The sequence below is a fragment of the Pseudomonadota bacterium genome, assembly GCA_038533575.1.
Classification (GTDB): Bacteria; Pseudomonadota; Alphaproteobacteria; order Rhodobacterales; family Rhodobacteraceae; genus Shimia_B.
The window spans coordinates 1,219,791-1,274,355 of record JBCAYL010000001.1 but is presented as its reverse complement, the minus strand read 5'-3'; the positions used below and the strand labels follow the sequence as shown (position 1 = coordinate 1,274,355).

Here is a 54,565-nt window from a genome sequence, read left to right as displayed (position 1 = left end):
CGCAGGTCTGGGAGCAGGCCGTCGCGCTCCACGAGGACGCGCAGGACAAGGCCGAGTCAAAGGCTCGCTTCGAGGCGCAGGTGGCTACGCTCAACGAGCGCCGCGCCGAGCAGGGCCGCGAGCCGGTCGAGCGCGCCTATACCGGGGCGCCGAGCTACTACGCGCAGATCTGGACCTCGATCCAGACGGTCTTCTTCGGCTTTCTGATCGCCTCCGTCATCGCGATCCCGCTCGGGATCATGGCGGGCCTCTCGCCCACCGCGAATGCCGCGCTCAATCCGATCATCCAGATCTTCAAGCCGGTCTCGCCGCTCGCCTGGCTCCCCATCGTCACGATGGTGGTCTCGGCCGTTTACGTGACGAATGACGGCCTCTTCGCGAAGTCGTTCCTCAACTCGGCCATCACGGTGACGCTCTGCTCGCTCTGGCCCACGCTCATCAACACCTCGCTCGGGGTGAGCTCCATCGACCGGGATCTCGTGAATGTCTCGAAGGTCCTCAAGATGAGCACTTGGACCAAGATCACGAAGCTCGTCCTGCCCTCGGCGCTGCCGCTCATCTTCACAGGTCTCCGTCTCTCGCTCGGCGTGGGCTGGATGGTCCTTATCGCCGCCGAGATGCTCGCGCAGAACCCAGGGCTCGGCAAATTCGTCTGGGACGAGTTCCAGAACGGCTCCTCCCAGTCGCTCGCGCGGATCATGGTCGCGGTCTTCACCATCGGCATCATCGGCTTCCTGCTCGACCGCCTGATGTACGCGATCCAGTCCCTCTTCACCTTCTCGAACCATCGGTGACACCATGCCCCTGATCGAACTCACAGACGTCTCGAAGAGCTACGGCGAGGGCACCGCGCGCACGGATGTGCTCAAGGGTATCGACCTATCCGTCGAGAAGGGCGAGTTCCTCGTCCTCCTCGGCTTCTCCGGCACCGGCAAGACGACGCTGATCAACCTCCTCGCCGGGCTCGAAATGCCCACGAAGGGCGAGGTGCGCTTCAAGGGGCAGCCGATCACCGGCCCGGGGCCCGAGCGCGGCGTCATCTTCCAGAGCTACTCGCTCATGCCCTGGCTGACGGTGAACGGAAACGTGCAGCTGGCCGTCGACGCGATGTTTCCGAAAATGTCCGGCGCGGAGAAGGCCGAGAAGGTCTCGAAATACGTGCGGATGGTGGGGCTTGGTCATGCGACGGGCCGCCGCCCGGCGGAGCTTTCCGGCGGGATGCGGCAGCGGGTCAACGTGGCGCGCGCGCTGGCCATGAACCCGGAGGTGCTTCTCCTCGACGAGCCGCTCTCGGCGCTCGACGCGCTCACCCGCGCCAACCTCGCCGACGAGATCGAGGCGATCTGGGAGACCGACAAGAAGACCTGCGTCCTCATCACCAACGACGTGGACGAGGCCATCGTGCTCGCCGACCGCATCATCGCGCTCAACCCGGACGGGACACTCGGGCAGGAGTTCAAGGTGGACATCCCCCGGCCACGGGAACGCACGGCGATGAACAGCCATGCGGGCTTCAAGCAGCTCCGGGCCGACGTGACATCTTATCTCATGGATGTGGGCATCGCCGCGAAAGTGGAGGGCGCAAAGCAGCTCCCGACCGTCACCCCGATCCACGGCGTGCCCGCCGCGCAAGTGAGGGCGCAGGAAGGCCTGATCGAGCAGCGCTTCCTCGACTTCTCGCAATTGCACAAGGTCTACCCTACGCCAAAGGGGCCGCTCACGGTGGTCGAGGATTTCGACCTCAAGATCAACAAGGGCGAATTCATCTCGCTCATCGGCCATTCGGGCTGCGGCAAATCCACGGTGCTCACCATGGCCGCCGGTCTCAACGAGATCTCCAAGGGCGCGATCAAGCTTGACGGGCGCCACGTGGAGGGCGCCGATCCCGAGCGCGCGGTCGTCTTCCAGGCGCCCTCGCTCTTCCCGTGGCTCACCGCCAAGGAGAATGTCGCCATCGGCGCGGACCGGGTCTATCCCACCGCGTCCCGGACGGAACGGCAGGATGTCGTCGAGTACTACCTGGAGCGGGTGGGCCTTGCGGACGCCATGGACAAGCCCGCATCGTCGCTCTCAAACGGGATGCAGCAGCGCGTGGGCATCGCGCGGGCCTTCGCGCTCTCTCCCAAGCTCCTGCTCCTCGACGAGCCCTTCGGCATGCTCGACTCGCTCACCCGCTGGGAGCTGCAGGAGGTGCTCATGGAGGTCTGGTCGCGCACGAAGGTCACCGCGATCTGCGTGACCCACGACGTCGACGAGGCGATCCTTCTGGCCGACCGCGTGGTCATGATGACGAACGGGCCGCAGGCGACCATCGGCAAGATCACGGATGTGAAGCTGCCCCGCCCGCGCAGCCGCAAGGCGCTGCTCGAGCATCCGGATTACTACACCTACCGCCAGGAAGTCCTCGATTTCCTCGAGGAATACGAGCATGGCGCAAAGCCGAAGCCAAAGGCGGTGCCCCAGCCGGAAAAGCCCGCCGTCGCGGCTGAGTGATGACACGCCTCGTGATCATAGGCGCGGGGATGGCGGCGGGCCGCCTCCTCGAACACCTCGTGGCCGAGGCCGCGCCCTATGAGATCACGCTCTTCAACGCCGAGCCGCGCGGGACTTACAACCGCCTCATGCTCTCTCCCGTCCTGGCGGGGGAGACGACCTATGAGAAGACCGTCACCCATGACGATGCCTGGTACGCCGCCCATGGGATCACCGCGCGGCTCGGAGAGCCGGTCACCCGGATCGACCGGGCCGCGCGCATCGTCCACGGTCCGCGCGGCCCGGTGCCCTACGACAGGCTCGTCATCGCCACGGGCTCCACGCCCTTCATGATCCCACTGCCCGGGCACGATCTGCCGGGGGTGATCCCCTATCGCGACCTCGAGGATACCGAGCAGATGATGGCGCTGTCTCCCGGGCGCGAGGCGGTCGTCATCGGCGGCGGGCTTCTGGGGCTCGAGGCGGCCGCGGGCATGGCCGCGCGCGGTATCCGCGTTACGGTCGTGCATCTCATGGATCACCTGATGGAGCGCCAACTCGACGCCGAGGCCGCGGCGCTCCTCAAGTCCTCTCTCGAGGCCCGCGGCATCCGCATCCTCCTCGGCGCGCACTCCGAGGCCATCGAAGGGCAGGGCCGCGTGGAGGCGCTCCGGCTCAAAGACGGTCGCCGCATTCCCTGCGATCTCCTCTGCATGGCCGTGGGCATCCGGCCCGCCACGCAGCTTGCAAGCGAGGCAGGCCTCGACGTGGCCCGCGGCATCGTTGTGGACGATCACCTCAGGACCTCCGATCCAAGCATCTTTGCGCTCGGCGAATGCACGGAGCATCGCGGCGCGCTCTTCGGCCTTGTGGCGCCGCTCTATGATCAGGCGCGCGCGCTGGCGGACACGCTGCTCGGGCGGCCTTCGGCCTTTGTCCAAAAAAGCCTCGCCACCAAGCTCAAAGTCACCGGGTGCGATCTCTTCTCCGCGGGCGATTTCGCCGAGGCAGACGGGCGTGAAGACCTTCTCTTCCATGACCGGGCGGGAGGCACCTACAAGCGCCTGATCCTCGAGGGGGATCGCCTCGTGGGCGCCGTGATCTACGGCGATACCGCAGACGGCGCCTGGTATTTCGACCTCATTCAAAGCGGCGCGGACGTGAGCGGCCTGCGCGACACGTTGCTCTTCGGCCCGGCCCACGAGCCCGTGCCGATGCCACGCTGCAGCCTCGCGGCATGATGGACGGCTCCGCGCTCCCCACGACACGCTCCACCTGCCCCTATTGCGGGGTTGGGTGCGGTGTTCTCTTGTCGCCCGACGGGGCGGGCGGGCTCACTGTCCGCGGCGATCCCGAGCACCCAGCCAACCGCGGCAAGCTCTGCTCGAAGGGCTCCAACCTCGACGAGACGGTGGGCGATGCGCTCAACCAAGGATACCGCCTCCGCACGCCGCGGGTCCATGGCGCGGCGGCGAGCTGGGACACGGCGCTTGATCTGGTCGCCGATCGGTTCCGCGAGACAATCGACACGCACGGCCCCGATGCCTGCGCCTTCTACGTCTCGGGCCAGCTCCTGACGGAGGATTACTACGTCGCCAACAAGCTCATCAAAGGCTTCATCGGGACCGCGAATATCGACACCAATTCCAGGCTGTGCATGGCCTCCACAGTGGCCGGCCACAAGCGCGCCTTCGGCACGGACACGGTGCCCGGGACCTACGAGGATCTCGACGAGGCCGACCTCGTGGTGCTTGTCGGCTCGAACCTCGCCTGGTGTCATCCGATCCTGCACCAGCTCGTCCTCGCCGCGCGGCAGCAGCGCGGCACCAAGATCGTCGTCATCGACCCGCGCCGCACGGCGTCCTGCGATGGCGCGGACATGCATCTCAAGCTCGCGCCGGGCTCGGACGTGGCGCTCTTCAACCGGCTGCTCGCGCGCATCGCCTCGGACGACGCTGTGGATAGTGCCTACCAGCGCCACACCGCGGGCCTTGGTGCGGCGATCGAGGCCGCACGCGCCGACGATGCGCGCGTCACCGGCCTCAGTGAAGCCGAGATGGAGGCGTTCTGCGATCTCTGGATCGGGACGCCGCGGGTCGTGACCGTGTTCTCGCAGGGCGTGAACCAGTCCACCTCGGGCGCGGACAAGGTCAACGCGATCCTTAATTGCCACTTGGCCACCGGGCGCATCGGAACGCCGGGCGCTGGGCCGTTCTCCGTCACCGGGCAGCCCAACGCTATGGGCGGGCGCGAGGTGGGCGGGCTGGCCAATATGCTCGCCTGCCATCTGGACATCGAGAACGCCGATCACAGCGCGGCCGTGCAGGCCCATTGGAGCGCCCGACGCATGCCCGAGGCGCAGGGGCTCAAGGCCGTGGACATGTTTCGCGCCGTCGGGGAGGGCCGGATCAAGGCGCTCTGGATCATCCACACGAACCCCGCCGTGAGCATGCCTGAGGCCGCCGCCGTCCGGGCCGCCATCGCGGGCTGCGATTTCGTCGTGGTGAGCGACATCACCGGCCGCACGGATACCGCGCGCCTCGCCCACGTCCTCCTTCCCGCCGCCGCCTGGGCGGAGAAGGAGGGGACCGTCACGAATTCAGACCGGACCATCAGCCGCCAACGCGCGGTGCTGCCGCCGTTCGCGGGAGCGAAGGCCGACTGGGAGATCCTCGCGGAGGTGGGGCGGCGCATGGGATGGGTTGATGCGTTCAGCTACACCGGCCCGGGCGAGATCTTTCGCGAGCATGCGGCGCTTTCCGGGATTGCGGGCCGCTTCGGCAAGGACTTCGACATATCCGGCCTCGCCGGGCTCAGCGATGAGGCCTACGACCGCCTCGCCCCCACGCGCTGGCCGGTGACCGCCGCGCGGCAAGGGGGGCGCTTCTTTGCAGATGGCGGCTTCTTTCACGCGGACGGGAAGGCGAAGCTCCTCCCGGTGTCATGGCGTCCACCCGCCGCACGGCGCGCGCCGCGCTATCCGCTGCGCCTGAATACCGGGCGTATTCGTGACCAGTGGCACACCATGACGCGCACCGCGCTCTCGGCGCGGCTCTCGGCGCATCTGGCCGAGCCTTTCCTCGATCTGCATCCCGAGGATGCGCGCCGCTATGCCATCGCGGCCTCAGATCTTGTGGAGGTGCAGAGCCCCGCGGGGCAGGCCATCCTCCGCGCGCGGATCACCGAGGATGTGAGCCCCGGGCAGGTCTTCGCGCCCATGCATTGGGCGGGCGATACCGCGCCGTCCGGGCGCATCGACGATCTTGTCGCTGGCCATGTGGACCCTGTCTCCGGCCAGCCGGAGAGCAAGGCCGCCGTCGTCTCCGTCGCGCGCTATGCCGCGGCCTGGTACGGCTTCGCCGTGAGCCGCGCGCGCCCTGTGCCGGATAGCGAATACTGGGCCCTCGCCCGCACGAATGCGGGCTTTCGCCTCGAGCTCGCCGGGTCTGACGCGCACGGGGATTGGGAGGCCCGGGCCCGGGCCATGTTCGATCTGCCCGACGCGGCGGTGACCTCGGTCACGGACCGGGCGCGCGGCATGGTGCGGCTGGCCTTCCATGCCCGAGGTCGTCTCGAGGCCGCGCTCTTCATCGCCTCAGAGCCCGTCGCGGTCATGCGGGATTACCTCGCGACCCGGGTGGGGCAGGATCCGAAAGGTGTCCTTCTCGGGCGCGCATCCGAAGATCTCCCCGATCCGGGGCCGCTACTGTGCTCCTGCTTCGGAGTGGGGGTGAAGGCCATCATGCGCGCGGTGGACGCAGACGCGTTGACGACCGTCGACGCGGTGGGCCGCGCCCTCAAGGCCGGGACGAATTGCGGCTCCTGCCGGCCGGAGATCGCCGCGCTCCTCGCAGCCGCCAAGTCACCGCAAACCGCTGATTGAGGTCCGCCCATGAAAGCCTTTCCCATGTTCATCCGGACGACCGGGCGCCGGGTCGTCATCGTCGGCGGTGGCGAGCAGGCCGCGCAGAAGGGGCGCCTCATCGGCAAGACCGACGCGGAGATCGTGCTCGCCGCGCCGGAGCTGGATGACGAGCTTCGCGCGCGCGTGGCCGCGGGCAAGGCTGTCCATCATGACGGCCCGCTCGACGCGGATCTCTTTGCGGGGGCGGCCATGGTCTTCGTGGCGTCCGGCTGCGTTGCCGTCGATGCCTGCGCCCATGCCATCGCACGGGAGGCGCGCTGCCTCGTGAACGTGGTCGATCAACCCCATCTTTGCGATCTCATGACACCATCGATCGTGGACCGTGACCCGGTCGTGGTCGCCATCGGGACCGAAGGCAGCGGCCCCGTGCTGGCGCGGCAGATCAAGACGAAGCTCGAGGAACAGCTCCCGAAGAACCTCGGCGGGCTTGCGGCGCTTGCGGGCCATCTGCGCGCCTCGGTGGCGGCCCATGTGCCGCGTGCGGGCCGCCGGGCATTCTGGGCCTGGGTCTTCGGCGGCGCGCCCATGGCGCAGTGGGCCCGCGGAGCGGAGGCCCATGCCGCGCGCGCCATCAAGGACGCAATCGCCCGCGGCGGGGCGCCGGACGCCACGCGGGACCGCACGGTGTCATTCCTGGGTGTCCCAGCAGGTGCGCCAGATCTGTTGTCACTTCGGGCCGTGCAACGCCTTCAGGAGGCCGACGTCATATTCCACAGCTCAGCGCACGGCGCGGAGCTCCTCGAGCTCGCCCGGCGTGACGCCGAGCGCGTTTCCCTCGGAGGCGAGGGGGACAATATCGTGCCGATGGAGGGTACGGCGCGGCTCCTAATCCGCGAGGCGCGAAAGGGGCACCGGGTCGTGCATGTGGGGACGATGTGCCCGTTCCATGATCCGATGATGGCCGAGACGCGTGAGCTGATGGGGCAGTCCGGCATTCTCTGCGAACCCATCCCGGGTCCGTCGCAGGCGACGGAGCATCTGGCCGGCAGCCTGTCCACAAATCAGCCGCGGATTGGTCCGCGCAATGCCTCAACTGCATCAGATTCATGTCTTAGTCGACGGATAGGGGTCAATTGAGGTACTCTATGGCCGTATGCTGTTGGGCGTGTTGGTTCGGGGTACTTCGAAGCGGTTTCTCGCTTCGGTGGTGTGGGTAGGGCCTCTTTCGGCCGAGTATGCAGTCGGTACCCGATGAACAGAGGTGTGGTGATGAATGGTTCGCCCCTAATTTTGCATGTCGATGACGATGAGGACATCCTCTGGGTCACGAGCCTCGCGCTCGAGTCGGTGGGCGGGCTCGCGATGGTACAGTGCGACTCTGGCTTCAAGGCGCTCGACCTCGCGCGCGAGCATCAACCGAATCTTTTCCTCCTCGATGTCATGATGCCCGAGATCGACGGGGTGGAGACGCTCAAGCGCCTGCGGGAAATCGAGGGGTTCGAGAATACGCCCGCTATCTTCCTGACCGCCAAGGCCTCCCGCGAGAATATCCAGGCGCTCATGGATGCCGGCGCGATCGCCGTGCTCCCGAAGCCCTTCGATCCGATGACCATCGCCTCCGAAATCGTGGCGCTGTGGCAGAGCGCGTTTCAGGCGCAGATGTCGACGGAAAACGTCGCCTAGGGCGCCTGTTCAGAGCCCGGCCCCGGGCCGTGCCTGCATCACGCTGAGATATGCCGCCTGCACGCGGTCACCGTCGATGCGCATGACGGGCCCCGCTTCCTTGGCCGACAGTCCGATCCTCTTGAGCCAGCGTTTGAAGACGGCGGGCACGATGCCGATGATGCGCGTCGCGCCCATCTTTTCCGCCGCTGACATCATCTCCAGAAGGAGTGCCTGCTGTACCGCCATGCGCGCATGGGACGGCACCGTATCGCACACGAAAAGGCGCGTGGCCTCCCAGACATCGTCCGTGACCGGGGCGATGTCATGGAGAAGGTCAGTGGGCAGGCCGGGGAGAAAGCCCAGCTGCGCGTCGCGGATCATGTAGCTGTGGCTGCCGCACTGGGCTGTCGTGGGCAGAAGCCGCGCGCCGCCCAGCACCTCCTCCCCATCATGGATCACGATCCACCTGGCGAGGGGCGTGTCGTATTGATCGAATTCCATTCCGTCGGTTTCCGGGAGTTGCCAGCCCTTTTCGACGATGAAGACCTCGCGCCGTGCGCGGAGGTAGCGGGGGAAAAGATCGCGATGCTCGTGGAGATTGCGGACCGAAAGCGTGGACCTCTGGATATCAAGCGGTTTGGGCGCGGCTTCGGTGCCTTTGTCCAATGGCGCGGAGGGTGCATCCGCAATTGGCCAAAGCGCCTCCAGCGTGGAATGGTTAGCCGGCGCCATATACGCGCTGCGCTCTGAAGTTCTGCGAGATGAAAACAACCACGGGATAAATGACTTTTCTTTGCGGACGCTCATTTCTTGTTGCGAAAGCAACTTTGGAAACACGCGTTCCGCTTTCCCCCCCGGGATTGAATTCTGTCTGCCCATGCCCCGCTCACCCACTGGTTCATTATTGTGAGCAATACCAAACTTTGTTCGGTACTTTTCGTACTTTAGCCACAATCCCCTGTTTCAAACAAGATCAGAATTGCAACGTTACGGCGAGTGCGCCTTTAGAAATACCCGCAGCTACAAGTTGTGGACATGCGCACGAGGGGACCAACAAAATGCTGAGTTCGGACAAGGTGGAAGAGGCATACACTGGCCCGGATCAGGTGCCGCTTCTCGTCCAGCAGATGCGCGATTACTGCCAGGTCGGCATCGATCTCGTCATTCAGCGGCAGGTGATTTTCCTTGCTGCGCTCGCACTTGCGGCCTTCTATTACAGTGCCACACTGGCGGTCATCCTGCTCACCGCGACCATCCTGCTCGAGCTCTTCGATTTCTGGCTCTTCCGTCGGATCCTGCGGACACAGAACCCGTCAACGGCCCGCGTCCGCCAGCACCTGTTGCTGCTTGTGATGAGCACGGTGCTCAGCGCGACGATTATCTGCAGCTACGCAATTGCCATCGCGGTGATCCAGGGTCCGACCACGCACTTCATGCCGCTATTCTTTCTCTTCGCGGCAGCGCTTTTCGCGGCAATGAACAATCATCAGCTATTGCCCGTTCTCGTGCTGCGCATGATCTTTTACGGCGCGACGTTCCTTTTCATTCCGATCCGCGACGTCGTCATTACGGGCGCCGCGCTTCAATCGGAGCTTTGGGCGCAGCTCTTTTCGTCAATTTTCGTGCTTTTCTTCATCCTTGATTGTTCGCGGCTCTATCTCAATCTCTACCGGTCGCAGCTCGCCCAGCTGCGAGCGCTGAAGGAGGAGCACGAGCGGGCCAAGGTCGCCTACACCGCCAAGACGGCGTTCGTCTCCACGATGAGCCATGAGCTTCGCACGCCGCTGACGGCGATCAAGGGATCCATCGACATGGTGAATTCGGGCGCGCTGGGTAAGCTCACCGACCAGGCGGGATTTGCCATCAAGGTGGCGCAGCGCAATTGCGACCGGTTGCTGTGCCTGATCAACGAAATCCTCGACCTCCAGAGCGTCGAGACGAACAAGATGAAATTCACTATCGAGCCGGTGGACCTCATCGAGATCGCCGAGACAGCCGTCACGGACAATACGCCCTACGCCAAGGAGCTCGACGTGGTGCTCGTGGCCAATTTCCCCTCCGAGGGCCCCATGGTCCGCGTGGACCGTAGGCGCATCGGACAGGTGTTGGCCAATGTGCTCTCCAATGCCTCGAAATTCTCTCCAAAGGACAGCCAGGTGCGGATTTGGGTGGAGGACGACGCGGAGGTGGCGCGGATCCTCGTCTCCGACATGGGCATCGGGCTCTCGCAGGACGACTACGAGGAGGTATTCGGCTCGTTCAGCCAGATCGACAGTTCCGACACCCGCAAGATCGGCGGCACGGGCCTCGGCATGAACATCTCCAAGCGCATCATGGAAGAGCTCGGCGGCGATATCCGCTACGTGGGCAACGAGGGGGCGGGGACGACCTTCATCGTCGAGATGCCCAAGGCTGCTGCGTCCGAGCTTGCCCAGCCGCGGAGCGAGCTCGCGACGAGCGCTTAGCGCGCCCGCGACGACTTCCGTATATCTGGGCCGTCCCGCCCTGAGAGGCGCGGCACCGCGTAGGGAACGCGGGCACGATATTCGTCAAACGCAGCACCGAAACGTTTTTCGAAGCGCGCCTCCTTCAGCCGCGGCGCCAGCAGGCAATAGACCGTGAGCAGGCTCGCGAGCGCGAGCTGGTCCGGCGTCCAGACCGGCACCGTCCACATCGTGAGCGCGAAAGAGACGTAAATCGGCTGTCGTATAATGCGGAAGAGGCCAGTCGTCGGCATGTCCGGGAAGATCGGCTTGATCCCCTGCGCGAGGGACATCCAGCCGAGGGCGCCGGATTGCACCTCCGCCCCCGCATCGTAGCTCGCCCAGATGAGAAGCAGCCATGAGACCGCATAGAGCGTGCACATCAGGTAAAGCGCGGCCCCCTCCGCACGCCACCACACGATCCCGCTCGGGGTCCAGAAGGCGAAGAGGGCAAAGAGCTGGAGCGACGCCACGAGGGCGAAGGTCGTGGTGGATAGCGTCCCGGCATAGTCCCGCGGGGCGAGCCATCCGAGCGCCTTCCGGCCACGCTCGCTGAGAAGGAGCGAGTGGCTCAGGGGAAATTGTAGGACGAGGAAGAGGTTGGCTGCGTAGGACCAAGGCGCCGGCACGCGCCCGAGGCTCTCGCTCATCCCAAAGAACATAGCCACGATCATCGCAATCACGGCGAGGGCGAATGCCGCGTGGCAGGCGAGGCCATAGGCAAACGCCACCGCGATCCTGCGCCGCCCGGGGGGCATCCGCAGGAGACCGAGTACGAGCGACAAAAGTCGCCTCAGCGGTTGCAGGGCGGGATGATCCATGGGCCAGAGATAGGAGGCGGTGGCGCGGGTCTAGGCGCGCCGACGATGCGTCGCAGCGGGCTGCATCAGTGCGCGTGGCGCAATGTCTCCATGTCCTCGCGGCTCACCTGGAGCGAGACGCCGAGCGTGCCGCTCTCGCGCAGCACCGGCTGCTTGCGCAGGCTGATGTCCACCGCCTCGATTTCCGGATGATCCGCGCAGGCCCTGACGATCCGGGTCATGAGCCATTCCTGCGTGTCGTAGTGCCCGTCTTGAGCCAGGCGGTCGATCTCCCGAATGAGGGGATCATAGTCGAAGACATGGGTCATCCCGTCAGCCTCGATGAAGACGCGGGCAGGATCGATGGTCAGCCTGAGATCCAGCAGGTGTACGTCCGGGACGACGTCATCGGGGCCGTAAGTCCCCAGGGAGAGGGTGAGGGCGAGGTCGCTGAGATCGATGGTGCTTTTCATGTCAGGCAGGTCTTTCGGAATGGTTGGTTAACGCCACGGCCGCGGTCGCGGGCTTTTCCAGGTGAGGCACCCGCAGAGCGCGCCGCCGAGAAAGCCGCCGAGATGTGCTTGCCAGGCGATGCTCGCGGGAGACAGGAGTGTGAGCGCGATGTTGAGCGCGAGGAAGGCGAGAGTGGGCGGCAGGAGCGGGCGGAGGCTTTCGCCCCGCGCCTGTGCATCGAGGACCTGCCAGGCCGCCACCACGCCGAGAAGCCCGAAGAGAACGCCCGAGGCCCCGACCATGGGCGCGCTGGTGTTCGACAACAGTACGAAGACACCGCCCGCGCCGATCGCGGAGAGCCCGGCCACCGGCCAGAAGGCCGCCGTGCCTACGCGATCAAGCACCATGGGACCGAGCCAGAGCATACCCACCATGTTCATGAAGAGATGCATCGGCCCGCCGTGGAGAAAGGTCGCCGTGGCGAACATGGTCACCGGCTGCGCGGCAAAGAGCGGCGAGGCGCCCTTCAAGACGCCGGGCCAGAAGCCGCCGAGGCCCACCATCGCGTTGCGGACCTGGCTTCCGAAGCCCGCGAGCGCGCCGGCCAGGGCGCAGAGCTCGAGGACAAGGCACACGATCACGAAGAGCTTCACGGGCCGGGGCTGGTCGGGCCATTGCGTCAGCATGGGCTAGCGGCATCTCCGGCTGGGACGATCGGCGCGGGCAAGCCCATGCGCGTCGTGCTCTGGCCATGTCTTGTGACTGTCATGCGGCCTCCGGGGCTTTGGGCGTGCAGGCGATGACACCTAGCCACCTGCCAGAGAAAACAAGGCCGCGAGGGCGGGCGCGGAGGCTCTGAGACCAGTGCGACCTAGTGCGCGTGACCCAAGGTCATATCTGCGCAGGCCCGGAACATGGGCCCTCTGCGCATACTTAATAAGGTGATCGGTGCTGCTGCCGGTCCCTGTGAAGACGAGATGGACCAATGTTTGGTGATCGACTGACACGCTTCCAGCTTTTCCCGCTGGTGCTCCTGTCCCTTTTGCTCGCGAGCTTTGCCTCCGCGGCCTTCGCCCATGTGCGCTGGTTCGTGGATGAGACGGCCACGCTGGAGACGTTCGAACCCTACGCTTTCGGCGACGTGGAAGTGCTCGCGTGGATCGCCGTGTCCGCCATGCTCATCGGGGCGTCCGTTCTCCTCGACCTGCGTTTGCCCGCGATCCGCGTGGTGGCCACCAAGACGCGGCACGACTTCATCGAGATCCTGCGAGTCTTCACCGGCATGTCCCTGCTGCTGACGGCCTATGAGGGCGCCATCGTCGCGCCGCATCTCGTCACCTACGGCAGCTTCGGGACGGCTCTGCTCTTCGCGCAAGCGGGGATCGGTATCCTGCTTATCGCGAACCGCTTCGTGCGGCACGCCGCGCTCCTCATGATCCTGCTTCACCTCGGGCTCGCCATCAATTTCGGCCTGCTCGCGGCGCTTGAGTACCTGATCATGGTGGCGATCGCCGTCTTCCTCTTGATCAACAACCTGCCGACGCAGGAGCTGCGTGAACGCTTCAAGCCCTATTCGGTGGACCTCCTTCGCATTCTCACGGGCATTTCGCTCATTGCGCTCGGCTTTTCCGAGAAGCTCTTCGGCGCGCTCATGGCCGAGAGCTTCCTCGCGCAATATCAGTGGAACTTCATGCAGGCGCTCGGCTTCGAGTTCTTCACCGACCGCCTCTTCGCGCTGTCGGCGGGTTTCATGGAGGTCGTGTTCGGCATCATCCTCGTCTTGGGGACGACGACGCGGCTCAACGTGCTCGCCTTTTCCATGGTGCTCTTTGCCTCCAACGTCCTCTTCATCCTGCAAGGCGAGAACGAGGCGGCCATGGTGGAATTCATCGGGCACATGCCGGTGATCGGCGTGGCGCTCATCCTTCTTCTGCTCGGCTCCGGTCAGCGCCTCAAGGTGACGAACTTCCTACCGCAACGGCGCGTGAACACCGCGACCACAACCCTCAACGTGGAAAGCCATGTCTGATTTTTCCCTGAGGTTGCCATACCTCGTCTATCTCACCGTCGCCTCGATCCTCGTGGGGTTGCTCATCGCGCCCCTCGTGCGCGACGTGCCACCGGGCGATATCATGCCAGCGGGCCACTCCGGCGTGGCCGCGATGGACGGTGCCGTCTTGCAGGCGCACGGTGACATGCATGCCCATGGCGGGTTCGAGGTGGACCCGGTGGGCGCACCGCAGGTGTCGCTCGCCGTCGAGGAAGATCCGACAGGTGGCTGGAATGTGCGCCTCGAGACGGCGAACTTCGCCTTCACCCCGGCGTCGGTTAACGGCGACCATGTGCCCGGCACAGGCCATGCGCATCTCTACGTCGACGGCGTGAAGGTCGCGCGGCTCTATGGACCGCATTTTCATCTGCCAGATCTCATACCCGGCGCGCGCGAGATTTCCGTGTCGCTGAGCACGAATGACCATGCCTATTACATGGTGGACGGGGCGCGGATCGAGGCGCGCGTGACGGTCATGCAGGGCGCAGACGGCACGCCGCAGAGCTGATCGCGCGGGCGGCCTCCGCCGCGCTTGGACAACATCTCACAGGCCAGGAGACACCATGGACAAACCACTGCTGATCATCGGCGCCACCTCGGGCATTGGGAAGCTCTGCATGGAATACGCGCTGGAGCGTGGGCTGATCGTCCGCGCGTTCGCGCGCTCCGCTGATACGCTCCCCGAGCAAGACGGTCTCGAGCGCGTCGCCGGTGATGCGCTCGACGCGGGCGACATAGCACGTGCGCTCGACGGGGCAGGGGCCGTGATCGTGGCCCTCGGCATCCGCGAGCGGCCGGCGATGATCTGGGAGGAGGAGACGCTTTTTTCGAAGAGCACCGCGGTGCTTCTCGCGGAGATGGCGAAGGCGGAGGTCTCGCGCCTCGTCGTTGTCACGGGCTTCGGCGCGGGGCGGAGCCGCGCGGCCATGAGCACGCTCGAGAGGATCGGACACGGGGCGATCCTCGGGCGCGTCTATGCCGACAAATCCCGGCAGGAAGCGCTTATCATGGAGAGCGAAACCCGCTGGACCATCGCGCGCCCGGTCATCCTCACCAATCGCCCCGCCTCCGGGCAGGTGAGAGCGTTGGAGGATCCGTCCTCCTGGCGCAACGGCCTCGTCTCCCGGGCGGATGTGGCGGCTTATCTCGTCGACGCCGTGGAGCAGGACCTCCACCCGCAGCAAGACGTGGTCCTCACACGCTAGGGGCTCAGCTCCCAACGAAGTCAGCCCGCCGCTCCAGCAGGGCCGTTGAGAGGTAATCGACCAGAAGTCGCGCGCGCTTGACGCGCCTGAGATCCCCGTGGAGCAGGATCCACGTGGAGCGGCGCCTATCGAGCGCCGTTCCCGGCACCCGCTGAAGCTCTGGGAAAACGCCGCCGATCCAGGCGGACAGGAAGGTCATACCCGCCCCGGCGCGCACGAGGTGCAGGTGCATCTCCGGATCGCGTATCTCGTGCCGGACCTTTGCTTCCGGGAAGGGCGTGGCGGCGATCATGGCCTTCAGTTCGGGCACCTCGCCATAGCCCACCCAAGCGAGGCCCGCGCCCCGGGCACCTGCCTTGGGCAACGCACGGTCGATGTAGTCGCGGCTGGCAAACACGCCGAGCGAGAGGGGAAAGAGCTTTCGCCCCACGGCGTCCTCGTCGACCTCCAGCACGTGGCGGATGGATATATCGGTCTCGTCCTTCGCGATGGAATCGATGTCGTAGGAGAGTTTGATCTCGATATCGATGTCCGGGTAGAGCGCGGCGAACTCCGCGAGCACCGGCGCGAGCATGTAGTGCCCCGTGATCGGATCGACGGAGAGGCGGATACGACCCGCCGCTTCGCGGTCGAGGCCTTTGACGGCGCTGAAGCCTTTTAAGAGCGCGGATTCGGCCTCGAGCGCCTGCGGTAGGAGCCTGCGGCCCGCGGCGGTCAGGGTGAGGCCCCCGCCGCTGCGCCTGAAGAGCATCGTGCCGAGCTGTGCCTCCAGCCCTTCGATCTGGCGTCTCAGGGTCGCGTGGGTCCCGCCAATCTGCTCGGCGCCCGCGCGCAGGGAGCCGGATCTGGCGACGGCGAGGAATGCAGGGAGGGATTTCCAATCCATGTCGGTCCGGGTCGTTTGTGAACCATACTGGCGCAATATTGTCAGTATTTGGATCGAATTGCACCCGGTATCTCTCTCCACATCACAGAGATGGAGATAAAGATGGAAACGATGTTCAACGCATGGGATGTCACGCGCTACGGCGGCCCTGAGGTGCTTGCGCCCGTCACGCGCCCGGTTCCCACTCCGGGTGAAGGCCAGATCCTCGTCCGCGTGCGGGCCTCCGCCGTCACCCGCGCGGACGGCATGATGCGCGCGGGCGAGCCCCGCTTCGCCCGCCTTTTCCTCGGTCTGTCCCGCCCGCGCGCAGGCCTCGCGGGGACTTGCTTTTCCGGCGACGTGGTGGCCACCGGGCCCGGCGTGACGCGCTTTGACGTCGGCGACGCGGTCTTTGGGGAGGCGGGGCTGAGCTTCGGGGCAAATGCCACGCTGATCTGCACCGATGCCGAGGGCAGTCTCGTCCGCAAGCCCGAGACCCTGAGCCACGAGGAGGCGGCTGTCATGTGTGACGGCGCCCTGACGTCGTGGCATTTCCTGACCCGCGTGGCGCGCGTGACGCCGGGCGAGCACGTGCTGGTGCTCGGCGGTGCGGGGAGCCTCGGCAGCGCCGCGATACAACTCGCCAAGGCACTCGGCGCCACCGTCAGCGCCACGAGCAGCGCGCGCAACACGCCGCTTCTCGAGAGCCTCGGTACAGATGTGGCCATCGATTACACCGTCGAAGACCCCCTCGCGACGGCAGGGGCCTACGACGTCGTCTTCGACACCGTCGGCGTGCGCAGCTACCGCGACGCGCGCGCGGCTTTGAGGCCGGGCGGTCGGTACATCTGCCCCGTGCTCGGCCTCGCGCTGTTGCGGGACATGCTTTTCTCGCGGCTCACGGGCACGCGCCGCGCGCTCTTTGCGGCGGCAGGGATGGAAAAGCCCGAAGTTCATCGCGAGGAATTGGGTGAAATCCTCGACGTGATGGAGCGCGGCAGCTTCGCGCCCGTCATGGGCCGGACCTACCCGCTGTCCGATCTCGTCGAGGCGCATCGCCACGTGGCCACGGGCCACAAGCGCGGAAACGTGGTGGTCGTGTAGGGCCTCGGGAAAGGGAGGGCCTAGTGGGCGCGCGCGATTGACAGCAAGCCCCTGAGGCACCTAGCCTTTCCGGAGGAGGACCCATGGACGCCAGAGCTACCTCGTCTCCCGTGCCCACGGGGCCGCTCGCGCTGCTCACCTGCGCGACATGCGCCGTCCGCAACAGCAGCCTGTGTAGCGCGCTCACGGATGAAGAGCTGCGCGATCTCCATGGCATCTCCCGCCGTAAGACGCTCGCCAAAGGGCAGTTTCACGCGTTCGAAGTGGGCGCGCAGGCCGATTTCGTAAATGTCATCGGCGGCTTCGGGAAGCTGATAAAATCCGCCCCGGACGGGCGGCAGCAGATCGTCGGGCTGCTCTTCCCCTCGGATTTCGTAAGCAACCATTCCCAGAGCGACCTCGCCGCCAGCGACACCTACATGATCGAGGCGGCGTCGCCCCTCGAGCTCTGCCTTTTTCCGCGCGATGGTTTTGAGGGGCTGCTCTCGCGCTACCCGGAGCTCGCCCAGCGGCTCCTCGAGATCACGCTCGATGAATTGAGTATCGCCCGGGACTGGATGGTCCTTCTCGGCCGTAAATCCGCGGAGGAGCGCGTGGCGAGCTTCTTCCTCCATGTCTCGAAGAGGATGTCGGCGCAGAGTTGCTCGAGTGCCGCGGTCTTTGACCTGCCGCTCGACCGCTCCGACATCGCCGACCATATCGGGCTCACGCTGGAAACCGTCAGCCGCCAGATCAGCAAGCTGCGGAGTTTGGGTCTCATCACCATGGAAGGCACGCGGCGAGTGGTGCGGATGGACGTGGATGGGTTGACCGAGAGGGCAGGATTCTGAGGCCGCGCTTTTTCGGCGTCACCTGAGCGCTTTCCGACCGTTCTCCTGCAGAATTTGATCTCGCTCAAGGTCTGGCCCCGGGGCAGGGTGCAGATGTCTGCGCGGGGCTCGGTGGCATCTCCCGCCATCACGGGTCTCCCCCGGGCTGGCGCAGCGGCTCCGATCCTGCGCGCGCCTTGGCCTGAAAGAGGTCGGACGCTGAAAGCACATAACTCCAATGACACAATCAAAGCGCAGCACACCCCGGCTCGACGAGGCAAGCGTGGCGCGGATGCCGCTCTTCGACGGCGCGGATCGCCCGGCACTCCACGCGATCCTTGAAAGCGCCAGCATCCGCCGGGTCGGTCCGGGGGCCGTCCTTTTCTCGGAGGAGGACCGGGCCAGCATCTTCTGCCTCGTCGTGGAGGGCTTCGTCCGGCTCCAGCGCACGACGTCGGACGGGGAGCAGGTCGTCGTTCACCACGTGGCGCCGGGCGAGCTCTTCGGGATCGCCGTGGCGCTCGAGAGCGAGACGTTTTCCGTGACGGCGAAGGCCGTCTGCGACTGCGTGGTCCTGAGTTGGCCGCGCGAGGCCTGGCCCGCCCTGACGCGCGCGCATCCCGGGCTGGCGCGGGCCACGCGCCGCACCATCGGCCTGAGGACCCGTGAGCTACAGGACAAGATCGTGGACATGGCGACGCTCCCGGTGGAGCAGCGGATCGCCAACGCGCTTTTGCGGCTCGCGCGGCAGGCAGGGCGCGAGACCGGCAGCGGCGCGGAGATCGACTTCCCACTGACGCGTCAGGACATCTCGGAGCTGACCGGGGCCAACATGCACTCCGTGAGCCGCTACATGAGTTCCTGGCAGAAGACCGGGATCGTGAGCAGCGCAAGGCGGCGGGTCGTCATCGTGCGCCCCGACGCGCTCAGGGAGGTTGCACAGGGCAGGGCGGCCTGATCCGCGGTGTATGCGACGGTGTGCTGCGACGAAATGGAGCACGGCCGCGCACCGCTTTCGCCCGCTTGGGTTGCGAAAGAGCAAAGTCGCGCGCCGCGGGATCGCTAGTTTGAACCTGATGAGGGAGCAGTTTTTTGCAGCCAAGGACGCACATGCGTGGGGCGATGGCACCGAGCCGGAGGCCTGCCGGGCCCATGCACGGCGGTAACCCTCTTCCCCGGCTTTCGGCGTCGGCTCGCTGCGAGGGCTGCGCCATCCGCCACAGCTCCGTCTGCGGCGCACTGAGCGGCGATGAGATCGCCGCGCTCAACGCTCTCGCACGAAGAAAGTGGCTCGCGGCCGGTGAGACCTATCTCATGGAGGGCGACACGGCGGGCGATTTCGGCAACATCACGCGCGGCGTGGCCAAGCTCGTCCGCGGCGCGGAAGACGGCCGTCTGCAGATCGTGGGCCTGCTCTTTCAGTCCGATTTCGTGGGATCCGGCCTCGAGAGGGAGGCGCCAGAGGAGGCGAGCTCGATCGAGGCGGTGACGGATCTCGAGCTCTGCCTCTTTCCGCGCAAGCCCTTCCAGGACGTGCTGGCGCGCTATCCATCGCTCGAGCATCGCCTCCTCAAGCGCGCGCTCGACGAACTGCGCTTCGCGCGGGAATGGATGGTGCTGCTCGGTCGCAAGACCGCCGAGGAACGCGTTGCGACCTTCATGCTTCACATGGCGCGGCGGCTGCAAACGGAGGGCTGCCATCACAGGGAGAGCTTCGACATTCCCCTGAACCGCGCGGAGATCGCCGATTACATCGGGCTCACCCTCGAGACCGTGAGTCGGCAGATGACGAAACTCCGGAAGGACGGAATCGTGGTCTTCGAGGGCGCGCATCACGTGCAATCCATCGATCACGCGCGCCTCGTGGAGCGGGCCGGGTTCTAGCGCGGCCGTCCGGGCAGGCCCGAGACCGAAAGGGACTTGCCCAGCTCTGCGTAGTCGGCCCGTGTCAGGCGGCGTTCGGCGAGCGGGATCAGGACATCGCGCTCCCACGCCATCTGCTGGCGGATCGCTTCGAAATAGCTTCTGAGCGCGTAACCCAGCGCCTCCTCGTCGATCGTAGCGACGCCTTGGTCCTGCGCATCCTGCAGGAGCGCGAAGAGCTCCGGGAAGCGGTGGCAGGCATCAGCGTATTCCTGTTCGAGGCGCGCGAGGACCGCCTCGCAATCCGGGTCTCCCCGGGTACGGCGCTTGAGCACCGGGATCAGGATGTGGAGCAGGCTGTCGTAGTGGCCGGGCATGATCGCCACGCAATGCTGCGCCACCTCGCGCCAGATCGGGGCGACCTTGCGCGGGAGATCATCGGCAATCGCTTCGAGGAGGTCGCAGGCCTCGAGCACGCGGCGCCCGTGGCGCGCGAACTTGACGAGCGGGAGCTCGATATGCGGATGCCCGAGAGCCAAGGTCAGCGGCGTCCGGGCGGCGCGGGGCCGCGTCGGAGCCGGTCCTGGGAAGAGTGGCGTCTGGGCATGGTTCTCCTTTCGCGCGTGGACGCGGCGGACTGACCGCTGGGCACGTCCCGCATGGGGGCGGGACGTGTCCCGCGCTCCCACCGGGACAGCATCGCCGCAGCTCGCGTCGCTGACCTTGATCCAGATCAAGGACGGCGCAGTCCCATCCCGGCATGCTCTCACCAATGCCGCCCGACCGGTCAGCCGTCGGCGTGTCCGCCCGTCAGCGCACGCCGAGTACCGGAACAGGGCACACAACTGGGCACACAGGAGGGGAACACCACATGGCCGATACGAGCGTTCAGCCGTCGCTTCCGGACGTCGTCCGCATCTCGCCGTCCGACGTGCGGGACGCGGTCCGTGCCGGGCTCGCCGATTTCCAGAAGGCCCCGGGTCTCAGCCTCTTCTTCGGGGCGCTTTTCAGCGCCATCGGGCTGGCGATCACGCTCCTTCTCGTGCAGCGCGGCCTGAGCTTTTGGGTCCTACCGCTGGCAGCGGGTTTTCCGCTTCTCGGGCCTTTCGCGGCGGTGGGGCTCTACGAGATCTCGCGCCGGATCGAAGCGGGAGAAGCGCTGGAGGCGCGGCCCATACTTCTGGCGGGGCTCAAGAGCGGGGACGGCCAGCTTCCACTCTTCGCCGTGCTCGCCGTCTTTTTCTTTTTCGCGTGGCTCGTGATCGCGCGGGTGATCTTCGCTGTATCGTTTGGCACGGCCACGATGACCAACGTGATGACCTCCTTGGAGGTGCTCTTCACGCCGCAGGGGCTCATCATGCTGAGCGTGGGCAGCGTGATCGGCGCGGCGCTTGCCCTCGTGCTCTTCTCGATATCCGTGGTCGGCGTGCCCATCCTCATGGATCGCCGGATCGACCTCGTCACGGCCATCATCACCAGCATGCGCGCCACGGTGGAGAACCAGGGCGCCATGCTGAGCTGGGCGTTCATCGTTGCGGCGGCAAGCGTCGTGGCGATCCTCCCGCTCTTTCTCGGGATGGTCTTCGTCTTCCCCGTGCTGGGCCATGCCTCCTGGCACCTCTATCGCAAGGTGGTGCCACAATGAGCCGCGTCTCGCACGGGCCTGCCCCCGCTGCCGCCCAAGCCTTGATCTGGATCAAGGGGCCGCGGCCCGGGGGCTCGTACGCTTCCCACCAACACCTCACCGCACGGTAAAGCTCGGATCGGACCTCACCCATGACGGACACCATCAAGCTCGGGACCCTCGGATGCCTCATTCTCTTCGGGGCGCTGGCCAGCAGCTGGGGCCATGACCTCGCCTACCGCGTCCACGGTGCCATCATCATGGTCACGGCCTTCGGCCTCTTTCTCTGGCAGGCGCGCCGGGCCGGGCAGCCGCAGCCCGCCATCCCATTCAATCGTTACATGGACGACGTCGTGCGCGCCGGCGTCATCGCCACCGCCTTCTGGGGGATCGTGGGCTTTCTCGTGGGCGTCCTCATCGCCTTCCAGCTCGCCTTCCCGGCGCTGAACTTCGACTGGGGCCAGCCCTTCACCAATTTCGGCCGCCTGCGCCCGCTCCATACGAGCGCTGTCATCTTCGCCTTCGGCGGCAACGCCCTCATCATGAGCTCGTTCTACATCGTCCAGCGCACCTGCAGCGTGCGGCTCTGGGGCGGCAATCTCGCGTGGTTCGTCTTCTGGGGCTACAACTTCTTCATCGTGCTTGCGGCCACGGGCTACCTCCTGGGCGCCACGCAGTCGAAAGAATATGCCGAGCCAGAATGGTACGTGGACCTCTGGCTGACCGTGGTCTGGGTGGCCTTCCTGCTCGTCTATCTGGGCACGCTTATGAAGCGGCGGGAGCGGCACATCTACGTTGCCAACTGGTTTCTCCTCGCCTTCATCCTGACGGTGGCGATGCTCCACCTCGTCAACAACATCTCGATTCCGGTGAGCTTCTGGGGCTCGAAGAGCGTGCAGATCTTCTCGGGCGTGCAGGATGCGATGGTGCAGTGGTGGTACGGCCACAACGCCGTGGGCTTCTTCCTGACGGCCGGGTTCCTCGGGATGATGTACTACTTCGTCCCCAAGCAAGCGGGCCGTCCGATCTATTCGTACAAGCTCTCGATCATCCACTTCTGGGCGCTGATCTTCCTCTACATCTGGGCCGGACCGCACCATCTCCACTACACCGCGCTCCCCGACTGGGCGTCCACGCTGGGCATGGTCTTCTCGATCATCCTGTGGATGCCCAGCTGGGGCGGGATGATCAACGGGCTCATGACGCTCGACGGCGCGTGGGACAAGATCCGCACCGATCCGATCATCCGCATGTTCGTGATCAGTCTCGCCTTCTACGGGATGAGCACCTTCGAGGGCCCGATGATGTCGATCCGGGCGGTCAACTCGCTCTCCCACTACACGGACTGGACCATCGGGCACGTGCATTCCGGTGCGCTGGGGTGGAACGGGATGATCACGTTCGCGGCGCTCTATTTCCTGACGCCGCGGCTCTGGGGGCGAGAAGAGATGCACTCCATGGCCGCCATCAACTGGCACTTCTGGCTCGCGACGATCGGCATCGTGCTCTACGCGTCCGCGATGTGGGTGACCGGCATCATGGAGGGCCTGATGTGGCGCGAGGTCGATGCCCAGGGCTTCCTTGTCAATTCCTTCGCCGACACCGTCTCCGCCAAGTTCCCGATGTACGTGGTCCGCGGTGTGGGTGGCGTTCTGTACCTCGCGGGCGCGCTCATCATGGGCTGGAACATGTGGATGACGATCCGCGGCGGTGCCCGCCAGCGGGTCTTCACGCCCGGCAGCCAACCTGCGGAATGAGGGGGTCCCATGGCATTCATCGATAAACACGCGCTGCTGGAAAAGAGCCCGACGCTCCTTCTCATCGGGTCGCTGCTCACCGTGAGCGTTGGCGGCATCGTGGAGATCGCACCGCTCTTTTACCTCGAGAACACCATCGAGGACGTGGAGGGGATGCGGCCCTATTCACCGCTCGAGCTCGCGGGGCGCGATATCTACATCCGCGAGGGCTGCTATGTCTGCCACAGCCAGATGATCCGCCCCATGCGGGACGAGGTGGAGCGTTACGGGCACTACTCGCTCGCCGCGGAATCGAAATACGATCACCCGTTCCAATGGGGCTCGAAACGCACGGGGCCGGACCTCGCGCGGGTGGGCGGGCGCTACTCGGATGCCTGGCATGTCGATCACTTCACCGACCCCCAGTCGGTGGTGCCCGAGAGCGTCATGCCCAACTACGAATTCCTGCTCCACACGGCGCTCGACTACGAACAGATCGAACCGACGCTCAGCACGCACCGCTTCGTGGGCGTGCCCTATAGCGACGAGATGATCGAGAACGCGGTCGCCGATCTCAAGGTGCAGGCCGATCCGGACGGCGACTGGGACGCGCTCCTCGAGCGCTATCCGGGCGCTGTCGTCTCCAACTTCGATGGGCAGGAGGCGCTCACCGAGATGGATGCGCTCATCGCCTACATGCAGATGCTCGGCACGCTCGTCGATTTCTCGACCTTCGTGCCCGACGAGAGCCGCTAGGGGAGGGCGCGCACCATGGAACTCTATACCCTTCTCAGAGCTTTCGCCGACAGTTGGTTTCTCCTGGCGATGACGACCTTCTATGTGGGCGTCTTCGTCTGGGTGGTGCGGCCGGGATCGAACCGGGTCCATGACGAGATCAAGCAGATCCCCCTCCGGGACGACCGGAGCCCCGCGCCGGAGCTCACGCTCGGCTGTACAGGCGGATGCGCGGACTGCCCCTGCGCCACAAAGGGAGCACGGTCATGAGCAAGAAGAAGCCGGACGTCGAAACCACGGGCCATGAGTGGGACGGGATCGAAGAGCTCAACAACCCGCTCCCGCGCTGGTGGCTCTATACCTTCTACCTCACGATCATCTGGGGGATCGGCTACACCATTGCCTTCCCGGCCTGGCCCATGATCTCGGGCGCGTCAGAGGGCCTTCTCGGCTACTCAACGCGTGCGGAGGTCGCCGCAGACATCGCCGCGGTGGACGCACGCAACGCCGATGTCATCGCCACGCTCGCCTCGGCGGACCTGAGCACGCTCAGCCGCGATGATCCGGCCTATCACTTCGGCGTCGCTGGCGGGGCTGCCGTCTTTCGGGCCAATTGCTCGCAGTGCCATGGCTCGGGCGCGCAAGGGGCAATGGGCTATCCCAACCTCCTCGATGATGACTGGCTCTGGGGCGGGACGCTCAGCGAGATCGAATACACGGTGCGCCACGGCATCCGGAACGAGACGGACTGGGACGCCCATTACTCGGAGATGCCGGCGTTTGCCGAAATCCTCTCGGAAGAGGAGCAGGCCGCCGTTGTCGAATACGTACTCGCGCTCTCCGGGCAGGATCACGACGCCGCCGTCTTCGGGACCGGCGCAGCGCTCTATGCCGATCAGTGCGCGAGCTGTCACGGCGATGCCGGGCTCGGCGACAAGTTCCTCGGGGCACCCAACCTCACCGACGCGATCTGGCTCTATGGCGGCAGCCGCGAGGCCGTGGCCTACACCGTCGCCAATGCCCGCTTCGGCGTGATGCCCGCCTGGGGCCAGCGCCTCGAGGAGGACGAGATCAAGGCTGTGACCCTCTATCTTCACCAGCTCGGCGGAGGGGAATGACCGCCGCCGGGCGGAAACGCACCACGTGCCCGGCGCGACCGGGCCGCCCAGACACCCTGCCGCCGAAGGCCCCGCACGCGCCATGAGCGACGCCAGCAATCAAAGCCTCTACGCCCCGCGGGAGCCGATCTATCCCAAGACGGTCTCCGGGCCTTTTCGCACGCTCAAGTGGCGGATCATGATCGCCACGCTGGCCGTCTACTACATCACCCCCTGGATCCGCTGGGACAGGGGGCCGCAGCTTCCTGACCAGGCCGTGCTCGTGGACCTCGCCGGGCGGCGGTTCTACTGGTTCTGGATCGAGATCTGGCCCCATGAATTCTACTTCGTGGCGGGGCTTCTCATCATGGCGGGGGTGGGGCTTTTCCTCTTCACGTCCGCGCTCGGACGGGTCTGGTGCGGCTATGCCTGCCCACAGACCGTCTGGACCGATCTCTTCCTGCTCGTGGAGCGCCGGGTCGAAGGCGACCGGAATGCACAGATCAAGCTCGCCCGCGCGCCATGGTCGCTGCGCAAGGCGCGCCTGCGCGGCACGAAATGGGGAATCTGGCTCCTGATCGCGCTCTGCACCGGGGGCGCGTGGGTCTTCTACTTCGCCGATGCGCCCACGCTCGCGCGCGAACTCGTGACGCTGAACGCCGCGCCCGTGGCCTACTCGACCATCGGGATCCTCACGGCGACGACCTTCATCTTCGGCGGCTTCATGCGGGAGCAGGTCTGTATCTATATGTGCCCGTGGCCGCGCATCCAGGCCGCGATGATGGACGACGACACGCTTACCGTCGCCTACCGCGACTGGCGCGGGGAGCCGCGCGGCAAGAAGCGCGTGGAGACCGCCGGTGACTGCATCGACTGCATGGCCTGCGTGAATGTCTGCCCCATGGGGATCGATATCCGCGACGGACAGCAGATGGCCTGCATCACCTGCGCGCTCTGCATCGATGCCTGCGATGACATCATGAAGAAGATCGGCAAGCCCCGCGGCCTCGTCGACTACCTCGCGCTCTCCGACGAGCCGCGGGAGCGCGAGGGCATGGCGCCACGGCCCTATTGGAAACACGTGCTGCGGCCGCGCACGATGATCTATACCGCGCTCTGGTCGCTCTGCGGCGTGGCCCTCGTCTTCGCGCTCTTCATCCGCGCCGAGATCGACGTCACGGTGGCACCCATCCGCAACCCGCAATTCGTGACGCTCTCGGACGGCTCGATCCGCAACGCCTACGACATCCGGCTGCGCAACAAGCACGGCGAGGATCGCCCCTTCCGGATCCGCGCGGCGGGCGATCTCGCGCTCCGCGCCGAGCTCGAAGGCACGCCCTACGAGACCGTCACCGTCACCGCCAACGAAACGCGGCTCCAGCGTGTCTACCTCGTCGCGCCGCGCGGGTCCGACCCCGCCGAGGCCGATGTCACCGATATCCGCTTCTGGATCGAGGATCTCGCCTCGGGCGAACGCGTCCACGCCGACAGCATCTTCAATGGGAGGGCTCTCCGATGACCCGCGAACTCAAGGGCTGGCACGTCCTGATGGCGTTTCTCGCCTTCTATGCCGTCATCATCACCGTGAACCTGGCGTTGGCCTTCAGCGCCGTCGGCACGTTTCCGGGGCTCGAGGTGAAGAATTCCTACGTCGCCAGCCAGTCCTTCGACCGCGACCGCGATGCGCAGCTCGCGCTGGGCTGGGAGATCGATCTGACGACCGAGGGCGATGAGCTGAGGCTCGCCATCTTCGACGCGCAAGGCGCCGTCGCGCCGGACATCACGCGCGCCACGCTCGGCCGGGCCACCCATGTCGGCGAAGATCAGGAGGTCGTCTTCCACTTCGATGGCACCACGCATCTCGGCATCATCGAGCCCCTCGGGCCGGGCAATTGGAACCTTCGGCTCGCCGCCGTGGCCGAAGATGGGACAGTCTTCCGCCAGCGGATCGTCCTGTGGGTCCGGCGATGAGCGTGGCGGCCTGCCCCGGTTGCGCCTTGGAAGGCGCCGCGCAGCTCGCAGCGCCCGAGCGCGTCACCCACGAGCTCGTGCTGCCCGGCATACATTGCGCGGGCTGTATCCGCGGCGTCGAGCGCGCCCTCGCGCGGTGCCCCGATATCGATGGCGCGCGGGTCAATCTCACGCGCAAGCGCGTGGCCGTGGCGGCGCGATCGGGTGCAGACCCCACGCCGTGGATCCGCGAACTGGCCAAGGCAGGCTACGAGGCGCACGAGGTCGCCGATGCCGCGCCCGCCCGCGCTGCGGGCGAGGACTACACCATCCACATGGGCGTGGCGGGCTTCGCGATGATGAACGTCACGCTCCTCTCCGTGGCTGTCTGGGCCGGGGCAGGCGACACGACGCGCGACTTTCTCCATTGGGTCTCCGCGGCCATCGCGCTCCCCGCCGCGGCATACTCGGCACAGCCCTTCTTTCGCAGTGCGGCGCGCGCGCTCCTCGCGCGGCGGGTGAACATGGATGTGCCCATTTCGCTGGCGATCCTTCTGGCCTGTGCGATGTCGCTCTACGAGGTCGTGCATTCGGGCCAGCACGCATGGTTCGATGCTGCGCTCACGCTCACCTTCTTTCTCCTCGTGGGGCGGGTCCTGGACCAGCGCCTGCGCCGCGCGGCGCATTCGGCAGCGGACAATCTGGCGGCCATGGAGCCCTCGCGCGTGCTTCGCATCGAAGACGGGGTCCGCGTGAGCCGCCTCCTGTCCGAGATCGCGGTGGGCGATGCCCTCTGGCTCACGGCCGGGGCGCGGGTGCCGGTCGAGGCGCGCCTCGAGAGCGCGGACACCATGGTGGATGCGAGCTTCATCACGGGCGAAAGCGATCCCGTCCAGCGGTCCGCCGGGGCGCCGCTGAGGGCCGGGGAGATCGTGCTCGATGGCCCGGTGATCCTGCGCGCCACCGCGGTGGGAGAGGACACCACGATCCGTCGCATAGCGCAGCTCGTCGCCACCGCGGAGGGCGCGCGCGGCCAGTATATCGGCGTCGCCGACCGCGCCGCCGAGATCTACACGCCGCTCGTCCATGTCCTCTCGGCGGCGGCCTTTATCGGCTGGTATTGGGCCACGGGAGATGCGCGCATGGCGATCAATGTCGCCATCGCCACGCTCATCATCACGTGCCCCTGCGCGCTGGGGCTCGCCGTCCCCGCCGTGGCCGTGGCCGCCACGGCGCGGCTCTACCGCGCGGGGCTTCTCATCAAGTCGGACACGGCGCTGGAGCGTTTCGCGGCGGTGGACACGGTGGTCTTCGACAAGACCGGCACGCTCACCGAGCGCCAGCTCGAGGTTCCAGCGGGGCTCCGCGATGCCGATCGCCGGATCCTGCGCGCGCTCGCCGATGCCTCTGACCACCCCCTTTGCCGGACATTGTCGCGCGCCCTGAGCGAGGTGACGCCAGCGCCACTCACCGATCTGCGAGAGACGGCCGGGCAGGGCGTTAGCGCGCGCTTCGGAGCCCTGATGGTTGCGCTCGGGCGCGAGGATGGGGCGGGGGCCGAGACGGTCTTCCGGATAGGGGAGACGACGCATGTGCTCGCGGCGAAGGAAGCGCTTCTTCCCAGCGCGCGAGACGCCGTGCGTGCCCTGCGAGAGGCCGGTCTCCGCGTGGTCATGCTCACCGGGGACAGCGCGGCCAACGCGGCCCGCATGGCCGCCGCGCTCTCGCTCGACGAGGTCCATGCGCGCCTCGGGCCGGAGGACAAGCTTACCATCCTCCGCGATCTCGAAGCGGAGGGTGCGAAGGTTCTTATGGTGGGCGACGGCCTCAACGACACCGCGGCCCTTGCGGCGGCGCATGCGTCCATGGCCCCGGGTACGGCGCTCGATGCCAGCCGCAAGGCCGCCGACGCCATCCTCGTGTCGAAAGACCTCGCCGGCATCGCGGACGCCCTCGCCGTGAGCCGCCGCGCGACGCGGCGCATGGCACAGAACATCAACATTTCCACGCTCTACAACCTCGTCGCCGTGCCCATCGCCATCGCGGGCTTCGCCACTCCGCTTGCGGCCTCCATCGCCATGTCGTCGAGTTCGATCACCGTGGTCCTCAACGCCATGCGTGGGCTCGCGCCGCCGAGGGGCAAGTCATGAATATCCTCGTGGTCCTCGTCCCCTGTTCGCTCCTTTTGGGCCTCGGCGCCCTGGCGGCCTTCATCTGGACGCTGAGGCACCGGCAATACGACGACCTCGAAGGCGACGCCGCCCGTATCCTCCTCGAGGAGGAGGACTAGAGAGGGAAATCTGGTGCGGAAGTGAAGTGGAAACAGCGTCCAGCCAACATCGAGCGCGTTATGCACCAAAAATTATCAAGCTAGCTTAGGAATTTGGCTCCGGCGGTAGGGATCGAACCTACGACCAATTGATTAACAGTCAACTGCTCTACCGCTGAGCTACGCCGGAACACCGCCGCGCGTATAGCAATGGCCTTTGGGGGCGTCCAGAGGGATTTGGGGTCAGGCGCGGGTGAATTTCGCCTGCTCGGATAGCGGGCCTTCGGGGGCCGCGAGGCCGCGGGCCGTGAGGTCGATCAGGTGGGCGAGGACGTTGCGGGACGCGGCCGGCCAGAGGCTGCGCGCCACGTCTAGGTAGACTGCCTCTGTGATGTCAGCCGCGCTTTGTGGCGTGCTGCTCAAGCGGGCGACGATCTGTGCTTCTCGCGCCTTGCGATGGGTCACGAGCCAGGCGAGGCGGGCGGCGGGATCGGTGACCGGCGCGCCGTGCCCGGGATAGTAGACGCGGTCTTCGCGGGATTTAAGCAGGGCGCAGCTCGCCATGAAATCGGTGAGATCGCCATCGGGCGGCGAGACGAGCGTGCTGGCCCAGCCCATGACGTGATCTCCCGAAAAGAGCGCCCCGCGCCAGCCAAAGCAGAGGTGATTGCCGAAATGGCCGGGCGTGTGGAGGGCGGTGATGCGCTCGCCGCCGAGGGTGAGGCTTTGGCCGTGAGCCAGTGTGACGTCAGGCACGAAGTCCCGGTCGGCGCCTTCGCCGCCGCCGAGCGCGCCGTCGAGCGAGGCCATGATGGCGGAGGTGCCTGCGCCGGTGGGGCCGAAGGCGTAAACCGGCGCGCCGGACGTGTCCGAAAGAGAGCGGGCGAGGGGAGAATGATCGCGATGGCTGTGCGTGACGAGGATCGCGGCCACCTCGCGGCCCGCGAGCGCGGCGTGGATCGCGGCCGCGTGGCTCTCCTCGTCCGGGCCCGGGTCGATGATCACGGCGGCGTCGCGCCCGAGGAGGTAGGTATTGGTGCCGTCGGCGGTGAGCGGCGAGGGGTTCGGCGCGCGGACAAGCAGCAAGTCTTCTTCGAGCTCGGTCGCAGGCATGCTCTCCTCCCGTCCCCCATGGCCAACCCGGCATGTCCGCCCTAGGCTCGCGCCATGTTCGGCTGGCTCAAACGATACATGCCCCGGGGGCTTTACGGGCGCGCGGCGCTCATCGTGGCGCTGCCGTTTCTCGCGCTCCAGATCATCGTGTCGGTGGTCTTTATCCAGCGGCATTTCGAGGATGTCACCCGGCAAATGGTGAACACCACCTCCGTCATGATCTCCGAAGTGCTGCGGGCCGCCGACGAGACCGGCGTCGCGACGGCGAATGCGGAAGTGGCGGCCCCTCTCGGGATCCGACTATCGCAGGAGCCCTTGCCGGAGGCCCCGGGGCGGCTCTGGTACGATATCTCCGGGCTCACGATCAATTCGCGGATGGAGGAGATCTATGACCTCCGCGCGATCGATCTGAGCAATATCCGGCAGGTGGAGGCGTGGATCGCCTGGCAGGGCGACGTCTATCGCGTGTCGTTCGGGCGTCCCTACGTGTCCGCGCGCAATCCACACCAGCTCCTCGTGCTGATGCTCGTGGCGGGGGCTGTCATGATCCTCATCGCCTTCGTCTACCTGCGCAACCAGCTGCGCCCGATCCGGCGGCTCGCCGCCGCGTCGGAGGCGTTCGGGCGGGGCAGTATCGTGCCCTATACGCCTTCGGGCGCCACCGAGGTCCGCGCGGCAGGGTCTTCGTTCCTGGCCATGCGGGCCCGTATCGAGCGGCAGATCGAGCAGCGCACGCTGATGCTGTCGGGGGTGAGCCACGACCTTCGGACACCGCTCACGCGCATGCGGCTCGCGCTCTCGATGATGGACGAGCCCGAGGCCGCGGATATGCGGCGCGACGTGGACGACATGAACGGGATGATCGATGCCTTTCTCGAATTCGCACGAGTCGGCGCGGCGGAGGAGATGGTGGAAACGGATCTGGGCGCGCTGATCGGCGAGTGCATCGAGGATGTGCGCCGCATGGGCCGCAAGGTCGATCTCGCGGGCGCGCTGCCGGAACTTACCATGGGCGTGCGCCCGATCGGGCTCAAGCGCAGCGTGACGAACCTCCTTTCCAACGCCGCCCGCTATGGCAAGCGGGTGCGGCTCTCCTGCGAGGTGCTCGAGCGCTCGGTGCGCATCCGGGTCGAAGATGACGGGCCCGGGATCTCCGAGGCGGAGCGTGAGGCGGCCACCCGTCCGTTCACACGGCTTGATCCGGCACGGGGGCAAAACGAGGGCGGCTCGGTGGGCCTCGGGCTTGCTATCGCGGCGGACACGGCGCGGCGACACGGGGGTATGCTGCGGCTGGGAGAAAGCGAGGATCTCGGCGGGCTTTCAGCCGACCTGATCCTCGCGCGGTGAGGCGAGCCCTTTGGTTGACCCCCTCGCCGTGTTGCGGATCCCCGCTGTGACTGCTGTCTCGCTGGCGGTAGGCCCGGCAGGACTTGAACCCGCAACCAAAGCGTTATGAGCGCTCTGCTCTAACCAATTGAGCTACAGGCCCGCCGCCCAAGTCGGGTAGGCGAGCGGGCCGATGGCGTCAAGCTTGGCTGTGGGCCCGCGCGCTGCTAGGGGCGGAGGGCAAGGAAAGGACGCGGCATGGCGCATCTCGGCCCCCTCACGCGACGCTTCTTCAAAGTGCTGCTGGCGTCCATGGTGGGCGTGTCGTTGATCGGTATTCTGCTTCTGGCGCTCGCGGGCACGCCTCCGCCTTGGCCACTTCTCCTCCTGCCGATCATGGTCGCGGCTTTCGACGCCGGACGCGAACTGGAGCAGCGCGCGGGCAGAGTCAGTCTCGCCGACGGGGCGCGGGTCGCGGCTGTGTTCCTTGCGGTCACGGTGGGGCTCTATCTCTTCGTGGGGCTCGGCGCGCTGGCCGGGCAGGGCATGCTGGGCATCCTGTCGGGGGGCAGCCTCGTGCGGCTGCTCGGGCCGTTCGCGTTCATGGTGGTGCTCTCATTCGTGCTGATCCGCGCGATGATGTGGTTTGGCGCGCGCACGGTGCGCAAAGCGGGCTAGGCAACGGCTCCGAGCGCTGCTACGCGGCTGCCATGACGGACGGAAAGAACGGCCTGACCTATAGCGCGGCGGGCGTCGACATCGACGCCGGAAACGCGCTCGTGGATCGCATCAAGCCCGCGGCGGCACGGACGGCCCGCGCCGGGGTGATGGCTGGCCTTGGCGGCTTCGGCGCGCTCTTTGATCTCAAGGCAGCGGGCTATGTCGATCCGGTGCTTGTCGCGGCGACAGACGGCGTGGGCACCAAGCTCAAGATCGCCATCGACACCGGGCAGCACGCCACGGTCGGGATTGATCTCGTGGCCATGTGCGTCAACGATCTCGTCTGCCAGGGCGCGGAGCCTCTCTTCTTCCTCGACTACTTCGCCACCGGCGCGCTCGACGTGGACGCGGCCGCGACCGTGATCGAAGGGATCGCGGAGGGCTGCGCGCGTGCGGGCTGCGCGCTCATCGGCGGCGAAACGGCGGAAATGCCGGGCATGTATGCCGCGGGCGATTACGACCTCGCGGGCTTTGCCGTGGGGGCCATGGAGCGCGGCGCGCATCTGCCCTCCGGCGTGAGCCCGGGCGACAGGGTTCTCGGGCTCGCGTCCGACGGGGTGCATTCCAACGGCTATTCGCTGGTGCGCAAGATCGTGGAGCTGAGCGGGCTCGGCTGGGAGGCGCCTTGCCCGTGGGCCGACGGCACCTTGGGCGAAGTGCTCCTCGCGCCCACACGGCTCTATGTCCGGCCAGTGCTTTCAGCCATGGCATCCTCCAAGATCACGGCGCTCGCCCATATCACCGGCGGCGGCCTTACAGAGAACGTCCCGCGCGTCCTGCCCGAGGGCATGGGCGTGGAGATCGACCTCGGCGCGTGGCGCTTGCCGCCTGTTTTCCGCTGGCTGGCGGAAGAGGGGGGGCTGGCCGAGGCGGAGCTCTTGAAGACATTCAACGCGGGCCTCGGCATGGTCGTGGTGACGCCCGAGCCCGCGGCCGCGCGTGCCGCGCTCGAAGCTGCCGGTGAGACGGTCTTCACGCTCGGGACGGTGACGGAGACCCCCGGGGTGACCTACACGGGTCGCCTTACTTGACGAAACGGGTCGCGATTTTTGCGTCCGGCGGTGGATCGAACGCGGCCGCGCTCATCGCGTCCATGGTGGGAGATCATCCCGCGCGGCCCTGTCTCGTTTTTTCCAACGATGCCGAAGCGGGGGTGCTGGAGAAGGCGCGCGCGGCGGGGATCCCAACGGAAGCGGTGAGCCACAAGCCCTTCGGCACGGATCGCACCGCGTTCGAGGCCGAGATATCGCGCCTCATCGCGCCCTACGCCCCTGACATCATCTGCCTTGCAGGCTTCATGCGGGTCCTGACCGGTGGCTTCACCGGGGCCTGGGCCGGGAAGATGCTCAATATCCACCCCTCGCTGCTGCCGAAGTATCGCGGGCTGCACACCCATGCCCGGGCGCTCGAGGCCGGTGACCTGCTCCATGGCTGCACCGTCCACGAGGTCACGGCGGAGCTCGACGATGGCCCGATCCTCGGACAGGCGCAGGTGCCGGTCCGGCCGGGCGACACGCCGGAGACGCTGGCCGCGCGTGTCCTGCAGCAGGAACACATCCTCTACCCGGCCGTTCTGCGCCGCTTTGCCGCCGGAGATCGCACACCTGTGATGATCGACGCCGACGCCTAGCGCCTTTTCATTGCCAAAGTGCACGCGTAGAAGCGCCCGGAACCGCCGGGGAAGAAAAGAGAAAGCACGCCCGCCGATGAAAACCATCACGACGACCGAGGACCTCGCCGCGTTCTGCGCCGATTGCGAGAGCCAGCCCTACATCACCGTCGACACCGAGTTCCTGCGGGAGCGGACGTACTATTCGAAGCTCTGCCTCGTGCAGATCGCCCATCCCGGGGCCGAGAACGCCGCGGTGCTGGTGGACCCGCTCGTCGACGGGCTCTCGCTTGAGCCGATGCTGGCGCTCTTTCGCAATGAGAACGTGGTCAAGGTCTTTCACGCGGCACGGCAGGACCTGGAGATCTTCTTCCTCGAGCACGGCGTCTTCCCGGAGCCGCTTTTCGACACGCAGGTCGCGGCCATGGTCTGCGGATTTGGCGAGCAGGTGGGCTACGAGACCCTCGTCCGCAAGATCGCGAAGGAAGGGCTCGACAAGTCCTCGAGGTTTACGGACTGGTCCCGCCGTCCGCTGACGGACGCGCAAAAGAAATACGCCATCGGCGATGTCACGCATTTGCGCGTGATCTACGAGTTCCTCGCCGCAGAGCTCGAGCGCACGGACCGCGCGCGCTGGGTGCAGGAAGAGCTCGCGATCCTCACCGACCCCGCCACCTACGAGATCGCGCCCGAGACGGCCTGGAAGCGTGTGAAAACGCGGACGACGTCGGCCAAGTTCATGGCCTACGTCAAGGAACTCGCGGAGTTCCGCGAAGGCTACGCGCAGACAAAGAACGTGCCGCGGAGCCGGGTCTACAAGGATGATGCGCTCGTGGAGCTGGCTTCGACGAAGCCAAAGAACATCAACGAGTTGGGCCGCTCACGCCTGCTCCTGCGCGAGGCGAGGAAAGGCGAGATCGCTGACGGGATCCTCGCAGCCGTGGAGCGGGCCAGTGCCATGGGACCAGAGGATTACCCGGAAGTGGATCGCTCGCGCGAGAAGCTCCAGGTGAACCCGGCGCTCGCCGATCTGTTGCGCGTGCTTCTGAAGGCGAAAGCGGACGAGAAGAACGTGGCCCAGAAGCTTATCGCGACGGTGTCAGACCTCGATGCCATTGCCGCGGGGGAGCGTGACCTTGCTGCGCTGAAGGGCTGGCGTCACGAGGTCTTCGGCGCGGATGCCATGCGTCTCTGCGATGGATCCGTGGCGCTCGCTGTGAAAGGCGAGCGCGTGAAGCTTGTTAATCTGTAGCCTTTGAGTGCGGAATTTCCGCGGTGTTAGCGGCGGCGGCTCAGGCTGTTCGACGCGCTCCGCACCGATACGGTGCGCGCGCTGCCGAGCTCCGCATCGGAGAGAAACCGCGCGACGGTGACCTGCCCGCCACCGGGGCCCCGGCCCTGGAAGGCACGGAAATCGAGCGTGATGCCCTCAGCGCTGGCTTGCGCGGTCGTGAGGTCTGCCGAATAGGCGCCGGCGGCCGTTGCGGTGCCCCGGGCCCGGACGATGACGCCGCCCACCGTCGGCGTGACCTCCAGCTCTGATATCGCAGCCACGAGCGGGCGCGCGTCCACGCTCTGAACCACGCGATCGGCGGGCACGAGCGGGCGGATGGTGGCGGGGTCGATGGCGCGGGGCGTGTCGTCTCCCCGGAAGATGTTGAGCGGGTTGAACCTGCTTTCCGAGATCCGTGCACAACCGCCCAGGCAAAGGACGCCCACGAGCATCAGACAAATCAGCCGCGCCATGTTGGCCTCCCCCGCACTTACGCTTATGTGCCTAGCTCAAAGGGAAGCGCCTGAAAAGGCGCGGAATTCAAGGAGCATTTCATGGCGCAGGCCGACTTCGAGGAGATCGTAGAGACGTTCGAGTTCCTCGACGACTGGGAAGACCGCTATCGCCACGTGATCGAGCTGGGGCGGGCGATGCCCGAGATGGACGACGCGCTCAAGGTGCCCGCGACCAAGGTCGAGGGCTGCGCGAGCCAGGTCTGGCTCCATGACGGGGGCGGGCGCGCGCTAAGCTTGCAGGGGGACAGCGACGCGATGATCGTGAAGGGGCTGATCGCGGTGCTGCTCGCGCTCTACAACGGCCTTACGCCCGAGGAAGCGGCCAAGGTCGATGTCCGTGCGGAGCTCGGCCGGCTGAACCTCACAGAGCATTTGAGCTCCCAGCGCTCGAACGGCCTCAAGGCCATGGTTCAGCGCATTCAAGAGACGGCAGCAAAGGCGGCGTAGGCCTCTCAGGTCACTTAGGTCGCCTAGGTCGCGGCGAATACGCGCGAGAGCAGGGCGGCGGCCACAGCGGCGGGCTGCTCCAGCGCATCGCGCGGCTCGCCGGGATGGAAGCGCGCGCGCAGCGCGGTGGGCATGGGCGGCGGTGTCTCGATGACCACCCGCGGCCCGGTGCGGACGGTTTCTGCCTGCCAGGCTTTCGCGAGCGCCATCTGGCCCGCTTTAGTCGCCCCGTAGCTTCCCGAAAACGCCGTGGCGGGCATGGGGTCATCCAAAAAGAGCGCTGTTCCCTCGCGGCCGAGCAGCGGCGCGACATAGCCCACGAGGCGCTGCATGGCGCTGAGATTGGCCTCGACGCTCTTTGACCAATCCTTGTCCTGGATCATCGTGGCCGGAGAGAGCGGCGCGGCATGGATCGCCGTGTGCGCCCAGAAATCCACGCGCCCCCACCTATCATGGATCGAGCGGCACAGGTGCTGCATCGCGCCCGCATCGGTGGCGTCCATGGGGGCGAGCGTTGCCTCGCCGCCCTTCGCCTTGATCCTGTCGTCGAGTTCCTCGAGCGCGCCGATTGTGCGGGCCACGGCGATGACGTGATGCCCGGGCGCCAGCGCCTCGGCTAAGGCTGCCCCGAGCCCGCGGGAGGCACCGGTGATCAGTGCGACCGGGCGCGCATTGTCCGCTTGGTCCTTCATGAGCGTGCCTTCGCGCGGGTGGGCGCTGCCGTCAACCCGCTTCCTCCTGGCCCGGCATGGCCAGCGCGCGGGCCGCGCCGCGGTGCTCCACGATGACGCGTCCGGGCTCGATGGCCAGAATGCGGGCCGTGCCCGCCGTATCTCCTGGCGTGACGCGGAGGACGTCGCTGCCGAGAAGGAGGAGGGCTTCTGGGGCGCTGGCGCTGCCCATGGTTCCCAGGAGGCGGAGGCCGCCATGAGGCAGGGCGTCCTCTTGCGTGGCGAGATTGCCCGCTTGGCCCGCAACTGCATTCGTCATTTTGCTGCTCGTTGGTTGTGCGCGGCGCAGATATCGTCATCGAACTGCGTCCTGAAGAGGCAGAGGCCGCTTTCGCTGCGTCATTGCGGCGCGACCGGGCCATTTCTCGCGGCAAGCTCGAGGGGCATGTAACAAGATTGTTGCACAGCCTCCTTTTGGTGGCTGTATTTTCGCTTTGCGCCGGGGTAGGAGGCGCGGAGCCAACGCAGTCGGAGCGAACGCATGTGCGGAATTCTCGGGGTCGCGAACACATCGGACCCGGTCTTTCCCGAGCTTTACGATGGCCTCCTCATGCTGCAGCACCGCGGGCAGGATGCCTCTGGTATGGTGACCTATGACGGCGAGTTCTTCCGGGAAAGGAAAGAGAACGGCCTCGTCAAGGATGTCTTCCGTCCCGAAGATGCCGAGGTCCTCCGCGGGCGCGTGGGCATCGGGCATTGCCGCTATCCGACGGCGGGCTCGCTCAGTGCCGCCGAGGCGCAGCCCTTTTTCGTGAACGCGCCCTACGGGATCACGCTCGTCCACAATGGCAACATCACCAACACCGCCGAGCAGCGCCAGAAGGTGAAGGGGAAATACTCCCGTCACCTGCGCACCAACAGCGACAGCGAGATCCTTCTCAACGTGCTCGCCGACAAGATTGGCGACGCGATCAAGGTGATGGGCACGACGGACCCCAAGCAGACCGTCTTCGCGGGAGTGAAGATGACGATGGAGCGCGTGCAGGGTGCCTATTCCTGCCTCGCGCTCGTGGACGGGGTGGGCATGCTCGCCTTCCGCGACCCCCATGGCATCCGCCCGCTGAGCGTGGCCGAGCGCAAGAACGACATGTTCGGCTCCGACTATGCCTTCGCCTCCGAGGACGTCGCTTTCGGCATCAACGGCTTCACGAAACTGCGCGACCTGCGCCCGGGGGAGGCGATCCTGATCGACCTCGAGGGGCAGATGCACTCGTTCCAATGCGCGGAGGGGCAGCTCACGCCCTGCATCTTCGAGTATGTGTATCTTGCGCGGCCCGACAGCCTGCTCGACGGCATCTCCGTCTACAAGACGCAGATCCGCATGGGTGAGACGCTGGCGCGCCAGATCGCGGCCTCGGGGCTCGATATCGATGCGATCATCCCGGTGCCGGATTCGGCGCGGCCGGTGGCGCTCGAGGTTGCCAACATCACCGGCATCACCTACCGCGAGGGGCTGGTGAAGAACCGCTACGTGGGCCGCACCTTCATCATGCCGGGGCAGGGGCAAAGGCAGCGGAGCGTGCGCCGGAAGCTCAACGCCGTTCCGCTAGAGTTCAAGGACAAGAACGTGCTCCTCATCGACGACTCGATCGTACGCGGGAACACGATCAAGAAGATCGTGGAAATGTGTCGTGAGGCCGGGGCCGCCAAGGTCTACGTCGCCTCCGCCTCACCTCCGGTCAAATACCCCAACGTCTACGGCATCGACATGCCCACGAAGCGCGAGCTCATCGCGGACGGGCGCTCCATCGAGGACATCCGCGCCGAGCTGGGATGCGACGCGCTCTTCTACCAGAAGCTCGAAGACCTGATCTGGGCCGCGCGGGAGGGCAACCCCGAGATCGCGCAGTTCGATTGCTCCTGCTTCGATGGTGTCTACGTCACGGGCTCCGTGAGCGCGGAGTATCTCGACGACCTCGACGCCTCCGACCGTGTCTCGCAGAAAATGGACGAGCCGGCGCCGTCAGCGTGGAACAGGGAGCGCCTCGCCACCGGGACGTGAGGCCGCGCCTCAGGCCTCATCGCAGGAGGCCATCACCGTGTCGTATTGCGCGGTCACCCAGCTCAGCGCGGCCTCGGGATCCTGCTCCTGGATCGTGTCGGAGAAATTGGCGAAGACGGCCGCAGAGCGCGACTGGTCGATCATGTCGATATTCTGCGCGGTGATGACGGTGTCGTAGATGAAAAAGGCAATCGCCACGAGGAGCACGCCCCGCGCCACCCCGAAGAGAAAGCCGAGCCCCTGATCGACGCTGGCCAGCGGCGAGCGCTGAACGAGCGTGCTCAGAAGCGGGGTGAAGAGCGAGACGACGACGAGCGCCACGAGGAAGACGGCCCCGAAGGAGATCACGACCGAGGGCTCGCAGCTGTCGCCGATGAAATCGCCCACATAGGGCACCTGTCGCACGAGGGGCTGAGCCTGCTCGAGGAAGACGACGCCGAGGATCGCGGCCACGATCCAGCCCGCGATGGCCAGGAGTTCCCGCGTCAGGCCGCGGGAATACGCCAGCAGCGCCGACACCACGATGAGCGCGCCGACGATGCCGTCAATGAGCGTGAAGCCGTCCATCTAACTGCCCTTCGATGGGGACATTGCCCCGAATGTTTCGGTCACAAAGCCTGATAAATCGGGCATTTGTGTGAGCTTTACGCCCTGATCGGCGATGCGCTTGGAAAGCGGTGGCACGATCGCGGCGGTGAAACCAAGTTTCTGAGCTTCTTTCAACCGATTTTCAGCTTGCGACACGGGCCGGAGCGCGCCCGAAAGCGAGATCTCACCGAAGAGGACGGTGTCCTCGGGGAGCGGAGCGTCCTCCCGTGCACTGACGAGGGCCGCGGCCACGGCGAGGTCGGCCGCAGGCTCCGAAATGCGCATGCCACCCGCCACGTTGAGATAGACATCGAGCCCGGCAAAGGGCACGCCGCAGCGCGCCTCGAGCACGGCGAGGATCATGGCGAGCCGCGCGCCGTCCCAGCCCACCACGCTGCGCCTTGCCTGGGCATGGGGCGAGGGGGAGACGAGCGCCTGGATTTCGCAGAGGACGGGCCGCGTGCCCTCGATGCCGGCAAAGACGACCGAGCCCGCCGCGGGCGTGCCGCGCTGGGAGAGGAAGAGGGCGGAGGGGTTTTTCACCTCCACGAGGCCCTTGCCGGTCATCTCGAAGACGCCGATCTCGTCTGCGGGGCCGAAGCGGTTTTTCACCGCGCGCAAGAGGCGGAACTGGTGCCCGCGCTCGCCCTCGAAGTAGAGCACCGTGTCGACCATGTGCTCGACGACGCGGGGGCCCGCGATTTGGCCCTCCTTCGTGACATGGCCCACCATGATGACGGCGATGCCCTTCCGCTTGGCAAAGCTCGTGAGTTCGTGAGCCGCCGAGCGCACCTGTGAGACCGAGCCCGGCGCCGCATCCACGTGATCGGCCCACATCGTCTGGATCGAGTCGATGATGGCGAGGTCTGGCTTCTCGGCATCGAGCGTCGTGAGGATGTCGCGAAGATTGGTTTCCGAGGCAAGGAGCACTGGGCTCTCGGTGAGACCGAGGCGGCTTGCACGCATGCGGACCTGCGCAGCGGCCTCTTCGCCGCTGATATAGATGACCTTCAGCCCGTTCCGTGCGAAGCGCGCTGCCGCCTGCAGAAGGAGGGTCGATTTGCCGATGCCCGGATCGCCGCCCACGAGGAGCGCCGAGGCCTCCACCAGCCCGCCGCCGAGGACCCGGTCAAGCTCCGCCACGCCCGCCTCGGTGCGGGGCGGGGGCGCTTCTTCCGTGGACAGATCCGAGAGATGAAGCGCGCGCCCGCGGGTGGCGCCGAGCGTCTTCTTGCCCGGGCCCGCGGCGGAGAGCCCGCGGTCTTCGGCGATGGTGTTCCACGCGCCGCAGGTGTCGCATTGCCCTGCCCATTTGGAATGAACCGCCCCGCAGGCGCTGCACGCATAGGATGTCTTGGCCATGGCCCGTCATGCCGCGCGGTCGCGCGCTGGGCAAGGGGCGCGTTAGCCGCCGATATAGCGGCGCGTGTAGCGCGCGCCGAGCGAGGTCAGGATCTCGTAGCCGATGGTGCCGGCGGACGTGGCCAGATCATCCACCCGCTGCGCGTGGCAGAGGATATCGAGGGCGTCGGGTACCTCGGGCAGATCGGTGACATCGACCGTGATGAGATCCATGGAAACACGCCCCACGAGTTGGCAGGCCCTGTCGCCGGCATAGAGGCTGGCGTCGCGTCCCACAGCCCGGATGAGGCCGTCGGCATAGCCGCCGGACAGCGTGGCAATGCGGCTCGGTCTATCTGCTTTCCAGATGTTGCCGTAGCCCACCGTCTCGTCCACGGCCACGTCGCGGACCTGGATCACGGGGAGCGAGAGCCGCACGACCGGGGCCGCCTCCGTGAAGGGCGCGCCGCCGTAGAGGCCGATCCCCGGGCGGGTCAGGTTGAAGTGGTACTCCTCGCCCAGAAGGATGCCGCCGGTGGCCGCGAGCGAGCGGGTCTCTGCCACGCCGAGCGTCATCTCGCGAAAGGCCTCGAGCTGTACCGTGTTCATAACGTGGCTGGCCTCGTCCGCGCAGGCGAGATGGGAGATCACCATCTCCGGCGTTCCGGGGAGGGCCTCACGCGCATCGCGCCAATCGTCTGGCTCGAGGCCCAGGCGGTTCATGCCGCTGTCGAGCTGGATGCCGAAGGGGGCATCGGGCAGCGCATCCCGATGTCGGCTCAGTTGCTCGGGGGCATTGAGCATGGGGATGAGATCGTGCGCCGCGATCTCGCCCGCATCGCCTTCCATATGCCCGCCGAAAACGCAGATCCGGGGGCCATCACCAAAAGCCTTCCGAAGCGCCGCGCCTTCCTCGGCCACGGCCACGAAGAAGGTACGACATCCCGCGCGGGCCAGCGCCGTCGAGACCTGCTCAGCCCCGAGCCCGTAGCCGTCCGCCTTCACACAGGCCCCCGTCTCCGCGCGGGACTTGGCGTCGAGCGCCCGCCAGTTCGCAACGAGCGCGTCCAGATCGATGGTGAGAGTGCCGGTGGCCATGCCTGCTTGTCACTTTCGCCAGATGCGCCGTCAACTGGTTACGGCGGCGCGGGCCGTGGGCCGCAGGGGCCCGAGATCGGAAAAGTGAAAATCAGGGGCGTGCAATGGCCAAACTGGCCGGAACTGCATCGTAAAGTGGCAAGACTCTGCCCCTAGAAATCGCCGCGCTCGTTCTGCTGCCAGGGCTTCACGAGATTGCCGAAGCGGGTGAAGCGGCCCTCGAAGCTCAATTCTACGGTGCCGATGGGGCCGTGGCGCTGCTTGCCGATGATGACTTCCGCTTTGCCGTGGAGCCGCTCCATGCGTTCCTGCCATTCGGCCATGGCGTCGAGCTTGTCGTCCGAGGGCTTCTCCCGCTCGGCATAATATTCCTCGCGGAACACGAACATCACCACGTCGGCGTCCTGCTCGATGGAGCCCGATTCACGCAGGTCTGAAAGCTGAGGCCGTTTGTCGTCCCTTGCCTCGACTTGGCGCGATAGCTGGGAGAGGGCTATCACGGGGATGTCGAGTTCTTTGGCGATAGCTTTCAGGCCCTGCGTGATCTCGGAGACCTCGTTGACCCGGCTGTCCTTGGCCGAGGCAGGTCGCACGAGCTGGAGATAGTCGACGATGAGCACGTCGAGCCCGTGGGTCCGCTTGAGGCGGCGGGCGCGCGCGGCGAGCTGGCTGATGGGCAGCGCGGGCGTGTCATCGATGAAGAGAGGGCAGCTTTCGAGCTGCTTGGCCGCTTCCACGAAGCGGCGGAATTCGCCTTCGGTCATGTCGCCGCGACGGATCTGCTCAGAGGGGATTTCGGCCGCCTCCGAGAGGATCCGCGCGGCGAGCTGCTCGGCACTCATTTCGAGGGAGTAGAAGCCAACCACACCGCCATTCACCGCACCTTCCTGACCGTCATGGGTCAGGCCGCGCTTGTAGGCTTTGGCGATGTTGTAGGCGATGTTGGTGGCGAGGGATGTCTTTCCCATCGACGGCCTGCCTGCGAGGATGAGCAGGTCCGACCGGTGAAGGCCGCCCAGCTTCTTGTCCATGTCGATGAGGCCTGTGGAGACGCCTGCGAGCCCCCCATCCCTCTGGTAGGCTGCGTTGGCGACCTGCACGGCGTCTGTGACGGCCTTGAGGAAGCTTTGGAAGCCCGTGTCGCTCTGCCCCTGTTCGGCGAGTTTGTAGAGCACCTGCTCGGCCTCGACGATCTGCTCGCGCGGTTCGCTCGCGACATCCATGCGCGCGGCCCGGTCGGCGATGTCGTGGCCGACGGCGATGAGTTCCCGACGGATCGCGAGATCATAGATCATCTGCGCGTAGTCCCGCGCCGCGAAGGCCGAGATCGCGGCCCCGGCGAGCCGCGCCAGATAGGCCGGTCCGCCAAGCTCCTTGAGGCCCTCATCGTCCTCGAGAAACGCCTTCAGCGTCACCGGAGAGGCCAGCGCATTCTTGGTGATGCGCGCGGCCGCCGTTTCCCAGATCCGGGCATGGACGGGATCGTAGAAGTGCTCCGGCCCAATGACGGATGCCACGCGATCGTAGAGATCGTTGTTCGTCAGGATCGCCCCGAGAAGCTGCTGCTCGGCCTCGATGGAATGGGGCATTTGGTCTGCGGAGGCGCTTTGAATGGCCCCCGTCAGCGTGGCGATCTCGTTCATGCTGCGCTCCTCAATGCGGGAGTGATTAGCCACGCGCGGGTGCGTTGGGAACCTCTGATAAATCTGTGAGTAACCCGGCCCATACAGTGGAGGGTGACAAATTAACGTTGCGTAAGCAATCAATATTTGGGGTCAGCTTCGCCGCAAACCGCAACATGATGAATTCTTTGCGCGCAGAATCAGCGAGTTATCCACGATCCGGGGCGTGCAAAAATCATGTGTACAATTCGCGGCCTACATCCGGGCCGCTTGCCACTCCGCGGGCGCGTGAAGGAATTTCTCAACCTCTTCAAGCGCCTGCGCGGAGAAGGCGCCCTGCGCCCGCGCCTCGGCCAGCACGTCCCACCATGTGCAAAGATGGTGCAGATTCACCCCGTGATCCCCAAGCGTCTTCTCCGTTTCGGGGAAGATCCCGTAATAGAAGATCACCGCGGTGTGGCCGCACTCCGCGCCCGCCTCGCGGATGGCATCGACGAAGGAGAGCTTCGAGCCGCCATCGGTCGTGAGATCTTCCACGAGCAGGACCCGTTCGCCCTCGGCCATGTGGCCCTCAATCCGTGCCCCGCGCCCATAGCCCTTGGGCTTCTTGCGCACGTAGGTCATCGGAAGCGCCATCCGCTCGGCGACGAGCGCGGCAAAGGGGATCCCCGCCGTCTCGCCGCCCGCGATGTTGTCAAAGGCCTCGAAGCCCGCGTCGCGCATGACGGTGGCCACGAGAAAATCCATCAGCGTGCTGCGGATCCGGGGAAAGGAGATGAGCTTCCGGCAATCGATGTAAGACGGCGACGGCCTGCCAGAGGCGAGGATGTAGGGCTCTTCTGGGCGAAAATTCACCGCGCCGATCTCAAGCAGCATCCGCGCTGTCAGGCGCGCCATTTCCTCTTTCGATGCAAAGCTCATCGCTGCGCTCCTTCATCTTTCCATAAGTGTCTTTCCCGGAGTGCCGCCTGAGACGTCACCGCACGCGCCACGCAAGCGGAAATTCGGGATCAAAGAGGATCACCGGCCCTGCGCCCGTCTCGATCCGTGTCGGGTAGTCCGGCGCGACCTTCTCCAGCGTGATCGTCGCCTCGTTGGGCGCGAGCCCGTAGAAGTGTGGCCCGTTGAGCGACGTGAACGCCTCGAGCCGGTCGAGCGCGCCGGCGGCCTCAAAGACATGGGCGAGGCAGCTCATCGTATTCGTAGCCGTGAAGATGCCCGCGCAGCCGCAGGCATTTTCCTTGGCGTCGGTGGCATGGGGCGCACTGTCGGTGCCGAGGAAAAACCGCCGGTCGCCGCTCGTTGCGGCCTTCACGAGAGCGCTGCGATGGGTCTCGCGCTTGGCGATGGGCAGGCAGAAGTAATGGGGCCGGATGCCGCCCTTGAAGAGCGCGTTGCGGTTGATGATGAGGTGATGCGTGGTGATGGTGGCTGCGAGATTGGCGCTCGCGCTGGCCACGTAGGTCACCGCCTCTGACGTCGTGATATGCTCCATGATCACGCGCAGCGCGGGCACGGCGCGGCGGATCGGGTCGAGCACGCGGTCGATGAAGACGGCCTCGCGATCGAAGATATCGATGGCGGGGTCGGTCACCTCACCGTGGACACAGAGCGGCATCCCGATCTCGGCCATGCGCTCGAGCACGGGCCGGACGCGGTCGAAATCCCGCACGCCCGAGGCAGAGTTTGTCGTGGCCCCCGCGGGGTAGAGCTTCGCGGCCGTCACGATGCCCGCGGCATGGGCGGCGGCGAGGTCGCCCGCATCGGTTTCCTCGGTCAGGTAGAGCGTCATCAGCGGCTGGAAGCCGGCCATCTCCGGCGGGAGCGCAGCCATGATGCGCTTGCGATACGAAGCCGCATCCTGACCGGTGAGCACCGGGGGCACGAGGTTCGGCATCACGATCGCGCGTCCGAAATGCCGGGCGGTCTCTGGCAGCACGCCGCGCAGCATCTCTCCGTCGCGAAAGTGGACGTGCCAGTCATCGGGGCGGCGGATCGTGAGCTCTTGCACCATGGCCCGCTCGTAGCGCGGAACGGGCAGGGGGGCCAGCCTGCGAATGCACGGGCATGAGTGCCCAATCCTTGGGCAATTGCCCGCGCGTCGTGCGGGATCGGGCCATGGGCGTTGCGAGGCGCGGCTCCCTGCGCCTAACGTGGGGCCGAGACGACTTGGGGGAGCGATGTTCGACCTGCCGCAGCCTAGCCAGCCGCGCGCCATGCAGCGCGCACGCGGGCGCGCGCGCGTCGCGTTCCGCGGTCGGCGGATCACCGGGCTGTCGCAGGCCGGCTCCGGCAAGGTGATGATCCCCGCGTGCCACGGCGCCTTTCCAGAGGCAGTCTTTCTCAACACGGCGGGTGGGCTCACCGGCGGAGACAGCTTCGCCTTCGATGCCAGCATCGATGACGGCGCGCTGATGCTGACGACGCAGACCGCCGAACGCTCTTATGCGAGTACCGGGGCGGACGCGCGGGTGGACGTCACCCTGCGCGCGGGCCCGGGCGCCACGCTCTTCTGGCTGCCCCAGGAAACGATCCTCTTCGACGCATCGGCCCTCCGCCGTCGGACGGTCATCGAGGCCGCGCCCGGCGCGCGCGTGCTTGCGCTCGAAATGCTTGTCTTCGGTCGCGCGGCCATGGGGGAGCGGCTCTCGAGCTTCCGTCTCATGGACCGCCGCGAGCTTCACGCGGACGGGCTGCAATGGCTAGACGCGCTCGCCCTCGATGCGCGCCTCATCGGCAAGGCGGCCGGGCTCCGCGACGCGCGGGCCATCGCCACGCTTCTTTACTGGGGCCCTGATGCCGAGGATATCGCCCTCGATCTGCCGCCCGGTCTTCATGCCTCCGCCTGGGGCGGAAAATGCGTCATCCGCGGCGCATTTCCTGACCTCTGGCCACTCAAAACCGCGCTCGCCCCCGTGCTGCGCCAGCTCACCGGCGGGCATCTGCCCCGCGTCTGGGCCGTCTGAAGGACTTAAGATGAACCTGACACCGAGAGAAAAAGACAAGCTCCTCGTCTCCGTCGCGGCCATGGTGGCCCGTGGGCGGCTGGAAAGGGGGGTGAAGCTCAATCATCCCGAGGCCATCGCCCTCATCACCGATTTTGTCGTCGAAGGCGCGCGCGACGGCCGTTCCGTGGCCGATCTCATGGAGGCGGGGGCGGGCGTCATCCGCGCGGACCAGTGCATGGAGGGCATCGCCGAGATGATCCACGACGTGCAGGTCGAGGCCACCTTTCCGGACGGCACCAAGCTCGTCACCGTTCACCATCCAATAAGGTAGCGACCATGCTTGCATTCATCTTGGCCATCGCCGCGGGATTTGCCTCCCGCCTCGTGCAGGAGCCCTTGGTGGGCGCACTGGAAAAGGTCCTGCTCGATAAGATCGACATCAAGACGGAGGACGCGCTGGCCTTGTCCTACGCGGTCTGCCTGCTCGTCGTGGGCATCCTCGTGGCGCTTTCGGCGTCCACCGTGTCTGCCTTCGCGATCCTCTTGGGCGGGCTTCTGGGGCTCTTCGGCACAGAGATCGTGGCCGCCATCAGAAAGGCCATCGGATGATCCCCGGCGAGGTGCTGCCCGCCGCGGGCGAGATCGAGATCAATGCTGGCGCGGAGGTCACGGTGATCATGGTCGCCAACACCGGGGACAGGCCCGTGCAGGTGGGCAGCCACTATCATTTCGCGGAGACGAACGCTGCGCTCGATTTCGACCGTGATGCGGCCATGGGAAAACGGCTCGACATCGCGGCGGGGACGGCGGTGCGCTTTGAGCCTGGGCAACAGCGGGAGGTGTCGCTCGTCCCTCTCAGCGGCGCGCGCGAGGTCTACGGCTTCAATCAGAAAGTGATGGGGAAGCTGTGACGGAGGGCAATTCGTTCTCGATCGCGATCATCACCTTCCTGGCCGCAACTCTCGTATCTGTGATGATGTCTTCGGGCGTGCCGACCTTCTTGGACATGCTCGTTGGATTGCTCTTGTTGTCCAGTTGTTTCCATTTCTACGTGCGCGAGCTGAACCATGGATGGGCGCGGCTGACACTCGCCATCGCCATCGGCGGCGCGCTCTACCTTTTGACCAGCGTCTTTGTCGTGCCGATCCTTGTTTGGCTTGATTTGGCAACGCTGTTGCCAAGCGAAGGCTGCAGCGCGGACTACCTCACAGAGGTGAGGGAGGCGTTTCTTGACCCCTGCACGGAGCTTGTCTTCGCTGGCTTGTGGCTTTTCTGGACCTTCGTCGCCTACGCGATCCTTTCAATACAATCGATGGAGCCTTCGCATGCCCGCTAAAATCTCTCGCGCGGCCTATGCCGACATGTATGGGCCCACGACCGGGGACAGGGTGCGGCTCGCCGATACCGACCTCATCATCGAGGTGGAAAAGGACCTCACCACCTATGGTGAGGAAGTGAAGTTCGGGGGTGGTAAGGTCATCCGTGACGGGATGGGGCAGAGCCAGCGCACGCGGGCCGAGGGCACCGTCGATACCGTCATCACGAACGCGCTCATCGTGGACCACACAGGCATCTACAAGGCCGATGTGGGCCTCACAGACGGGCGCATCGCGGCCATCGGCAAGGCGGGGAACCCCGACACGCAGCCCGGCGTCGACATCGTGATCGGCCCGGGGACGGAGGCCATCGCGGGCGAGGGCAAGATCCTCACCGCCGGAGGGTTCGACGCGCATATCCATTTCATCTGCCCGCAGCAGATCGAGGATGCGCTACATTCGGGGCTGACCACGATGCTCGGCGGCGGCACGGGCCCGGCGCACGGCACCCTCGCAACCACCTGCACGCCGGGGCCGTGGCATATCGGGCGGATGCTGCAGGCTTTGGACGCTGTGCCCGTCAATATCGGGCTCTCCTGCAAAGGGAACGCCTCGCGGCCGGATGCGCTCGTTGAGATGGTGAAGGCCGGGGCCTGCGCCATGAAGCTCCACGAGGATTGGGGGACGACGCCCGCGGCCATCGACACCTGCCTCAGCGTGGCCGACGACATGGACGTGCAGGTGATGATCCACACCGACACGCTGAACGAGAGTGGGTTCGTGGAAAACACCGTGGCGGCCATGAAGGGCCGCACGATCCACGCCTTCCACACCGAGGGTGCGGGCGGGGGGCACGCGCCCGATATCATCAAGGTCTGCGGGCTCGCTCACGTGATCCCGTCGTCGACGAACCCCACGCGGCCCTACACCGTGAACACGCTCGAGGAACATCTCGACATGCTCATGGTCTGCCACCATCTCGACAAGTCGATCCCCGAAGACGTGGCCTTCGCCGAGAGCCGCATCCGGCGGGAGACCATCGCCGCCGAGGATATCCTCCACGACATGGGGGCCTTCTCCATCATCGCCTCCGACAGCCAGGCCATGGGTCGCGTGGGCGAGGTCATCATCCGCACCTGGCAGACGGCGCACAAGATGAAGGTGCAGCGCGGGCGGCTTTCGGACGAGACGGGCGACAACGACAATCTCCGCGTCCGCCGTTACATCGCCAAATACACGATCAACCCCGCCATCGCGCACGGCATCAGCGGAGAGATCGGCAGCATCGAGCCCGGCAAGCGCGCCGATCTCTGCCTCTGGAACACTGCCTTTTTCGGCGTGAAGCCGGAGATGGTGCTCGTGGGCGGGTCCATCGCCTGCGCACAGATGGGAGACCCCAACGCCTCCATCCCCACGCCGCAGCCTGTCTATACGCGGCCGATGTTCGGCGCGATGGGGCGAAACGTGGAGAACTCCGCCGTGCTCTTCGTGAGCGAGGGCGCCGAGACAGGGCATCTGGGCCTCGCGAAGAAGACGGTGGCGGTGAAGAACACGCGCGGCATCGGAAAATCCTCCATGGTGCTCAACGATGCGACGCCCGAGGTCGACGTGAACCCCGAGACTTACGAGGTGCGCGCCGATGGGGATCTTTTGACCTGCGAGCCTGCGAGCGAGCTGCCCATGGCGCAGAGGTACTTTCTCTTTTGAAGGCCCTCCTCCTGACCAGCCTCGCCGCGCCCGTTTTGGCATGCCCCGCGGCCGACGACCTCGCCACCGGCGTCGCCTTCATTCTCGACACCGGGCAGATCGAGCGGCACATGGCGCAAGCCGACATGATCGAGGCTCGGCTTTTGACGACGCTGGGCGAGGATACCGGCGAGGCGCGCACGGCGCTCCACGGGATCTACCCTCTGGTCTCCGAAGTGGGCCAGACCCGGCTCACCCACGATTGGCCGGCGGGGCTCGCGGCGCTTCCCTATCCACGGCTCGGCCTGACGGAAGACATCGCTCTCGTCACCACCCAGCAGCGCTTTGCCTTTCCCGGCGTGTTTTCCGTGTCGGTGGGCGACACGCCCACGCGCGTGCGTCTCGGCGACTGCGAGCTCGAGGTTTGGGGCGTGGCCACCTCTGTCTCCCTCGGGGAAGAGCGTGGCTACACGACGTTCTTTCATTGGTATCCTGCGCTGGGCACAGGCGTCCGGGTGCGCTGGGCGGAGAACGGTGCTCTCTCCGGCGAAGTCTCGGTCGTGGGGGTAGAATGGTGAGCGGTATCAATCGGATAAAGGCTTTGCATGAGGTGCATGGCGGGGTCCCGGACATGGGGGATGTCAGCCCCGGGTGGTGTGGCTACGTCAGGGGCAATCGAAAGACAGACCCTGAGGCACCGCATGGCATTCATGTCAGATATCCCCGCCGGGCGCACCGTCACCAGCGCCCTCCGCTCCCTTGGAACAGCCGTCACCGACGGCCTGGTGAAGTTCGGTCGGGCGCAGGCACGCTCGGACGAAATCGAGTATTTCATGTCGATGTCGGACGAAGAGCTGGCCAAGCGTGGACTAACACGCGAGACGGCCGTCCGGCACGTCTTCCGGGACCGGATGGTCTTCTAAGCCGCGCTAGGGGGCGGGCATGAGCCTGCCCCGCGCAACTGCCGTGGGTGCGAGCGACGCGCCCGTGGCCCATGTGACGCTCGATTATGCCGGGCGCCTTCTGCGCCGCAAACGTCTGGTCCGGTCAGACGGCGCGGACTTCCTTGTCGATCTCCCGCACACGACGCATGTGGAGCCCGGGCAGGCTTTCCTGCTCGAGTCTGGCGACGCCGTGGAGGTGCGCGCGGCCGATGAGACGCTCCTCAGGATCAAGGGCGCTCTGCCGCGGCTCGCCTGGCATATCGGCAATCGTCATACTCCCTGCGAAGTGCACGATGATCACCTGCTCATCCAGTCCGATCCGGTCCTGCGCGAGATGCTGACCCAACTCGGAGCCGAGATCACGGAGGTTTCAGGGCCGTTTCGCCCCGAAGGCGGTGCCTATGGCCACGGGCGCACCATGGGGCATGCCCATGACCACTGAGCTTCTCGCGCTCACGCAATGGCTCTCGCCTGCATTTCCGTTGGGGAGCTACGCCTATTCCCACGGTCTCGAGACAGCCATTTCCGACGGCACCGTGAAGGATGCCCGCACCTTGGCGGCATGGCTGGAGACTGTCCTTTGCGCCGGTGGCGGCTGGAGTGACGCGGTGCTGCTCTGCGCGGCGCAGCGTGGCGAAGAGGTGAGCGCCATCGCGCGTGCGGTGGCCGGGAGCAAGGAACGACTGGAGGAGACGGAAGCGCAGGGGCGGGCCTTCGTCGATACGCTGGCCGAATTGGGCCACGATATCCCGGCAGCGCCGCTTCCGGTGGCGGTCGGGATGGCCACGAAGGGATTCACCCTGCCGCCCGCGACCATCGCTGCGATCTACTTGCAGAGCTTCGCGTCCAATCTCGTCTCCTGCGCCGTGCGGTTTGTCCCGCTCGGGCAGAGCGAGGGGCAGCGCGTCCTCGCCGGCTTGTCAGAGACGATCTCAGAGCTCGCAGAGAGGGCCGCGGAGACCGGTATCGACGATCTTGCCACAGGGGCATTCTTCAGCGATCTCAGTGCCATGGCGCACGAAGCTCAATCTGCGAGGATCTTCAGGACATGAGCGGCAACGGCCCCTTACGCGTCGGGATCGGCGGCCCCGTCGGCGCTGGGAAAACGACGCTGACAGAGCAGCTCTGCCGCGCGATGGCGGCAGAGCATTCCATGGCCGTCATCACCAACGACATCTACACGCGCGAGGACGCGGAATTTCTGCTGCGTGCCCAAGCGCTGCCGGAGGCCCGCATCCGTGGCGTGGAGACGGGCGGCTGCCCGCACACGGCCATCCGGGAAGATGCCTCCATCAACCTGCGCGCCGTGGCCGATCTGACCACGAGCCTGCCGGATCTCGAGCTGATCTTGATCGAATCCGGCGGAGACAATCTGGCGGCCACCTTCAGCCCGGAGCTCGCCGATCTTTCGCTCTACGTCATCGATACGGCGGCAGGGCAGGATATTCCGCGCAAGAAAGGTCCCGGGGTCACCCGGTCCGATCTTCTCATCATCAACAAGACCGATCTCGCGCCCCACGTGGGCGTCGACATTGCCCAGCTCGAACGTGACGCCGCAGCGAACCGCGGAACGCTTCCCTTCGTTATGGCCTCGTTAAAATCCGGCGGGGGCGTAGACGAGATCGTGAGCTTCATCCGGCGCGAAGGCGGGCTCTGATCACTCTGCCGCGGAGGCGGCTTTTTCCCGTTCGGCCACGCGTTTGAGGGCGCGCCGCATGGCCGGCATCGGCTTCCGCTTCAGCGAAGAGCCTGCGAGCCAGGTGATGAGCTTGGGTCGGTCCAGCTCTTCCACCTCTTTGAGGAGTTGCCTGAGATAGGGCGCGTAGTCCCGGCGACGCCGGAAGAGTTGCGCGAACCGGGTGAGGTCCAGCTTGCCGTCGAGGCCGAGCTTAATCGCATCGGGCAAGATGCGCAGATCCTCCATGACCGAAGGCAGATCGCGCCCTAAGTAGCGGCACCGGAAGCGCGTGAGACCTGTCGGGTCTGACGGGCGCGCGAAGAGCGCCGCGTGCATGGCCTCGAGCTCTTCATCGGGATTGTAAAGCACGAGCAGGTGCCGCGCGGCCTGCGCCATCTCCGGCGCGTAGCCATAGCGATCCGAAAAAGAGCGTTTGCGCATGCCCACGAAGCGCGGGTCCCATTCCGTCATCCTCGGGTCGAGCGTCGCCTGCGGGCTGATGGCGATGACATCGGCGCCCGGCGCCGCGACGCTGAAGGCCGCCGCCGCGTAGCCCCCGAGGCCCGCGCCGAAAAAGCAGACATGATCGTAATCGTCGAAGACACCCTCGTCGGTGAGCGCGTCGAAGAAGGCGTAGATCGCGGGCGCGCGGAACCATGTGGGCCGCTGGCAGAGCACAACCATGACCGTCGCATCGAGATCCTCGCGTGCCAGCGTCAGCCCGTGGGGCAGCGCGAGATCGTGATTGTTGCGGATGTCGTATGCGGATTCGAAGGTCACGAGCAGCCGCGCACCGCTCCCCACCTGGATGATGTGGTGATCGGGATCGAGCTCGATGTAATCGCCCACGTCTTCGCAATGCGCGCGCAGCGCGGTCTGCCAATCCTGACGGTTGAGCTCGGAGAGATCGGGCAGGGGGCGCGGTTGAGGACTGTCTTTCGGCATCATGTCACCACCTTACGCGGGCACGGGCCCGGTGTCGCCGGATTCGCGCGCAGAAATTGACTGTGCAGCAGCCCGGGCCAATCGCGCGATCAGAAGAACGCCTGCAGCCCGGTCTGCGCGCGCCCCAGAATGAGCGCGTGAATGTCATGGGTGCCCTCGTAGGTGTTCACGGTCTCGAGGTTCGCGGCATGGCGCATGACCTGGTAGTCTTCCTGGATCCCGTTGCCGCCATGCATGTCGCGCGCCACGCGGGCGATATCGAGGGCCTTTCCGCAGTTGTTGCGCTTCATGAGGCTGATGAGCTCGGGCGAGGCGGTGCCCTCGTCCATCATCTGCCCGAGGCGGAGCGCACCTTGAAGGCCGAGGCTGATTTCGGTCTGCATATCTGCGAGTTTCTTCTGGAAGAGCTGGGTCTGCGCGAGGGGCTTGCCGAATTGCTTGCGGTCGAGCCCGTATTGCCGCGCCGCCGTCCAGCAGAATTCTGCCGCGCCCATGACGCCCCAGGAAATGCCGTAGCGCGCGCGGTTGAGGCAGCCGAAGGGCCCTTTGAGGCCTTCGACGCCCGGAAGGAGCGCGTCTTCGCCCACCTCGACACCGTCCATGACGATTTCTCCGGTCACTGATGCGCGCAGGCTGAGCTTGCCGCCGATCTTGGGCGCAGAGAGGCCCGTCATGCCCTTTTCCAGCACGAAGCCTCGGATCTTGCCGCCATGGGCCTCCGACTTCGCCCAGACGACGAAGACGTCGGCGATGGGGCTGTTGGAGATCCACATCTTGGAGCCCGTGATCCGGTATCCCGTCGCGGTCTTTTCCGCGCGGGTCTTCATGCCCGCGGGGTCGGAGCCCGCATCGGGCTCTGTGAGGCCGAAGCAGCCGATGAGCTGCCCCGAGGTGAGGCCCGGAAGGTATTTCTCGCGCTGCTCCTCGGAGCCGTAGGCGTAGATCGGATAGATGACGAGCGAGGACTGAACGCTCATCATGGAGCGGTAGCCGCTATCGATGCGCTCGATCTCGCGGGCGATGAGGCCGTAGGCCGTGTAGGATGCGCCGAGTCCGCCATAGGCCTCCGGCACCGTGGCGCCGAGAAGCCCGGCCTCGCCCATCTTGGCGAAGAGCTCGGGCGCGACCGTCTCTTCGCGATAGGCCGCGATGACACGGGGGGCGAGCTCGTCGGCCGCGAATTTCGCCGCCGCCTCACCCAACATGCGCTCGTCTTCGCCGAGCTGCGCATTGAGATGGAAGGGATCCTCCCAGCTGAAGCGATTGAGCTCGGGGGCGTCTTTGGCCGTGATCTTGGCGGGTGCGTTCATGGCGGGCCTCCTTGCCAGCTTACCTAGCTTGGGGAGGCCCGGGGCTCAAGCTGCGCCCTTGCAGCCGTGACCGGTGGCAGGGGCTCCCGCGGTCGGTCGTTCTGGCGGTGATCCGCCTATTTGGCGATGGGGCCTATGAGCATGATCATCTGGCGGCCTTCCATCTTGGGCATGTTCTCGACCTTGCCATGCTCCTTGGTGTCCTCGGCCACCCGCAACAGCAAGTCGCGGCCCAGCTCCTGGTGGGCCATCTCGCGGCCGCGGAAGCGGAGCGTGATCTTGACCTTGTCGCCGTTCCCGAGGAACTT

At 66.1% G+C, this 54,565-nt stretch carries 60 protein-coding genes and 2 tRNA genes (2 of these 62 only partly in view); 41 read left to right on the top strand and 21 right to left on the bottom strand.

Going from position 1 to position 54,565, the window contains the following annotated elements:
• From AAFM92_06525 to AAFM92_06500, 6 genes are all read left to right on the top strand, one after another.
• On the top strand, positions 1-794 hold the 3' portion of the coding sequence (locus tag AAFM92_06525) for an ABC transporter permease (protein MEL7300021.1). It extends 286 nt beyond the left edge of the window; only the last 794 of its 1,080 coding nucleotides appear in the window; its start codon lies beyond the left edge, outside the window; the stop codon is at positions 792-794.
• Between the two features lie 4 nt (positions 795-798).
• Positions 799-2,493: a nitrate ABC transporter ATP-binding protein gene (locus AAFM92_06520; GenBank protein ID MEL7300020.1), complete on the top strand. Its 1,695-nt coding sequence runs from the start codon at positions 799-801 to the stop codon at positions 2,491-2,493.
• Entirely contained in the window at positions 2,493-3,713 is a 1,221-nt protein-coding gene (locus tag AAFM92_06515; protein MEL7300019.1) for an FAD-dependent oxidoreductase, read from the top strand. Before AAFM92_06520 ends, AAFM92_06515 begins: the two co-directional genes overlap by 1 nt.
• Complete coding sequence (locus AAFM92_06510) at positions 3,713-6,355, top strand: nitrate reductase (protein ID MEL7300018.1); 2,643 nt, start codon at positions 3,713-3,715, stop codon at positions 6,353-6,355. Before AAFM92_06515 ends, AAFM92_06510 begins: the two co-directional genes overlap by 1 nt.
• A gap of 9 nt (positions 6,356-6,364) precedes the next feature.
• A complete protein-coding gene (locus AAFM92_06505) occupies positions 6,365-7,474 on the top strand; it encodes an NAD(P)-dependent oxidoreductase (protein ID MEL7300017.1) in 1,110 nt (369 codons plus the stop codon).
• Positions 7,475-7,606: 132 nt separating this feature from the next.
• The gene (locus tag AAFM92_06500; protein ID MEL7300016.1) at positions 7,607-8,020 is read left to right on the top strand and encodes a response regulator; all 414 of its coding nucleotides are present in this window, start codon (positions 7,607-7,609) and stop codon (positions 8,018-8,020) included.
• A 9-nt stretch (positions 8,021-8,029) separates the two neighbouring features.
• Here AAFM92_06500 and AAFM92_06495 read toward each other — a convergent pair whose 3' ends face one another.
• Positions 8,030-8,734, bottom strand: a complete 705-nt coding sequence (locus AAFM92_06495; GenBank protein ID MEL7300015.1) for an acyl-homoserine-lactone synthase — start codon at positions 8,732-8,734, stop codon at positions 8,030-8,032.
• Positions 8,735-9,060: 326 nt separating this feature from the next.
• On the opposite strand from AAFM92_06495, the gene AAFM92_06490 reads away from it, so the two are divergent.
• Positions 9,061-10,467, top strand: coding sequence for a HAMP domain-containing sensor histidine kinase (locus AAFM92_06490; protein ID MEL7300014.1), 1,407 nt, complete (start codon positions 9,061-9,063; stop codon positions 10,465-10,467).
• Here AAFM92_06490 and AAFM92_06485 read toward each other — a convergent pair.
• From AAFM92_06485 to AAFM92_06475, 3 genes are all read right to left on the bottom strand, one after another.
• Entirely contained in the window at positions 10,464-11,306 is an 843-nt protein-coding gene (locus AAFM92_06485; protein ID MEL7300013.1) for an isoprenylcysteine carboxylmethyltransferase family protein, read from the bottom strand. The two genes, AAFM92_06490 and AAFM92_06485, sit on opposite strands and share 4 nt — an antisense overlap.
• Positions 11,307-11,371: 65 nt before the next feature.
• On the bottom strand, positions 11,372-11,758 hold the full coding sequence (locus AAFM92_06480) for a dihydroneopterin aldolase (GenBank protein MEL7300012.1): 387 nt from the start codon (positions 11,756-11,758) through the stop codon (positions 11,372-11,374).
• A gap of 27 nt (positions 11,759-11,785) precedes the next feature.
• Positions 11,786-12,424 carry a rhomboid family intramembrane serine protease gene (locus AAFM92_06475; protein MEL7300011.1) on the bottom strand — a complete coding sequence of 213 codons (639 nt, stop codon included), beginning with the start codon at positions 12,422-12,424 and terminating at the stop codon, positions 11,786-11,788.
• 299 nt (positions 12,425-12,723) lie between these two features.
• Between AAFM92_06475 and AAFM92_06470 the strand changes: the two genes are divergently transcribed.
• Genes AAFM92_06470 through AAFM92_06460 form a run of 3 tightly spaced genes read left to right on the top strand, consistent with a single transcriptional unit; the run spans position 12,724 to position 14,993 of the window.
• Positions 12,724-13,767, top strand: a complete 1,044-nt coding sequence (locus AAFM92_06470; protein ID MEL7300010.1) for a DoxX family membrane protein — start codon at positions 12,724-12,726, stop codon at positions 13,765-13,767.
• Positions 13,760-14,296, top strand: a complete 537-nt coding sequence (locus AAFM92_06465; GenBank protein MEL7300009.1) for a hypothetical protein — start codon at positions 13,760-13,762, stop codon at positions 14,294-14,296. Before AAFM92_06470 ends, AAFM92_06465 begins: the two co-directional genes overlap by 8 nt.
• Before the next feature lie 55 nt (positions 14,297-14,351).
• Entirely contained in the window at positions 14,352-14,993 is a 642-nt protein-coding gene (locus AAFM92_06460) for an NAD(P)-binding oxidoreductase (GenBank protein MEL7300008.1), read from the top strand.
• 4 nt (positions 14,994-14,997) lie between these two features.
• Here AAFM92_06460 and AAFM92_06455 read toward each other — a convergent pair whose 3' ends face one another.
• Complete coding sequence (locus AAFM92_06455) at positions 14,998-15,879, bottom strand: LysR family transcriptional regulator (GenBank protein MEL7300007.1); 882 nt, start codon at positions 15,877-15,879, stop codon at positions 14,998-15,000.
• A 102-nt stretch (positions 15,880-15,981) separates the two neighbouring features.
• Between AAFM92_06455 and AAFM92_06450 the strand changes: the two genes are divergently transcribed.
• From AAFM92_06450 to AAFM92_06435, 4 genes are all read left to right on the top strand, one after another.
• Positions 15,982-16,962 (top strand): NAD(P)-dependent alcohol dehydrogenase, encoded by a 981-nt coding sequence (locus AAFM92_06450; GenBank protein ID MEL7300006.1) that lies wholly within the window; start codon positions 15,982-15,984, stop codon positions 16,960-16,962.
• A gap of 83 nt (positions 16,963-17,045) precedes the next feature.
• Positions 17,046-17,792, top strand: a complete 747-nt coding sequence (locus tag AAFM92_06445; protein ID MEL7300005.1) for a Crp/Fnr family transcriptional regulator — start codon at positions 17,046-17,048, stop codon at positions 17,790-17,792.
• A 217-nt stretch (positions 17,793-18,009) separates the two neighbouring features.
• A complete protein-coding gene (locus AAFM92_06440) occupies positions 18,010-18,729 on the top strand; it encodes a Crp/Fnr family transcriptional regulator (GenBank protein MEL7300004.1) in 720 nt (239 codons plus the stop codon).
• A 194-nt stretch (positions 18,730-18,923) separates the two neighbouring features.
• A complete protein-coding gene (locus AAFM92_06435) occupies positions 18,924-19,655 on the top strand; it encodes a Crp/Fnr family transcriptional regulator (GenBank protein MEL7300003.1) in 732 nt (243 codons plus the stop codon).
• Here AAFM92_06435 and AAFM92_06430 read toward each other — a convergent pair.
• Positions 19,652-20,371 (bottom strand): hemerythrin domain-containing protein, encoded by a 720-nt coding sequence (locus AAFM92_06430; protein MEL7300002.1) that lies wholly within the window; start codon positions 20,369-20,371, stop codon positions 19,652-19,654. The genes AAFM92_06435 and AAFM92_06430 overlap by 4 nt on opposite strands.
• A 134-nt stretch (positions 20,372-20,505) precedes the next feature.
• Between AAFM92_06430 and AAFM92_06425 the strand changes: the two genes are divergently transcribed.
• The 9 genes from AAFM92_06425 (at position 20,506) to ccoS (ending at position 29,066) form a co-directional block, all read left to right on the top strand.
• On the top strand, positions 20,506-21,279 hold the full coding sequence (locus tag AAFM92_06425; protein MEL7300001.1) for a DUF2189 domain-containing protein: 774 nt from the start codon (positions 20,506-20,508) through the stop codon (positions 21,277-21,279).
• A 131-nt stretch (positions 21,280-21,410) separates the two neighbouring features.
• Positions 21,411-23,015, top strand: coding sequence for a cytochrome-c oxidase, cbb3-type subunit I (ccoN, locus tag AAFM92_06420; protein ID MEL7300000.1), 1,605 nt, complete (start codon positions 21,411-21,413; stop codon positions 23,013-23,015).
• A gap of 9 nt (positions 23,016-23,024) precedes the next feature.
• Positions 23,025-23,750, top strand: coding sequence for a cytochrome-c oxidase, cbb3-type subunit II (gene ccoO / locus AAFM92_06415; protein MEL7299999.1), 726 nt, complete (start codon positions 23,025-23,027; stop codon positions 23,748-23,750).
• A gap of 15 nt (positions 23,751-23,765) precedes the next feature.
• A complete protein-coding gene (locus AAFM92_06410) occupies positions 23,766-23,999 on the top strand; it encodes a cbb3-type cytochrome c oxidase subunit 3 (protein ID MEL7299998.1) in 234 nt (77 codons plus the stop codon).
• The gene (ccoP, locus tag AAFM92_06405; GenBank protein MEL7299997.1) at positions 23,996-24,847 is read left to right on the top strand and encodes a cytochrome-c oxidase, cbb3-type subunit III; all 852 of its coding nucleotides are present in this window, start codon (positions 23,996-23,998) and stop codon (positions 24,845-24,847) included. Before AAFM92_06410 ends, ccoP begins: the two co-directional genes overlap by 4 nt.
• An 82-nt stretch (positions 24,848-24,929) precedes the next feature.
• On the top strand, positions 24,930-26,345 hold the full coding sequence (gene ccoG, locus AAFM92_06400) for a cytochrome c oxidase accessory protein CcoG (protein ID MEL7299996.1): 1,416 nt from the start codon (positions 24,930-24,932) through the stop codon (positions 26,343-26,345).
• The gene (locus tag AAFM92_06395) at positions 26,342-26,797 is read left to right on the top strand and encodes a FixH family protein (GenBank protein MEL7299995.1); all 456 of its coding nucleotides are present in this window, start codon (positions 26,342-26,344) and stop codon (positions 26,795-26,797) included. Before ccoG ends, AAFM92_06395 begins: the two co-directional genes overlap by 4 nt.
• Positions 26,794-28,926: a heavy metal translocating P-type ATPase gene (locus AAFM92_06390; GenBank protein MEL7299994.1), complete on the top strand. Its 2,133-nt coding sequence runs from the start codon at positions 26,794-26,796 to the stop codon at positions 28,924-28,926. The genes AAFM92_06395 and AAFM92_06390 overlap by 4 nt, the downstream gene beginning before the upstream one ends.
• Positions 28,923-29,066, top strand: a complete 144-nt coding sequence (ccoS, locus tag AAFM92_06385; protein ID MEL7299993.1) for a cbb3-type cytochrome oxidase assembly protein CcoS — start codon at positions 28,923-28,925, stop codon at positions 29,064-29,066. Before AAFM92_06390 ends, ccoS begins: the two co-directional genes overlap by 4 nt.
• 94 nt (positions 29,067-29,160) lie before the next feature.
• Here ccoS and AAFM92_06380 read toward each other — a convergent pair.
• Positions 29,161-29,235, bottom strand: a tRNA-Asn gene (locus tag AAFM92_06380).
• A gap of 53 nt (positions 29,236-29,288) precedes the next feature.
• A complete protein-coding gene (locus AAFM92_06375; GenBank protein ID MEL7299992.1) occupies positions 29,289-30,158 on the bottom strand; it encodes an MBL fold metallo-hydrolase in 870 nt (289 codons plus the stop codon).
• A gap of 54 nt (positions 30,159-30,212) precedes the next feature.
• Here AAFM92_06375 and AAFM92_06370 point away from each other — a divergent pair, with 54 nt between their 5' ends.
• Positions 30,213-31,505, top strand: coding sequence for an ATP-binding protein (locus AAFM92_06370; GenBank protein MEL7299991.1), 1,293 nt, complete (start codon positions 30,213-30,215; stop codon positions 31,503-31,505).
• 68 nt (positions 31,506-31,573) lie between these two features.
• Here the strand turns inward: AAFM92_06370 and AAFM92_06365 are convergent.
• Positions 31,574-31,647 (bottom strand) — tRNA-Ile (locus AAFM92_06365).
• Positions 31,648-31,742: 95 nt separating this feature from the next.
• On the opposite strand from AAFM92_06365, the gene AAFM92_06360 reads away from it, so the two are divergent.
• The 4 genes from AAFM92_06360 (at position 31,743) to rnd (ending at position 35,065) form a co-directional block, all read left to right on the top strand.
• Positions 31,743-32,162, top strand: a complete 420-nt coding sequence (locus AAFM92_06360) for an ABZJ_00895 family protein (GenBank protein ID MEL7299990.1) — start codon at positions 31,743-31,745, stop codon at positions 32,160-32,162.
• A gap of 32 nt (positions 32,163-32,194) precedes the next feature.
• On the top strand, positions 32,195-33,235 hold the full coding sequence (gene purM / locus AAFM92_06355; protein ID MEL7299989.1) for a phosphoribosylformylglycinamidine cyclo-ligase: 1,041 nt from the start codon (positions 32,195-32,197) through the stop codon (positions 33,233-33,235).
• Positions 33,232-33,834 carry a phosphoribosylglycinamide formyltransferase gene (gene purN / locus AAFM92_06350; protein MEL7299988.1) on the top strand — a complete coding sequence of 201 codons (603 nt, stop codon included), beginning with the start codon at positions 33,232-33,234 and terminating at the stop codon, positions 33,832-33,834. Before purM ends, purN begins: the two co-directional genes overlap by 4 nt.
• A gap of 76 nt (positions 33,835-33,910) precedes the next feature.
• Positions 33,911-35,065: a ribonuclease D gene (rnd, locus tag AAFM92_06345; GenBank protein ID MEL7299987.1), complete on the top strand. Its 1,155-nt coding sequence runs from the start codon at positions 33,911-33,913 to the stop codon at positions 35,063-35,065.
• Positions 35,066-35,091: 26 nt separating this feature from the next.
• Here the strand turns inward: rnd and AAFM92_06340 are convergent, their stop codons facing one another.
• Positions 35,092-35,559, bottom strand: coding sequence for a hypothetical protein (locus AAFM92_06340; GenBank protein ID MEL7299986.1), 468 nt, complete (start codon positions 35,557-35,559; stop codon positions 35,092-35,094).
• An 81-nt stretch (positions 35,560-35,640) separates the two neighbouring features.
• Between AAFM92_06340 and AAFM92_06335 the strand changes: the two genes are divergently transcribed.
• Positions 35,641-36,048, top strand: coding sequence for a SufE family protein (locus AAFM92_06335; protein MEL7299985.1), 408 nt, complete (start codon positions 35,641-35,643; stop codon positions 36,046-36,048).
• Positions 36,049-36,071: 23 nt separating this feature from the next.
• Here the strand turns inward: AAFM92_06335 and AAFM92_06330 are convergent, their stop codons facing one another.
• Both AAFM92_06330 and AAFM92_06325 read right to left on the bottom strand, forming a co-directional pair.
• Positions 36,072-36,740, bottom strand: a complete 669-nt coding sequence (locus AAFM92_06330; protein MEL7299984.1) for an SDR family NAD(P)-dependent oxidoreductase — start codon at positions 36,738-36,740, stop codon at positions 36,072-36,074.
• Positions 36,741-36,771: 31 nt separating this feature from the next.
• On the bottom strand, positions 36,772-37,038 hold the full coding sequence (locus AAFM92_06325; protein MEL7299983.1) for a hypothetical protein: 267 nt from the start codon (positions 37,036-37,038) through the stop codon (positions 36,772-36,774).
• A gap of 222 nt (positions 37,039-37,260) precedes the next feature.
• On the opposite strand from AAFM92_06325, the gene purF reads away from it, so the two are divergent.
• Entirely contained in the window at positions 37,261-38,781 is a 1,521-nt protein-coding gene (purF, locus tag AAFM92_06320; GenBank protein MEL7299982.1) for an amidophosphoribosyltransferase, read from the top strand.
• Positions 38,782-38,790: 9 nt separating this feature from the next.
• Here the strand turns inward: purF and AAFM92_06315 are convergent, their stop codons facing one another.
• The 6 genes from AAFM92_06315 to pyrC all read right to left on the bottom strand — a co-directional run bounded on the left by AAFM92_06315 (position 38,791) and on the right by pyrC (position 45,444).
• Positions 38,791-39,348 (bottom strand): CvpA family protein, encoded by a 558-nt coding sequence (locus tag AAFM92_06315; protein MEL7299981.1) that lies wholly within the window; start codon positions 39,346-39,348, stop codon positions 38,791-38,793.
• Positions 39,349-40,731 carry a DNA repair protein RadA gene (radA, locus tag AAFM92_06310; GenBank protein MEL7299980.1) on the bottom strand — a complete coding sequence of 461 codons (1,383 nt, stop codon included), beginning with the start codon at positions 40,729-40,731 and terminating at the stop codon, positions 39,349-39,351.
• A 42-nt stretch (positions 40,732-40,773) separates the two neighbouring features.
• Entirely contained in the window at positions 40,774-41,808 is a 1,035-nt protein-coding gene (gene alr, locus AAFM92_06305; GenBank protein MEL7299979.1) for an alanine racemase, read from the bottom strand.
• A 152-nt stretch (positions 41,809-41,960) separates the two neighbouring features.
• Positions 41,961-43,451 (bottom strand): replicative DNA helicase, encoded by a 1,491-nt coding sequence (locus AAFM92_06300; GenBank protein ID MEL7299978.1) that lies wholly within the window; start codon positions 43,449-43,451, stop codon positions 41,961-41,963.
• A 234-nt stretch (positions 43,452-43,685) separates the two neighbouring features.
• Entirely contained in the window at positions 43,686-44,351 is a 666-nt protein-coding gene (locus AAFM92_06295; protein MEL7299977.1) for an orotate phosphoribosyltransferase, read from the bottom strand.
• 55 nt (positions 44,352-44,406) lie between these two features.
• Positions 44,407-45,444 carry a dihydroorotase gene (pyrC, locus tag AAFM92_06290; GenBank protein ID MEL7299976.1) on the bottom strand — a complete coding sequence of 346 codons (1,038 nt, stop codon included), beginning with the start codon at positions 45,442-45,444 and terminating at the stop codon, positions 44,407-44,409.
• A gap of 166 nt (positions 45,445-45,610) precedes the next feature.
• Between pyrC and AAFM92_06285 the strand changes: the two genes are divergently transcribed.
• The 11 genes from AAFM92_06285 (at position 45,611) to ureG (ending at position 51,981) form a co-directional block, all read left to right on the top strand.
• A complete protein-coding gene (locus tag AAFM92_06285; protein MEL7299975.1) occupies positions 45,611-46,396 on the top strand; it encodes an urease accessory protein UreD in 786 nt (261 codons plus the stop codon).
• Positions 46,397-46,406: 10 nt separating this feature from the next.
• On the top strand, positions 46,407-46,709 hold the full coding sequence (locus AAFM92_06280; protein MEL7299974.1) for an urease subunit gamma: 303 nt from the start codon (positions 46,407-46,409) through the stop codon (positions 46,707-46,709).
• Positions 46,710-46,714: 5 nt separating this feature from the next.
• Positions 46,715-46,987 (top strand): hypothetical protein, encoded by a 273-nt coding sequence (locus AAFM92_06275; protein ID MEL7299973.1) that lies wholly within the window; start codon positions 46,715-46,717, stop codon positions 46,985-46,987.
• Positions 46,984-47,289: an urease subunit beta gene (locus tag AAFM92_06270; protein MEL7299972.1), complete on the top strand. Its 306-nt coding sequence runs from the start codon at positions 46,984-46,986 to the stop codon at positions 47,287-47,289. Before AAFM92_06275 ends, AAFM92_06270 begins: the two co-directional genes overlap by 4 nt.
• Positions 47,286-47,714: a hypothetical protein gene (locus tag AAFM92_06265; GenBank protein MEL7299971.1), complete on the top strand. Its 429-nt coding sequence runs from the start codon at positions 47,286-47,288 to the stop codon at positions 47,712-47,714. The genes AAFM92_06270 and AAFM92_06265 overlap by 4 nt, the downstream gene beginning before the upstream one ends.
• The gene (gene ureC / locus AAFM92_06260; GenBank protein MEL7299970.1) at positions 47,704-49,401 is read left to right on the top strand and encodes an urease subunit alpha; all 1,698 of its coding nucleotides are present in this window, start codon (positions 47,704-47,706) and stop codon (positions 49,399-49,401) included. The genes AAFM92_06265 and ureC overlap by 11 nt, the downstream gene beginning before the upstream one ends.
• The gene (locus tag AAFM92_06255) at positions 49,398-49,958 is read left to right on the top strand and encodes a hypothetical protein (GenBank protein ID MEL7299969.1); all 561 of its coding nucleotides are present in this window, start codon (positions 49,398-49,400) and stop codon (positions 49,956-49,958) included. The genes ureC and AAFM92_06255 overlap by 4 nt, the downstream gene beginning before the upstream one ends.
• A gap of 132 nt (positions 49,959-50,090) precedes the next feature.
• Entirely contained in the window at positions 50,091-50,303 is a 213-nt protein-coding gene (locus tag AAFM92_06250) for a DUF1127 domain-containing protein (protein MEL7299968.1), read from the top strand.
• Between the two features lie 19 nt (positions 50,304-50,322).
• Positions 50,323-50,766 (top strand): urease accessory protein UreE, encoded by a 444-nt coding sequence (locus tag AAFM92_06245; protein ID MEL7299967.1) that lies wholly within the window; start codon positions 50,323-50,325, stop codon positions 50,764-50,766.
• Positions 50,756-51,376: an urease accessory UreF family protein gene (locus AAFM92_06240; GenBank protein ID MEL7299966.1), complete on the top strand. Its 621-nt coding sequence runs from the start codon at positions 50,756-50,758 to the stop codon at positions 51,374-51,376. The genes AAFM92_06245 and AAFM92_06240 overlap by 11 nt, the downstream gene beginning before the upstream one ends.
• On the top strand, positions 51,373-51,981 hold the full coding sequence (gene ureG, locus AAFM92_06235; GenBank protein MEL7299965.1) for an urease accessory protein UreG: 609 nt from the start codon (positions 51,373-51,375) through the stop codon (positions 51,979-51,981). Before AAFM92_06240 ends, ureG begins: the two co-directional genes overlap by 4 nt.
• Here the strand turns inward: ureG and AAFM92_06230 are convergent, their stop codons facing one another.
• The 3 genes from AAFM92_06230 to infC all read right to left on the bottom strand — a co-directional run.
• Complete coding sequence (locus AAFM92_06230; GenBank protein MEL7299964.1) at positions 51,982-52,950, bottom strand: phosphoadenosine phosphosulfate reductase; 969 nt, start codon at positions 52,948-52,950, stop codon at positions 51,982-51,984.
• Between the two features lie 86 nt (positions 52,951-53,036).
• Entirely contained in the window at positions 53,037-54,257 is a 1,221-nt protein-coding gene (locus AAFM92_06225) for an acyl-CoA dehydrogenase (protein ID MEL7299963.1), read from the bottom strand.
• A gap of 116 nt (positions 54,258-54,373) precedes the next feature.
• On the bottom strand, positions 54,374-54,565 hold the 3' end of the coding sequence (gene infC, locus AAFM92_06220; GenBank protein MEL7299962.1) for a translation initiation factor IF-3. The gene runs 354 nt beyond the window's last position; the window shows 192 of its 546 coding nt (coding positions 355-546); the start codon falls outside the window, past its right edge; it ends in the stop codon at positions 54,374-54,376.

Excerpts from the sequence above, each read along its gene's own strand:
- purM (MEL7299989.1), top strand. The coding sequence starts at position 32,195 with ATGACGGACGGAAAGAACGGCCTGACCTATAGCGCGGCGGGCGTCGAC.
- AAFM92_06515 (MEL7300019.1), top strand. The coding sequence starts at position 2,493 with ATGACACGCCTCGTGATCATAGGCGCGGGGATGGCGGCGGGCCGCCTC.
- AAFM92_06465 (MEL7300009.1), top strand. The coding sequence starts at position 13,760 with ATGTCTGATTTTTCCCTGAGGTTGCCATACCTCGTCTATCTCACCGTC.
- AAFM92_06435 (MEL7300003.1), top strand. The coding sequence starts at position 18,924 with ATGCACGGCGGTAACCCTCTTCCCCGGCTTTCGGCGTCGGCTCGCTGC.
- AAFM92_06480 (MEL7300012.1), bottom strand. The coding sequence starts at position 11,758 with ATGAAAAGCACCATCGATCTCAGCGACCTCGCCCTCACCCTCTCCCTG.
- AAFM92_06495 (MEL7300015.1), bottom strand. The coding sequence starts at position 8,734 with ATGGCGCCGGCTAACCATTCCACGCTGGAGGCGCTTTGGCCAATTGCG.
- AAFM92_06375 (MEL7299992.1), bottom strand. The coding sequence starts at position 30,158 with ATGCCTGCGACCGAGCTCGAAGAAGACTTGCTGCTTGTCCGCGCGCCG.
- AAFM92_06440 (MEL7300004.1), top strand. The coding sequence starts at position 18,010 with ATGACACAATCAAAGCGCAGCACACCCCGGCTCGACGAGGCAAGCGTG.
- AAFM92_06270 (MEL7299972.1), top strand. The coding sequence starts at position 46,984 with ATGATCCCCGGCGAGGTGCTGCCCGCCGCGGGCGAGATCGAGATCAAT.
- ccoP (MEL7299997.1), top strand. The coding sequence starts at position 23,996 with ATGAGCAAGAAGAAGCCGGACGTCGAAACCACGGGCCATGAGTGGGAC.
- pyrC (MEL7299976.1), bottom strand. The coding sequence starts at position 45,444 with ATGGTGCAAGAGCTCACGATCCGCCGCCCCGATGACTGGCACGTCCAC.
- AAFM92_06225 (MEL7299963.1), bottom strand. The coding sequence starts at position 54,257 with ATGAACGCACCCGCCAAGATCACGGCCAAAGACGCCCCCGAGCTCAAT.
- AAFM92_06325 (MEL7299983.1), bottom strand. The coding sequence starts at position 37,038 with ATGACGAATGCAGTTGCGGGCCAAGCGGGCAATCTCGCCACGCAAGAG.
- AAFM92_06230 (MEL7299964.1), bottom strand. The coding sequence starts at position 52,950 with ATGATGCCGAAAGACAGTCCTCAACCGCGCCCCCTGCCCGATCTCTCC.
- AAFM92_06505 (MEL7300017.1), top strand. The coding sequence starts at position 6,365 with ATGAAAGCCTTTCCCATGTTCATCCGGACGACCGGGCGCCGGGTCGTC.
- AAFM92_06285 (MEL7299975.1), top strand. The coding sequence starts at position 45,611 with ATGTTCGACCTGCCGCAGCCTAGCCAGCCGCGCGCCATGCAGCGCGCA.
- AAFM92_06490 (MEL7300014.1), top strand. The coding sequence starts at position 9,061 with ATGCTGAGTTCGGACAAGGTGGAAGAGGCATACACTGGCCCGGATCAG.
- AAFM92_06510 (MEL7300018.1), top strand. The coding sequence starts at position 3,713 with ATGGACGGCTCCGCGCTCCCCACGACACGCTCCACCTGCCCCTATTGC.
- AAFM92_06455 (MEL7300007.1), bottom strand. The coding sequence starts at position 15,879 with ATGGATTGGAAATCCCTCCCTGCATTCCTCGCCGTCGCCAGATCCGGC.
- AAFM92_06410 (MEL7299998.1), top strand. The coding sequence starts at position 23,766 with ATGGAACTCTATACCCTTCTCAGAGCTTTCGCCGACAGTTGGTTTCTC.
- AAFM92_06315 (MEL7299981.1), bottom strand. The coding sequence starts at position 39,348 with ATGGACGGCTTCACGCTCATTGACGGCATCGTCGGCGCGCTCATCGTG.
- AAFM92_06240 (MEL7299966.1), top strand. The coding sequence starts at position 50,756 with ATGACCACTGAGCTTCTCGCGCTCACGCAATGGCTCTCGCCTGCATTT.
- AAFM92_06390 (MEL7299994.1), top strand. The coding sequence starts at position 26,794 with ATGAGCGTGGCGGCCTGCCCCGGTTGCGCCTTGGAAGGCGCCGCGCAG.
- ccoO (MEL7299999.1), top strand. The coding sequence starts at position 23,025 with ATGGCATTCATCGATAAACACGCGCTGCTGGAAAAGAGCCCGACGCTC.
- rnd (MEL7299987.1), top strand. The coding sequence starts at position 33,911 with ATGAAAACCATCACGACGACCGAGGACCTCGCCGCGTTCTGCGCCGAT.
- ccoS (MEL7299993.1), top strand. The coding sequence starts at position 28,923 with ATGAATATCCTCGTGGTCCTCGTCCCCTGTTCGCTCCTTTTGGGCCTC.
- AAFM92_06460 (MEL7300008.1), top strand. The coding sequence starts at position 14,352 with ATGGACAAACCACTGCTGATCATCGGCGCCACCTCGGGCATTGGGAAG.
- AAFM92_06450 (MEL7300006.1), top strand. The coding sequence starts at position 15,982 with ATGGAAACGATGTTCAACGCATGGGATGTCACGCGCTACGGCGGCCCT.
- ureG (MEL7299965.1), top strand. The coding sequence starts at position 51,373 with ATGAGCGGCAACGGCCCCTTACGCGTCGGGATCGGCGGCCCCGTCGGC.
- alr (MEL7299979.1), bottom strand. The coding sequence starts at position 41,808 with ATGGCCACCGGCACTCTCACCATCGATCTGGACGCGCTCGTTGCGAAC.
- AAFM92_06370 (MEL7299991.1), top strand. The coding sequence starts at position 30,213 with ATGTTCGGCTGGCTCAAACGATACATGCCCCGGGGGCTTTACGGGCGC.
- AAFM92_06425 (MEL7300001.1), top strand. The coding sequence starts at position 20,506 with ATGGCCGATACGAGCGTTCAGCCGTCGCTTCCGGACGTCGTCCGCATC.
- AAFM92_06330 (MEL7299984.1), bottom strand. The coding sequence starts at position 36,740 with ATGAAGGACCAAGCGGACAATGCGCGCCCGGTCGCACTGATCACCGGT.
- AAFM92_06360 (MEL7299990.1), top strand. The coding sequence starts at position 31,743 with ATGGCGCATCTCGGCCCCCTCACGCGACGCTTCTTCAAAGTGCTGCTG.
- AAFM92_06250 (MEL7299968.1), top strand. The coding sequence starts at position 50,091 with ATGTCAGATATCCCCGCCGGGCGCACCGTCACCAGCGCCCTCCGCTCC.
- AAFM92_06520 (MEL7300020.1), top strand. The coding sequence starts at position 799 with ATGCCCCTGATCGAACTCACAGACGTCTCGAAGAGCTACGGCGAGGGC.
- radA (MEL7299980.1), bottom strand. The coding sequence starts at position 40,731 with ATGGCCAAGACATCCTATGCGTGCAGCGCCTGCGGGGCGGTTCATTCC.
- AAFM92_06335 (MEL7299985.1), top strand. The coding sequence starts at position 35,641 with ATGGCGCAGGCCGACTTCGAGGAGATCGTAGAGACGTTCGAGTTCCTC.
- AAFM92_06395 (MEL7299995.1), top strand. The coding sequence starts at position 26,342 with ATGACCCGCGAACTCAAGGGCTGGCACGTCCTGATGGCGTTTCTCGCC.
- AAFM92_06300 (MEL7299978.1), bottom strand. The coding sequence starts at position 43,451 with ATGAACGAGATCGCCACGCTGACGGGGGCCATTCAAAGCGCCTCCGCA.
- AAFM92_06475 (MEL7300011.1), bottom strand. The coding sequence starts at position 12,424 with ATGCTGACGCAATGGCCCGACCAGCCCCGGCCCGTGAAGCTCTTCGTG.
- ccoN (MEL7300000.1), top strand. The coding sequence starts at position 21,411 with ATGACGGACACCATCAAGCTCGGGACCCTCGGATGCCTCATTCTCTTC.
- AAFM92_06245 (MEL7299967.1), top strand. The coding sequence starts at position 50,323 with ATGAGCCTGCCCCGCGCAACTGCCGTGGGTGCGAGCGACGCGCCCGTG.
- ccoG (MEL7299996.1), top strand. The coding sequence starts at position 24,930 with ATGAGCGACGCCAGCAATCAAAGCCTCTACGCCCCGCGGGAGCCGATC.
- AAFM92_06470 (MEL7300010.1), top strand. The coding sequence starts at position 12,724 with ATGTTTGGTGATCGACTGACACGCTTCCAGCTTTTCCCGCTGGTGCTC.
- AAFM92_06340 (MEL7299986.1), bottom strand. The coding sequence starts at position 35,559 with ATGGCGCGGCTGATTTGTCTGATGCTCGTGGGCGTCCTTTGCCTGGGC.
- AAFM92_06280 (MEL7299974.1), top strand. The coding sequence starts at position 46,407 with ATGAACCTGACACCGAGAGAAAAAGACAAGCTCCTCGTCTCCGTCGCG.
- AAFM92_06445 (MEL7300005.1), top strand. The coding sequence starts at position 17,046 with ATGGACGCCAGAGCTACCTCGTCTCCCGTGCCCACGGGGCCGCTCGCG.
- ureC (MEL7299970.1), top strand. The coding sequence starts at position 47,704 with ATGCCCGCTAAAATCTCTCGCGCGGCCTATGCCGACATGTATGGGCCC.
- AAFM92_06295 (MEL7299977.1), bottom strand. The coding sequence starts at position 44,351 with ATGAGCTTTGCATCGAAAGAGGAAATGGCGCGCCTGACAGCGCGGATG.
- AAFM92_06485 (MEL7300013.1), bottom strand. The coding sequence starts at position 11,306 with ATGGATCATCCCGCCCTGCAACCGCTGAGGCGACTTTTGTCGCTCGTA.
- AAFM92_06275 (MEL7299973.1), top strand. The coding sequence starts at position 46,715 with ATGCTTGCATTCATCTTGGCCATCGCCGCGGGATTTGCCTCCCGCCTC.
- purF (MEL7299982.1), top strand. The coding sequence starts at position 37,261 with ATGTGCGGAATTCTCGGGGTCGCGAACACATCGGACCCGGTCTTTCCC.
- AAFM92_06500 (MEL7300016.1), top strand. The coding sequence starts at position 7,607 with ATGAATGGTTCGCCCCTAATTTTGCATGTCGATGACGATGAGGACATC.